This is a genomic window from Pandoraea cepalis (genome assembly GCF_902459625.1).
GTDB classification, from domain to species: domain Bacteria; phylum Pseudomonadota; class Gammaproteobacteria; order Burkholderiales; family Burkholderiaceae; genus Pandoraea; species Pandoraea cepalis.
On sequence record NZ_CABPRY010000001.1, the window covers coordinates 968,344 to 1,022,952 of the forward strand.

At 65.5% G+C, this 54,609-nt stretch carries 59 protein-coding genes and 1 other RNA gene (2 of these 60 cut by a window edge); 42 read left to right on the plus strand and 18 right to left on the minus strand.

Going from position 1 to position 54,609, the window contains the following annotated elements; genetic code table 11:
- A protein-coding gene (locus tag PCE31107_RS04400; protein WP_150606710.1) for a DUF3025 domain-containing protein crosses the window boundary here: on the plus strand, positions 1-59 show its end. The gene continues 724 nt to the left of window position 1, outside the view; 59 of the gene's 783 nt are visible here — the last part of the coding sequence; its start codon lies off the left edge, out of view; its stop codon occupies positions 57-59.
- 246 nt (positions 60-305) lie between these two features.
- An RNA gene (gene rnpB, locus PCE31107_RS04410) (RNase P RNA component class A) lies at positions 306-715 on the plus strand.
- Positions 716-803: 88 nt separating this feature from the next.
- Here the strand turns inward: rnpB and PCE31107_RS04415 are convergent.
- Positions 804-1,226: an OsmC family protein gene (locus tag PCE31107_RS04415; RefSeq protein ID WP_026132304.1), complete on the minus strand. Its 423-nt coding sequence runs from the start codon at positions 1,224-1,226 to the stop codon at positions 804-806.
- 637 nt (positions 1,227-1,863) lie between these two features.
- On the opposite strand from PCE31107_RS04415, the gene rplM reads away from it, so the two are divergent.
- The 4 genes from rplM (at position 1,864) to erpA (ending at position 4,388) form a co-directional block, all read left to right on the plus strand.
- On the plus strand, positions 1,864-2,292 hold the full coding sequence (gene rplM / locus PCE31107_RS04420; RefSeq protein ID WP_010805091.1) for a 50S ribosomal protein L13: 429 nt from the start codon (positions 1,864-1,866) through the stop codon (positions 2,290-2,292).
- A 10-nt stretch (positions 2,293-2,302) separates the two neighbouring features.
- The gene (gene rpsI, locus PCE31107_RS04425; protein WP_010805092.1) at positions 2,303-2,698 is read left to right on the plus strand and encodes a 30S ribosomal protein S9; all 396 of its coding nucleotides are present in this window, start codon (positions 2,303-2,305) and stop codon (positions 2,696-2,698) included.
- 183 nt (positions 2,699-2,881) lie between these two features.
- Complete coding sequence (gene argC, locus PCE31107_RS04430; RefSeq protein ID WP_150606712.1) at positions 2,882-3,925, plus strand: N-acetyl-gamma-glutamyl-phosphate reductase; 1,044 nt, start codon at positions 2,882-2,884, stop codon at positions 3,923-3,925.
- A gap of 97 nt (positions 3,926-4,022) precedes the next feature.
- Complete coding sequence (gene erpA / locus PCE31107_RS04435) at positions 4,023-4,388, plus strand: iron-sulfur cluster insertion protein ErpA (protein WP_017235649.1); 366 nt, start codon at positions 4,023-4,025, stop codon at positions 4,386-4,388.
- 99 nt (positions 4,389-4,487) lie between these two features.
- Here erpA and PCE31107_RS04440 read toward each other — a convergent pair whose 3' ends face one another.
- Entirely contained in the window at positions 4,488-5,636 is a 1,149-nt protein-coding gene (locus PCE31107_RS04440) for an anhydro-N-acetylmuramic acid kinase (RefSeq protein WP_150606714.1), read from the minus strand.
- 93 nt (positions 5,637-5,729) lie between these two features.
- A complete protein-coding gene (locus PCE31107_RS04445; protein ID WP_150606716.1) occupies positions 5,730-7,100 on the minus strand; it encodes a M23 family metallopeptidase in 1,371 nt (456 codons plus the stop codon).
- A 199-nt stretch (positions 7,101-7,299) separates the two neighbouring features.
- Here PCE31107_RS04445 and tyrS point away from each other — a divergent pair, with 199 nt between their 5' ends.
- The 4 genes from tyrS to PCE31107_RS04465 all read left to right on the plus strand — a co-directional run bounded on the left by tyrS (position 7,300) and on the right by PCE31107_RS04465 (position 10,650).
- Positions 7,300-8,544, plus strand: a complete 1,245-nt coding sequence (gene tyrS / locus PCE31107_RS04450) for a tyrosine--tRNA ligase (RefSeq protein ID WP_150606718.1) — start codon at positions 7,300-7,302, stop codon at positions 8,542-8,544.
- 52 nt (positions 8,545-8,596) lie between these two features.
- Positions 8,597-9,064, plus strand: coding sequence for a D-aminoacyl-tRNA deacylase (gene dtd, locus PCE31107_RS04455; protein ID WP_130024962.1), 468 nt, complete (start codon positions 8,597-8,599; stop codon positions 9,062-9,064).
- 180 nt (positions 9,065-9,244) lie between these two features.
- Positions 9,245-9,871 carry a YbhB/YbcL family Raf kinase inhibitor-like protein gene (locus tag PCE31107_RS04460; RefSeq protein ID WP_150606720.1) on the plus strand — a complete coding sequence of 209 codons (627 nt, stop codon included), beginning with the start codon at positions 9,245-9,247 and terminating at the stop codon, positions 9,869-9,871.
- A gap of 77 nt (positions 9,872-9,948) precedes the next feature.
- Positions 9,949-10,650 (plus strand): histidine phosphatase family protein, encoded by a 702-nt coding sequence (locus PCE31107_RS04465; RefSeq protein ID WP_150606722.1) that lies wholly within the window; start codon positions 9,949-9,951, stop codon positions 10,648-10,650.
- Positions 10,651-10,690: 40 nt separating this feature from the next.
- On the opposite strand, the gene PCE31107_RS04470 is transcribed toward PCE31107_RS04465, so the two are convergent.
- The 3 genes from PCE31107_RS04470 to ruvC all read right to left on the minus strand — a co-directional run bounded on the left by PCE31107_RS04470 (position 10,691) and on the right by ruvC (position 13,450).
- Positions 10,691-11,677, minus strand: a complete 987-nt coding sequence (locus tag PCE31107_RS04470) for an oxygenase MpaB family protein (RefSeq protein WP_425494703.1) — start codon at positions 11,675-11,677, stop codon at positions 10,691-10,693.
- Between the two features lie 36 nt (positions 11,678-11,713).
- Positions 11,714-12,784 carry a Holliday junction branch migration DNA helicase RuvB gene (gene ruvB / locus PCE31107_RS04475; protein ID WP_026132306.1) on the minus strand — a complete coding sequence of 357 codons (1,071 nt, stop codon included), beginning with the start codon at positions 12,782-12,784 and terminating at the stop codon, positions 11,714-11,716.
- 123 nt (positions 12,785-12,907) lie between these two features.
- Entirely contained in the window at positions 12,908-13,450 is a 543-nt protein-coding gene (gene ruvC, locus PCE31107_RS04480; protein ID WP_150606724.1) for a crossover junction endodeoxyribonuclease RuvC, read from the minus strand.
- Between the two features lie 301 nt (positions 13,451-13,751).
- Here ruvC and PCE31107_RS04485 point away from each other — a divergent pair, with 301 nt between their 5' ends.
- The 3 genes from PCE31107_RS04485 to PCE31107_RS04495 all read left to right on the plus strand — a co-directional run bounded on the left by PCE31107_RS04485 (position 13,752) and on the right by PCE31107_RS04495 (position 15,946).
- Entirely contained in the window at positions 13,752-14,168 is a 417-nt protein-coding gene (locus PCE31107_RS04485) for a CopD family protein (protein WP_130024966.1), read from the plus strand.
- A 106-nt stretch (positions 14,169-14,274) separates the two neighbouring features.
- Positions 14,275-14,895: a 2-hydroxychromene-2-carboxylate isomerase gene (locus PCE31107_RS04490; RefSeq protein WP_130024967.1), complete on the plus strand. Its 621-nt coding sequence runs from the start codon at positions 14,275-14,277 to the stop codon at positions 14,893-14,895.
- 70 nt (positions 14,896-14,965) lie between these two features.
- Positions 14,966-15,946 (plus strand): NAD(P)-dependent oxidoreductase, encoded by a 981-nt coding sequence (locus PCE31107_RS04495; protein WP_150606726.1) that lies wholly within the window; start codon positions 14,966-14,968, stop codon positions 15,944-15,946.
- Between the two features lie 63 nt (positions 15,947-16,009).
- Here the strand turns inward: PCE31107_RS04495 and PCE31107_RS04500 are convergent, their stop codons facing one another.
- Positions 16,010-16,855, minus strand: a complete 846-nt coding sequence (locus PCE31107_RS04500; RefSeq protein WP_017235662.1) for a MurR/RpiR family transcriptional regulator — start codon at positions 16,853-16,855, stop codon at positions 16,010-16,012.
- Between the two features lie 301 nt (positions 16,856-17,156).
- Between PCE31107_RS04500 and edd the strand changes: the two genes are divergently transcribed.
- From edd to PCE31107_RS04525, 5 genes are all read left to right on the plus strand, one after another.
- Entirely contained in the window at positions 17,157-18,989 is a 1,833-nt protein-coding gene (edd, locus tag PCE31107_RS04505) for a phosphogluconate dehydratase (RefSeq protein WP_174966550.1), read from the plus strand.
- Between the two features lie 36 nt (positions 18,990-19,025).
- Positions 19,026-19,652, plus strand: a complete 627-nt coding sequence (gene eda / locus PCE31107_RS04510; RefSeq protein ID WP_130024969.1) for a bifunctional 4-hydroxy-2-oxoglutarate aldolase/2-dehydro-3-deoxy-phosphogluconate aldolase — start codon at positions 19,026-19,028, stop codon at positions 19,650-19,652.
- 104 nt (positions 19,653-19,756) lie between these two features.
- Positions 19,757-21,112 carry a GntP family permease gene (locus PCE31107_RS04515; RefSeq protein WP_017235665.1) on the plus strand — a complete coding sequence of 452 codons (1,356 nt, stop codon included), beginning with the start codon at positions 19,757-19,759 and terminating at the stop codon, positions 21,110-21,112.
- Between the two features lie 70 nt (positions 21,113-21,182).
- Positions 21,183-21,716, plus strand: a complete 534-nt coding sequence (locus PCE31107_RS04520) for a gluconokinase (RefSeq protein WP_017235666.1) — start codon at positions 21,183-21,185, stop codon at positions 21,714-21,716.
- Positions 21,717-21,765: 49 nt separating this feature from the next.
- Complete coding sequence (locus PCE31107_RS04525; protein WP_130024970.1) at positions 21,766-23,097, plus strand: THUMP domain-containing class I SAM-dependent RNA methyltransferase; 1,332 nt, start codon at positions 21,766-21,768, stop codon at positions 23,095-23,097.
- An 81-nt stretch (positions 23,098-23,178) separates the two neighbouring features.
- On the opposite strand, the gene PCE31107_RS04530 is transcribed toward PCE31107_RS04525, so the two are convergent.
- The 5 genes from PCE31107_RS04530 to PCE31107_RS04550 form a co-directional block, all read right to left on the minus strand.
- The gene (locus PCE31107_RS04530; protein ID WP_150606728.1) at positions 23,179-24,267 is read right to left on the minus strand and encodes a hypothetical protein; all 1,089 of its coding nucleotides are present in this window, start codon (positions 24,265-24,267) and stop codon (positions 23,179-23,181) included.
- Between the two features lie 155 nt (positions 24,268-24,422).
- Positions 24,423-25,184: a 5'-methylthioadenosine/adenosylhomocysteine nucleosidase gene (locus tag PCE31107_RS04535; protein WP_150606730.1), complete on the minus strand. Its 762-nt coding sequence runs from the start codon at positions 25,182-25,184 to the stop codon at positions 24,423-24,425.
- 102 nt (positions 25,185-25,286) lie between these two features.
- Positions 25,287-26,729: an NAD(P)(+) transhydrogenase (Re/Si-specific) subunit beta gene (locus PCE31107_RS04540; RefSeq protein WP_150606732.1), complete on the minus strand. Its 1,443-nt coding sequence runs from the start codon at positions 26,727-26,729 to the stop codon at positions 25,287-25,289.
- Complete coding sequence (locus PCE31107_RS04545; protein ID WP_130024974.1) at positions 26,726-27,052, minus strand: NAD(P) transhydrogenase subunit alpha part 2; 327 nt, start codon at positions 27,050-27,052, stop codon at positions 26,726-26,728. Before PCE31107_RS04545 ends, PCE31107_RS04540 begins: the two co-directional genes overlap by 4 nt.
- Before the next feature lie 15 nt (positions 27,053-27,067).
- Positions 27,068-28,198, minus strand: a complete 1,131-nt coding sequence (locus tag PCE31107_RS04550; protein ID WP_130024975.1) for a Re/Si-specific NAD(P)(+) transhydrogenase subunit alpha — start codon at positions 28,196-28,198, stop codon at positions 27,068-27,070.
- 459 nt (positions 28,199-28,657) lie between these two features.
- On the opposite strand from PCE31107_RS04550, the gene PCE31107_RS04555 reads away from it, so the two are divergent.
- The 11 genes from PCE31107_RS04555 to PCE31107_RS04605 all read left to right on the plus strand — a co-directional run bounded on the left by PCE31107_RS04555 (position 28,658) and on the right by PCE31107_RS04605 (position 37,219).
- On the plus strand, positions 28,658-29,134 hold the full coding sequence (locus tag PCE31107_RS04555) for an NUDIX hydrolase (protein ID WP_017233978.1): 477 nt from the start codon (positions 28,658-28,660) through the stop codon (positions 29,132-29,134).
- Positions 29,131-30,285, plus strand: coding sequence for a tRNA 2-thiouridine(34) synthase MnmA (mnmA, locus tag PCE31107_RS04560; RefSeq protein WP_150606734.1), 1,155 nt, complete (start codon positions 29,131-29,133; stop codon positions 30,283-30,285). The genes PCE31107_RS04555 and mnmA overlap by 4 nt, the downstream gene beginning before the upstream one ends.
- Before the next feature lie 70 nt (positions 30,286-30,355).
- Positions 30,356-31,957 (plus strand): FMN-binding glutamate synthase family protein, encoded by a 1,602-nt coding sequence (locus tag PCE31107_RS04565; RefSeq protein WP_130024976.1) that lies wholly within the window; start codon positions 30,356-30,358, stop codon positions 31,955-31,957.
- A gap of 224 nt (positions 31,958-32,181) precedes the next feature.
- A complete protein-coding gene (locus tag PCE31107_RS04570; RefSeq protein WP_240756173.1) occupies positions 32,182-32,982 on the plus strand; it encodes a helix-turn-helix transcriptional regulator in 801 nt (266 codons plus the stop codon).
- Positions 32,979-33,197 carry a type III secretion system needle filament subunit SctF gene (sctF, locus tag PCE31107_RS04575; RefSeq protein ID WP_130024977.1) on the plus strand — a complete coding sequence of 73 codons (219 nt, stop codon included), beginning with the start codon at positions 32,979-32,981 and terminating at the stop codon, positions 33,195-33,197. Before PCE31107_RS04570 ends, sctF begins: the two co-directional genes overlap by 4 nt.
- Entirely contained in the window at positions 33,194-33,589 is a 396-nt protein-coding gene (locus tag PCE31107_RS04580) for a DUF1039 domain-containing protein (protein WP_150606736.1), read from the plus strand. Before sctF ends, PCE31107_RS04580 begins: the two co-directional genes overlap by 4 nt.
- On the plus strand, positions 33,586-33,942 hold the full coding sequence (gene sctI / locus PCE31107_RS04585) for a type III secretion system inner rod subunit SctI (RefSeq protein WP_150606738.1): 357 nt from the start codon (positions 33,586-33,588) through the stop codon (positions 33,940-33,942). Before PCE31107_RS04580 ends, sctI begins: the two co-directional genes overlap by 4 nt.
- A gap of 56 nt (positions 33,943-33,998) precedes the next feature.
- Positions 33,999-34,781, plus strand: a complete 783-nt coding sequence (gene sctJ / locus PCE31107_RS04590; RefSeq protein ID WP_217425180.1) for a type III secretion system inner membrane ring lipoprotein SctJ — start codon at positions 33,999-34,001, stop codon at positions 34,779-34,781.
- On the plus strand, positions 34,739-35,425 hold the full coding sequence (locus PCE31107_RS04595; RefSeq protein ID WP_150606742.1) for a type III secretion system domain-containing protein: 687 nt from the start codon (positions 34,739-34,741) through the stop codon (positions 35,423-35,425). Before sctJ ends, PCE31107_RS04595 begins: the two co-directional genes overlap by 43 nt.
- Positions 35,401-36,090 (plus strand): hypothetical protein, encoded by a 690-nt coding sequence (locus PCE31107_RS04600; RefSeq protein ID WP_150606744.1) that lies wholly within the window; start codon positions 35,401-35,403, stop codon positions 36,088-36,090. The genes PCE31107_RS04595 and PCE31107_RS04600 overlap by 25 nt, the downstream gene beginning before the upstream one ends.
- Complete coding sequence (locus tag PCE31107_RS04605; RefSeq protein ID WP_130024983.1) at positions 36,083-37,219, plus strand: TyeA family type III secretion system gatekeeper subunit; 1,137 nt, start codon at positions 36,083-36,085, stop codon at positions 37,217-37,219. The genes PCE31107_RS04600 and PCE31107_RS04605 overlap by 8 nt, the downstream gene beginning before the upstream one ends.
- Positions 37,220-37,309: 90 nt before the next feature.
- Here the strand turns inward: PCE31107_RS04605 and PCE31107_RS04610 are convergent, their stop codons facing one another.
- From PCE31107_RS04610 to PCE31107_RS04630, 5 genes are all read right to left on the minus strand, one after another.
- Positions 37,310-37,723 (minus strand): InvB/SpaK family type III secretion system chaperone, encoded by a 414-nt coding sequence (locus PCE31107_RS04610; protein WP_130024984.1) that lies wholly within the window; start codon positions 37,721-37,723, stop codon positions 37,310-37,312.
- A 201-nt stretch (positions 37,724-37,924) separates the two neighbouring features.
- Entirely contained in the window at positions 37,925-38,164 is a 240-nt protein-coding gene (locus PCE31107_RS04615) for an EscE/YscE/SsaE family type III secretion system needle protein co-chaperone (protein WP_165385232.1), read from the minus strand.
- Entirely contained in the window at positions 38,139-39,470 is a 1,332-nt protein-coding gene (sctD, locus tag PCE31107_RS04620) for a type III secretion system inner membrane ring subunit SctD (RefSeq protein WP_174966538.1), read from the minus strand. The genes PCE31107_RS04615 and sctD overlap by 26 nt, the downstream gene beginning before the upstream one ends.
- Positions 39,471-39,472: 2 nt before the next feature.
- Complete coding sequence (locus PCE31107_RS04625; protein ID WP_150606748.1) at positions 39,473-41,089, minus strand: EscC/YscC/HrcC family type III secretion system outer membrane ring protein; 1,617 nt, start codon at positions 41,087-41,089, stop codon at positions 39,473-39,475.
- Positions 41,090-41,091: 2 nt separating this feature from the next.
- Positions 41,092-41,631: a hypothetical protein gene (locus PCE31107_RS04630; RefSeq protein WP_150606750.1), complete on the minus strand. Its 540-nt coding sequence runs from the start codon at positions 41,629-41,631 to the stop codon at positions 41,092-41,094.
- 314 nt (positions 41,632-41,945) lie between these two features.
- Between PCE31107_RS04630 and PCE31107_RS04635 the strand changes: the two genes are divergently transcribed.
- The 12 genes from PCE31107_RS04635 to PCE31107_RS04690 all read left to right on the plus strand — a co-directional run bounded on the left by PCE31107_RS04635 (position 41,946) and on the right by PCE31107_RS04690 (position 52,725).
- Positions 41,946-42,605, plus strand: a complete 660-nt coding sequence (locus PCE31107_RS04635) for a two component system response regulator (protein WP_150606752.1) — start codon at positions 41,946-41,948, stop codon at positions 42,603-42,605.
- A gap of 156 nt (positions 42,606-42,761) precedes the next feature.
- A complete protein-coding gene (locus PCE31107_RS04640) occupies positions 42,762-43,151 on the plus strand; it encodes a hypothetical protein (protein ID WP_130024990.1) in 390 nt (129 codons plus the stop codon).
- A complete protein-coding gene (gene sctV / locus PCE31107_RS04645; RefSeq protein ID WP_150606754.1) occupies positions 43,148-45,223 on the plus strand; it encodes a type III secretion system export apparatus subunit SctV in 2,076 nt (691 codons plus the stop codon). Before PCE31107_RS04640 ends, sctV begins: the two co-directional genes overlap by 4 nt.
- 1 nt (position 45,224) lies before the next feature.
- Positions 45,225-46,589, plus strand: a complete 1,365-nt coding sequence (locus tag PCE31107_RS04650) for a FliI/YscN family ATPase (protein WP_150606756.1) — start codon at positions 45,225-45,227, stop codon at positions 46,587-46,589.
- Complete coding sequence (locus PCE31107_RS04655) at positions 46,565-46,975, plus strand: hypothetical protein (RefSeq protein ID WP_150606758.1); 411 nt, start codon at positions 46,565-46,567, stop codon at positions 46,973-46,975. Before PCE31107_RS04650 ends, PCE31107_RS04655 begins: the two co-directional genes overlap by 25 nt.
- Before the next feature lie 118 nt (positions 46,976-47,093).
- Entirely contained in the window at positions 47,094-47,540 is a 447-nt protein-coding gene (locus tag PCE31107_RS04660; RefSeq protein ID WP_130024994.1) for a hypothetical protein, read from the plus strand.
- Positions 47,530-48,699 (plus strand): hypothetical protein, encoded by a 1,170-nt coding sequence (locus PCE31107_RS04665; protein WP_150606760.1) that lies wholly within the window; start codon positions 47,530-47,532, stop codon positions 48,697-48,699. Before PCE31107_RS04660 ends, PCE31107_RS04665 begins: the two co-directional genes overlap by 11 nt.
- A gap of 48 nt (positions 48,700-48,747) precedes the next feature.
- On the plus strand, positions 48,748-49,398 hold the full coding sequence (gene sctR / locus PCE31107_RS04670; RefSeq protein ID WP_150606762.1) for a type III secretion system export apparatus subunit SctR: 651 nt from the start codon (positions 48,748-48,750) through the stop codon (positions 49,396-49,398).
- A gap of 19 nt (positions 49,399-49,417) precedes the next feature.
- Positions 49,418-49,684 carry a type III secretion system export apparatus subunit SctS gene (sctS, locus tag PCE31107_RS04675; protein WP_017233091.1) on the plus strand — a complete coding sequence of 89 codons (267 nt, stop codon included), beginning with the start codon at positions 49,418-49,420 and terminating at the stop codon, positions 49,682-49,684.
- 5 nt (positions 49,685-49,689) lie between these two features.
- Complete coding sequence (gene sctT, locus PCE31107_RS04680; protein WP_150606764.1) at positions 49,690-50,532, plus strand: type III secretion system export apparatus subunit SctT; 843 nt, start codon at positions 49,690-49,692, stop codon at positions 50,530-50,532.
- 7 nt (positions 50,533-50,539) lie between these two features.
- Complete coding sequence (locus PCE31107_RS04685) at positions 50,540-51,691, plus strand: EscU/YscU/HrcU family type III secretion system export apparatus switch protein (protein ID WP_150606766.1); 1,152 nt, start codon at positions 50,540-50,542, stop codon at positions 51,689-51,691.
- Positions 51,688-52,725 carry a lytic transglycosylase domain-containing protein gene (locus PCE31107_RS04690; RefSeq protein WP_246181706.1) on the plus strand — a complete coding sequence of 346 codons (1,038 nt, stop codon included), beginning with the start codon at positions 51,688-51,690 and terminating at the stop codon, positions 52,723-52,725. The genes PCE31107_RS04685 and PCE31107_RS04690 overlap by 4 nt, the downstream gene beginning before the upstream one ends.
- Before the next feature lie 2 nt (positions 52,726-52,727).
- On the opposite strand, the gene PCE31107_RS04695 is transcribed toward PCE31107_RS04690, so the two are convergent.
- On the minus strand, positions 52,728-53,339 hold the full coding sequence (locus PCE31107_RS04695) for a glutathione S-transferase family protein (protein ID WP_130024999.1): 612 nt from the start codon (positions 53,337-53,339) through the stop codon (positions 52,728-52,730).
- A gap of 223 nt (positions 53,340-53,562) precedes the next feature.
- Here PCE31107_RS04695 and purB point away from each other — a divergent pair, with 223 nt between their 5' ends.
- On the plus strand, positions 53,563-54,609 hold the 5' portion of the coding sequence (gene purB, locus PCE31107_RS04700; RefSeq protein WP_130025000.1) for an adenylosuccinate lyase. It continues 327 nt past the right edge of the window; 1,047 of the gene's 1,374 nt are visible here — the first part of the coding sequence; the start codon lies at positions 53,563-53,565; its stop codon lies beyond the right edge, outside the window.

Sequence of the window (54,609 nt, forward strand, 5' to 3'; positions counted from 1 at the left end):
ACCCCGCCTATTATCGGGACACCTCGGTCTTCCGGCCTGGCCGGCGTCGGACGAGCTGAGGGTCCCGGTGGCGCGTGGGCCGGGAGGGCGGACGTCAGGCAGAGTTGGGCGCGGAAGTAGGGCCGGGGTGGGGCCGGGGTGGGGCCGGGGTGGGGCCGGGGTGGGGCCGGGGTGGGGCCGGGGTGGGGCCGGGGTAGGGCGGAGGTAGGGCGGAGGTAGGGCGGAGGTAGGGCGGAGGTAGGGCGGAGGTAGGGGGCGGAGGTAGGGCGGCGGCACGGCGGCGCGCGTGATACACTTCGGCCCGCAGAGTCGGCCAGACAATCGCCGCCTCCCTTTGGGAGGGGGAGGAAAGTCCGGACTCCACAGGGCAGGGTGATGGCTAACGGCCATCCGTCGTGAGACGCGGAACAGGGCAACAGAGAACAGACCGCCGATGGCCCCTGGCGCAAGCCAGGCGGATCAGGTAAGGGTGAAACGGTGCGGTAAGAGCGCACCGCGGCGTGCGGCAACGCACACGGCACGGTAACCTCCACCCGGAGCAATTCCAAATAGGCAGGTGAACGGCATGCGCCTTGTGCGGATGCCGGCAACGGGGCCCCCGGGAGCCTGCGGGTAGGAAGCTTGAGCGGCGCAGTGATGCGTCGCCTAGAGGAATGATTGTCAGGCGCGGCGCGAGTCGCGTTCACAGAATCCGGCTTATCGGCCGGCTCTGCATCCGAACAAAACACAAAAGGCTCCCGCTGGGAGCCTTTTGTGTTTCCAATGTCATCGTGTCGGCGAGAAATGGCAGGGCCGACCGGTGCTCAGCCTTCGACGATCTCGACGCTATGGGTGATCTCCGCCGTCTTCGCGAGCATGATCGACGCCGAGCAGTACTTGTCGTGAGAGAGGGTCACCGCGCGCTCCACCGTGGCGGGGTTCAGGTTGCGGCCCGTGACCGTGAAGTGGAAGTGAATCTTGGTAAAGACCTTCGGATCTTCGCTGGCCCGCTCGGCCTTGAGCGTGACGTTGCAATCCTTCACTTCGGCCCGGCTCTTCTTGAGAATCAGCACGACGTCATACGCCGTGCATCCGCCCGTGCCAACCAACAGCATTTCCATCGGACGCGGCGCCTGATTGTGACCGCCACCCTCCGGGGCACCGTCCATCGCGACGATGTGTCCGCTTCCCGTCTGGGCGACGAAAGCCATACCGTCCTGGCCCATCCAACTCACCTTGCATTCCATATTCCGAAACCCCGATATCCCGTTCAAGCGAAAATTGTAACGGCTTCCGCCAAGGCGCGTACGACGCTCAGCGCGACCTTGGGATGCCGACCTGGGCAGCACGGGTTGCTGCGTCGCAATATTGGCGCTTTTTTGATCGATGTTTCAGGCGGATAAACCCTAAAGTTAGATGCTGGACTCTACTTGTCGGGTTGCGGTGTAAGGTGTTTTTGCAGTAACTATTTGATTTAAATGAAAATAATTGTCAACCTCTCATTCCTCTAGCGTTCCGCATTATGGTTATTGATTTCGCACTATAAATTTTCTTGCATCGCACCATCGTCTTTGCTAGACTGCAGTCATTGGTTGTTGTGCTTCACAGCAATTCTGCCAGTGTCTCCTCCACCCTCCTCCTTTGGTGGATTTAACCCGGACCCATGAGGTTCGGGTTTTTTTTTGTGCGTCGGGAAACGCCGTTTACCGACGAGTGGTTTTTTCTGTATAATCAACGGCTTTTCCGGAAATGCCCACGGAAGATACATCAGGGAGAGCCTGCAAGCACAGGACTGCGCCATGCGATGCAAATCGCGAGGACGCGGCCGGCAGACAAGCAGGAAGTTGATGTTAATGGGGCAAATGTATTTTATTTGGATCGATCATGAAGACGTTTTCCGCTAAGCCGGCAGAGGTGACGCGCGAATGGTTTGTGATTGACGCGACGGACAAAGTCCTCGGCCGTGTCGCCAGCGAAGTGGCACGCCGTCTGCGCGGCAAACACAAACCGGAATTCACGCCGCACGTTGACACGGGTGATTACATCATCATCGTCAATGCTGCCAAGCTGAAAGTTACGGGCGCAAAGCAAACCGACAAGAAGTACTACCGTCACACGGGTTACCCGGGCGGTATCTACGAAACCACGTTTGGCAAAATGCAAGAGCGTTTCCCGGGCCGTGCGCTCGAGAAGGCCGTGAAGGGCATGCTGCCGAAGGGTCCGCTGGGCTACGCGATGATCAAGAAGCTGAAGGTTTACGCCGACGGTAACCATCCGCACGAAGCGCAGCAACCGAAGTCGCTCGAGATCTAAGGGCCACGCCATGTTCAAAAACGATTGGAATTACGGCACCGGCCGTCGCAAAAGCGCGGTTGCTCGCGTCTTCATCAAGGCTGGCAAGGGCGACATCGTCGTCAACGGCAAGCCGATCAAAGAGTACTTCGCTCGCGAAACGTCGCTGATGATCGTTCGTCAGCCGCTCGAGTTGACCAACCACGCTGAAACGTTCGACATCAAGGTCAACGTGTCCGGCGGCGGTGAAACGGGTCAGGCCGGTGCGGTTCGTCACGGTATCACCCGCGCACTGATCGACTACGATGCGACGCTCAAGCCGACGCTGTCGACCGCTGGCTTCGTCACGCGCGACGCCCGTGAAGTCGAACGTAAGAAGGTGGGTCTGCACAAGGCTCGCCGTCGCAAGCAATTCTCGAAGCGTTAATCGCCCGAGTGCTTGTTCGCATCTGCCTCTGGCGGATGCAAGGAAAGGCCGCCTCGTGCGGCCTTTTTTCTATTGTGCGTCGCCTTTGGCGCGTGTGACTCGCGCAGGCGTCAGGCGCGTTGCCGTCCCACACGTGTCGTGGAAGCTTGATAGAATCGCGGTTCCGATTGAAAGGGGTAGGACATGGTCAAGGTAGGTATCGTAGGCGGCACCGGCTACACCGGTGTGGAGCTGCTCCGTTTGCTGGCACAGCATCCGGAAGTGAAGTTGACGGCGATCACCTCGCGCAAGGAAGCGGGTACGCCGGTCGCCGATATGTATCCGAACCTGCGAGGCCGTGTCGACCTGGCATTCTGCACGCCCGACGACGCCCGCCTGACCGATTGCGACGTGGTGTTCTTCGCCACGCCGCATGGCGTGGCCATGGCGCAGGCGCGCGAGCTGCTCGCCGCCGGTGTGCGCGTGATCGATCTGGCGGCAGATTTCCGCCTGAAAGATATCGCCACGTTCGAAAAGTGGTACGGCATGCCCCACGCTTGCCCCGACATTCTCGAAGAAGCCGTCTACGGCCTGCCCGAAATCAACCGCGACAAGATCAAGAGCGCCCGCGTCATCGGCCTGCCGGGCTGCTACCCCACGTCCGTGCAACTAGGCTATGCGCCGCTGTTTGCCGGTGGTCGCAAGCTGGTCGATCCCAAACACCTGATCGCCGATGCCAAGTCGGGGGCAAGCGGAGCGGGTCGCAAGGGTGAGACGTCGCTGATTCTTGCGGAGTCGGCCGACAACTTCAAGGCCTACGCCGTGAAGGGCCATCGCCATCACCCGGAAATCAAGCAGGGTCTGGAGGCGATCGCGGGCTACAACGTGGGCCTGACGTTCGTGCCGCACCTGCTGCCCACGATTCGTGGTATCCACTCGACGCTTTACGCGACGATCCTGCCCGAAGCGCGCGACACCGATTTCCAGGCGCTGTTCGAGACGTATTACGCCGGCGAGCCGTTCGTGGACGTGCTGCCGGCCGGCTCGATGCCGGAAACGCGCTGGGTGCGCGCATCGAACTATGTCCGTATGGCGGTGCATCGTCCGGGCAATGAAGATACGCTGGTGATCCTCGTCGTCGAGGACAATCTGGTCAAGGGCGCGTCCGGTCAGGGCGTGCAGTGTATGAACCTGATGTTCGGCTTGCCGGAGAACATGGGGCTGACCCATATTCCCGTACTGCCGTAACGGTATTTATGGTCTCTAAGCCCTTGATTTTTCTGCCGTCGGCACAATCTGGGAATAGAGACTAGAATGGTACCGAACCGATTTTTGGAGATTTGCGATGAACGCACCGCTTGAGGCCGCCGTCACGGAAATGCCCGCTTTCCTGGTCTTTACCGACAGCGCCGCGGACAAGGTCAAGCAACTGATCGACGAGGAAGGCAATGCCGAGCTGAAACTGCGCGTTTTCGTGCAGGGCGGCGGTTGCTCCGGCTTTCAGTATGGTTTCACCTTCGATGAAGACGTCAACGAAGACGATACCGTGCTCGACAAGAACGGCGTGTCGCTGCTGATCGACTCGATGAGCTATCAATACCTCGTCGGCGCCGAGATTGACTATAAGGAAGACATCAATGGCGCGCAGTTCGTGATCAAGAACCCGAACGCTTCCACGACTTGTGGCTGCGGTTCTTCGTTCTCGGTCTGAACGGCACGAAAGCCGTATCTGGATGCAGTACGAGAAAGGGCCCGCAAGGGCCCTTTCTTATTGCGCCGTCGATTTCCTGGTGCGATGGGTGCGCCTGGCTCAGTGCGGATAGATCGCGCCGAGAATGCGAGGGCCCTGCGCGCCGGTGACTGACGCAAGATTCCCTGGTTGCCTGACCAGGCAACGTTGCGCGAGCCAGGCGAAGGCGCGGGCCTCGACTTGATGCGGCGGTACGCCGAGCGCCTCGGTCGTCGCGACGGTTACACCCGGCAAACGCGCCGCGATGGCTTGCATGAGTGCACGATTGCGCGTTCCGCCGCCGCAGGCGTAAAAGCCTCGGCAGTCGGGCGCGTAACGCAACACGTCGTCGGCGACACACTGCGCGGTCAGCGCGACGAGCGTGGCCTGGACATCCACCGGCGACACGCCCGGAGCGGCCGCCAGTCGGGTATCCAGCCAGTTCGCGTGGAACAGGTCGCGACCGGTGCTCTTCGGCGGCGTCTGACGGAAGTACGGTTCGCTCAGCAAGTGGCTCAGCAAGGCCTCGTCGACGTGTCCGCTGGCGCCCCAGGCGCCTGCGTCGTCGTACGAGGTTCCGAGATGACGGGCGGCCCAGCCATCGAGCAGTGCATTGCCCGGGCCGCAGTCAAAGCCGCAGACGGGCTGGCCGGATGCCGCCGCCGGCAGAATCGTCACATTGCTGATGCCGCCGAGATTGCAGACGACGCGCGTTTGCCCGGCATCCGAAAACACCGCCTGATGGTAGGCGGGCACAAGCGGTGCGCCCTGGCCGCCGGCGGCGACATCCCGGCTGCGAATGTCTGCAACGACATCGATGCCGGTCAATTCCGCGAGCAGTGCGGGCGCGTTGAGTTGGCGCGTATAACCGATTCCATCGAACTCGCCCGGACGGTGGCGGATCGTCTGCCCATGAGCGCCGATGGCCGCGATAGCGGACGCCGGCAATCCGGCGGCCGTGAGCAACTCGCGCACGCAGTCCGCATAGACGCTTACCAATGCGTTCGCCGCCAGCGCTTCGCGGTGCAGCTCGTTTTCCGAGGGCGCTTGCAACACCATCAACGTTTCACGAAGATCGCCCGGAAAAGGCAGATAGGCTTCTGCGAGCACCTGCCCGCTGGCTGACGCGACGAGCACGCCGTCGACACCGTCGAGACTGGTGCCGGACATCAGGCCGATGAAATGGGAGGGAGATGCTGGGGCGTCGAGGTGGCGAGCGGTGTCGGTCATGGGCGGAGCGAGGGCCGGAGAAATTGAATCCGCACCGGGAAGGGGCACAGGTGAGTCACCTATCTCCCCGCACAGTGCGGTCTCCAGCATACCTCAATCGCGCTCGGCGACCTGTACGGTGCGCATCAGATCGATGCGCTTGAGAAGGTTCTCGGCGTACATGTCGAATAGCTTCAGACGCGGACCCGAGAGCGGCGCGACCGCCGCCACGTCCGTTGAGAACGGGTTGAGCGGCACACCCTTGAAGCGCAGTTCATAGTGCAGGTGCGGGCCGGTGGCCCAGCCCGTCTGTCCGACGAAGCCGATGACCTGGCCTTGGGTGACACGCGTACCGGGCTTCATGCCTTGGCCGAAGCCGGACAGATGGGCGTAACGCGTCTGGTAATTGCCGGAATGATCGATCTCGACCAGATTGCCGTAACCGTTTTGCTTGCCGACGAACTTGACCACGCCGTCGCCGGCCGCGAACACGCGCGTGCCGATAGGCGCTGCCAGATCCACGCCTTCGTGCTGCTTCCACTTGTGCTGGAACGGATGCTCGCGACCGCCGAAGGCCGACGAAATCCGCGAAAACTCGACCGGCGTGCGCAGGAAAGCCTGTTTCAGATTGCGACCGTCAAAGCCGTAGTACGCGCCATCGGGCGCGCCCTTCGGATCGGCGTACCAGATGGCCTGGTGTGTCTTGCCCTGATTGATGAACTCGATCGCCAGCACACGGCCAGTGCGCACGGTGCGATCCTGCTGCTTGATCACCTCGTACACGAGGCGGAAGCGGTCGCCGCGGCGAACGTCACGCTGGAAGTTGATCACCCCGGAGAAGATGTGCACCATCTGCGCGACGACGGCATCGGGCACGCCCGCATCGTCCATCGCCGTGAAGAAATTGCCCGCGATGGCACCGGAGCGCATGGCCCATTCGGTATCGTTGGCCAACTGCTCCATGCGGGCGCGCAAGCGTCCGCCGTCGTTGCGGTCGATCACCAGTTGCTGGGCCGCGGTGCTGCCATTCGACAACACGGTGGAGAGCGAGACGAGCTTGCCATCGTCGTCGGTCTCGGCCTGCACGACATTCCCAGGGGGCACGCCGATCAGGCGACGGGCGACGGCGTTCTCACGAATGAACCGCTCGGCCGCGGGGTCCTGGATCGACAGCCGCGAGAGCATGTCGCCCAGGGTTTCGCCGCGGCGCAGGGCCACTTGATGAATAAAGGTCTGGGATTGCGCGTCGAGCTGCTGAATCTGTTTGGCCAGGTCGGGGAAGGTGAGCGGCAATGTCACGCTCGCACCGTTGCGGGCCGCGTCGGGCACCATCGGTGCCACGCCGAAAGCGGTCACCATTCCCAACGTCAGGGCAGAACCGACCGTTGCCACGATTTGCACCTTCCTGCGACGGTGCTTGGGCTGCGTGGGATCGATCAGCGTCAGCAGTTCACGCGCAAAAAAATCACGGAGTTTTGGCCACATCACGTAAAATTCTGCGCAACTTACGAAAAAAGCCCGGGCGGAGCGGCACGCTTCGAGATTGCCTGTCGGAATTCCGGGGCAACCCGGCGTCGCTTCGGCCCGAGCCGAGAATTGAGCCGCGATTATAGCAGAGCTACCGCGGCCTCCGCCTTTACTGACTGCTCAAGGGAAACCCTGAACCAGTCTGGACAATGATGTTATGACAAGTGAACACGCACTCACCTCGGAAAAGAAGTATCCCGTGACCGACGCCGCGCGGGCCGCACTGGCGATCGCCAAGCGCGGTTGCGACGAGCTGCTCGTGGAAGAGGAGTTCCTCCAGAAGCTGGCGCGCAGCGAAGCGACCGGCAAGCCGCTGCGTATCAAGCTGGGGCTGGACCCCACGGCGCCGGACATCCACATCGGCCACACCGTGGTGCTCAACAAGATGCGCCAGTTGCAGGATCTGGGGCACACGGTCATCTTCCTGATCGGCGATTTCACGTCGCTGATCGGTGATCCGTCGGGCCGTAACAGCACGCGTCCGCCGCTCACCCGCGAGCAGATCGAGTCGAACGCCAAGACTTATTTCGAACAGGCCGCGCTGGTGCTCGACCGCAACAAGACCGAAATTCGCTACAACAGCGAATGGTCGATGAAGCTGGGCGCGGACGGCATGATCAAGCTCGCGTCGCGCTACACCATGGCGCGCATGCTCGAGCGCGAGGACTTCACGAAGCGCTTCCAGGGCGGCGTGCCGATCGCCATCCACGAATTCCTCTATCCGCTCATGCAGGGCTACGACTCGGTGGCCCTGGAGTCGGATCTGGAACTCGGTGGCACCGACCAAAAGTTCAACCTGCTCGTGGGCCGTGAATTGCAAAAGCAATACGGTCAGGAGCCGCAGTGCATTCTGACGATGCCGCTGCTCGAAGGGCTGGACGGTGTCGAGAAGATGTCGAAGTCCAAGGCCAATTACGTGGGCATCAGCGAGAAGCCGAGCGAGATGTTCGGCAAGCTCATGAGTATCTCGGACGGTCTGATGTGGCGTTACTACGAGTTGCTCTCGTTCCGTACGCTCGACGAGATCGCCCAATTGCACAAGGATGTCGAAGGCGGGCGCAATCCGCGCGACGTGAAGGTGCTGCTCGCGCAGGAGATCGTGGCCCGTTTCCATTCGCAGGCCGATGCCGAGCGCGCGCTCGAAGATTTCAACGCACGCGCCAAGGGCGGTGTGCCGGACGACATCCCGGAAGTTTCCCTTGAAGGCGCGCCGCTGGGGATCGCTCAGCTCCTCAAGCAGGCCGGCTTGGTGCCGTCGACGTCGGAAGCCAACCGCAACATCGAGCAGGGCGGCGTGCGGATCGACGGCGAGGCCGTGTCCGACAAGGGCGCGAAGATCGACGCCGGCACCTATGTCGTGCAGGTCGGCAAGCGCCGCTTCGCGCGCGTGACGCTCGCTTGAGCGTCGCCGCCCGATCGCTGCTGATGGTGCGCGTGCTGGCGCGGGTCGGGCGATGATCGCGCTCATCCAGCGGGTGCTCGAAGCCGCCGTGACGGTCGATGGCCGCACGGTGGGCGCCATCGGTCCGGGCCTGCTCGCCCTGGTATGTGCCGAGCGTGGCGACACCGAGGCGAGCGCGGACAAACTGCTCGCGAAGCTGCTGGGCTATCGCGTGTTCTCTGACGAGGCGGGCAAGATGAACCGCAGCGTCTCGAGTCTCGATGGCAACGGTGCCGCGGGCGGCTTGCTGCTCGTCTCGCAGTTCACGCTGGCGGCCGACACCCACAGCGGCACCCGGCCGAGCTTCACCCCGGCGGCCAGTCCGGCCGACGGCAAGCGGCTCTTCGACCATTTTGTCATGCAGGCGCGTGCGCGCCATCCGATCGTGGAAACGGGCGAATTCGGCGCGTACATGCGCGTCTCACTCGTGAACGACGGACCGGTCACGTTCTGGCTTCAGACGCGTCCCGACGCCGGTTGACGTTCGGCGGCGGCGTGCGCTGGCGATGCCGCGCGTTACTTGCCGCGCCGGCCGCATCCGCCCAGGTTCTATCCCGAAAATTGCTCGGAATCGTCTGGATGTGGGGGAGCGCCCGCACGCGATTCGCATCGGTGTGATACCGTCGACGAGTTCCGAAACGACAATGCTTGGGAGAAACCGATGAAAGTCTGGAGTGACTCGTTTGCCGACAATGCGGCGATAGATGAACAGTTCGCCTTCGGCAAACCGGATGCACAGGCGCACGTGGCGCTGTCGCAGAACAAGAATCCCCATCTGGCGTGGTCCGATGCGCCGGCCGGTACCCGTTCGTTTGTCGTGATCTGCACCGACAGCGACGTACCGAGCCAGGGCGACGACGTCAACCAGGAAGGTCGCGAAGTGCCGGCGACTCTGCCGCGCGTCGATTTCTATCACTGGGTGCTCGTCGACGTGCCGGCGTCGGTGTCCGAGATCCCGGCGGCCAGCCACAGCAACCACGTTACGCCGCGCGGCAAGTTCGGCCCGGACGCGCTCGACGGCATGCGTCACGGCATCAACGACTACACTGCCTGGTTTGCGGGCGACGAGAGCATGCGCGGCGATTACTACGGCTACGACGGCCCGTGCCCGCCGTGGAACGACACGATCGTGCACCACTACCACTTCACCGTGTACGCGCTCGATATCGCGCGTGTGCCGCTCGACGGCCGTTTCGGGGGCGACGACGTGCTCGCGGCGATTCAGCCGCACGTGCTTGGGCAGGCGCGCGTGACCGGCACCTACACGCTCAATCCGGCGCTGGCCTGACGGCACGCCGTCTGACCTCGCCCGCTTTGACTCACGCCACACGCCACACGTAACAAGCAATCGCATCGATGACCGGCATGACCACGACCCTGACTTTGATTCGCCACGGTGAGACTGACTGGAACCGCGCCAAACGGATTCAAGGCCATACCGATATCCCGCTCTCGACCGAGGGCGAGCATCAGGCGGTCTTGTTGGGGCAGCGTATCGCGCGCGAGGTGGCGGCGCGCGGGCGCGTTTTTGACCACGTGCTCACGAGCGATTTGCAGCGAGCGGTGCAGACGGCGGAACCCGTCGCACGCGCGTGCGGCTTGCCGCTGGTGCGCACCGCGAGTTTGCGGGAGCGTCACTACGGGGTCTTCGAAACCCGTGTGCCGGACGAGATCCAGGCGCAATTTCCGCAAGACTATGCGCGCTGGCAGAGCCGCGATCCCGATTTCGTGATTCCTGGCGGCGAGTCCACGCGAGGTTTCTACACGCGTATCACCGAGTCCGTCGCGCAACTGCTGCACGACTATGCGGGCAAGCATCTGGCGCTGGTGGCGCATGGCGGCGTGCTCGATTGCTGCTATCGGCTCGCAACGCGGCTTGCATTGACCGAGCCGCGTGCCTATCCGCTGCTCAACGCGAGCGTGAACCGCCTGGCCTACGATGGCCAGGGCTGGCACGTGCTGTGTTGGGGGGATGTCGCGCATCTGGACGCCGCCGTGCGCGACGAAAGCAACGACAGGCCGGAGGGCGCTGCCGCGATGGATCGCGTCGATCCGCGCGTGGTGTAACGGGCGGGCAGGTTGCGCAAGGGCCGTAGTGCGGACGTGCCTAGCGTTCCAGCGATGACTGCACAACCACGACATCGGGCGTCGCCAATGCGCGGCGACGCGCGCGGTGCGCCACGCTGTTGCGCATGGACCAGCGCGCGACCTGCGCCATGTGACGCACCGCGGGCCGCACCGTCAGGCGGCGCACCGTCGCCCCTTCCCCGAAGCCGAGCATCGCCTGCGACCAGTCGGGCAGTAAATCGATGCCTGCGCGAAACAACACGCCGCTGAACAGGCGCGCGCCTGTGAACGGCGCGGGCAGATTGCGCAACACGCGCACGACTTCGTCGGTGCGCTCGCTCGCGCACAAGGCCGGACGCATGGCGGCGAGATAGTCGTCGATCTGCGCGACACTCGTCGGCACGTCGCGAGCGCCGAGGGCCACCGCAATGCGCGCGACTTCCGCGTAATAACGATCCTGCTCGCTGCGGGCGAACGCCGGATCCTTGTAGACGAGATAGCTGCGCAGGAAGCTCGACGTCTCGGCCACATGCACCCACGTCAGCAGATCGGGATCGTACGCGGCGTAGGGGCGCCCGTCGGGGGCAACGCCCTTGACCTGCAGGTGGATGCGTCGCACCCGTTCGAGCAGGGCGTGGGCGTCTGCCGTATTGCCGAAGGTCGTGCCGCCAATGAATGTCGCCGTGCGGCGCAGACGGCCGATCACGTCCTGCCGGAAGGTCGAGTGATCCCAGACCCCGGCCATCGCGAGCGGGTGCAGCGACTGCATCAGCAGCGCGCTGATGCCGCCGATCATCATCGACGTGAAGTCTCCATGCACGTGCCAGCAGGCGGCGTCCGGGCCGAACAGGCCGGGGTCGCCAGCCGGGGTGTCGTAGTTCAGTCGTGGAGCGCCGGGGCCTGAGGTCAGGCTCACCAGCCGCATCGCAATGGCATGCCGCACACGTCCCGACACGCCCACGACCGGCCCGGCAGGCCGCAAGGGCGTTGCCGGAGGCGGAGTCGGGAGGTCGTCGTGCGAGGGCATGCGAGGTTCAGTGTGGCGATGTCAAAGCGGCAGGGTTCACTTGCCGGTGGCGTCGGGCGACCAGAGCGAGCTGCTGTCCGGCGCACTGCCGGGGGCGGCCAGTCCGAAGTGACGATACGCGGCAAGTGTCGCGACGCGCCCGCGAGGCGTGCGTTGCAGGAAGCCCTGCTGGATCAGGTACGGCTCGATCACGTCTTCGATGGTGTCGCGCTCTTCGCCGATGGCGGCGGCGAGGTTGTCCACGCCCACGGGGCCGCCGTCGAACTTGTGGAGCACGGCTTCGAGCAGCTTGCGGTCCATCACGTCAAGGCCGACCGAGTCGACGTCGAGCATCGAGAGCGCGGCGTCGGCCACGGCGGCGGTAATGCGCCCGTCGGCCTTCACTTCGGCGTAGTCGCGCACACGCCGCAGCAACCGGTTGGCGATACGCGGCGTGCCGCGCGCGCGACGGGCGATCTCAAAAGCGCCGTCGTCGACGATGGCCGCGCCGAGTAGGCCGGCCGAGCGGCGCACGATGCCGGTCAGTTCTTCGGCCGTGTAGAACTCCAGACGCGCCACGATCCCGAAGCGGTCGCGCAGCGGATTCGTCAGCATGCCGGCGCGCGTGGTCGCGCCCACGAGCGTGAACGGTTGCAGGTCGAGCTTGACGCTGCGCGCCGCGGGGCCTTCACCGATCATGATGTCGATCTGGTAATCCTCGAGCGCCGGATACAGGATTTCCTCGACGACGGGCGAGAGCCGGTGGATTTCGTCGATGAACAGCACGTCGTTGGCTTCGAGATTGGTCAGCAGCGCGGCGAGGTCGCCCGGGCGCTCGAGCACGGGCCCCGAAGTCTGGCGCAAATGCACGCCCATTTCGCGGGCGATGATGTGCGCGAGCGTCGTCTTGCCCAGGCCCGGCGGCCCGAAGAGCAGCACGTGGTCGAGCGGTTCCGAGCGCTTGCGCGCGGCCTCGATGAAGATCTCCAACTGGCCGCGCACCTTGCGCTGACCGACATATTCGTCGAGCAGCTTGGGACGCAGCGCGCGCTCGAAGGCTTCTTCGTTAGGCGAGGCCGGGGTCGGCGCAATGATGCGCTCGGCGGCGAGTTTGTCGGTTTCGATCATGGCTGCATTGTAGCGCTTCGGACGTCGCGTGCCGGGGCGGGCAGCGGGAGATTGCGCGGCGTAGGAGGACGGTGTCGGCAGCGGTGCCGGCAGCGGTGCCGGCAGCGGTGACGGCGATGAGGCTCAGCCGACCAGGCGGCCGCGCCGCACGCGCAGGCCCTTGGCCGCAAGGGTCGGGGCGACGCCAGCCAGTGCCGCGTACGTCTCGCCGCTGTGCGCATGGCAGATGGCGACGCCCAGCGCGTCGGCCGCATCCTTGCCTGGGGTGCCGGTGAGCGTGAGCAGGCGGGTGACCATCTCCTGGACCTGCTCCTTTCGGGCGCGTCCGTAGCCGACTACCGCTTGCTTGAGCTGCATCGGCGTGTATTCGAAGACCTCGAGCCCGCCGACTGACAGCGCTGTGATCGCCGCGCCGCGCGCTTGTCCGAGCAGCAGCGTGGATTGCGGATTGACGTTGACGAACACCTTCTCGATGGCGGCCTGATCGGGCCGATAGGTGTCGACCAGTTCCGCCACGCTCTCGAAGATGATGCGCAGCCGCGCGGGCAGCGTGCCTTCGCCGGTGCGGATGACGCCGCTCGTCACGTACTGCAGACGGTTGCCGTGCTTTTCGAGCACACCGAAGCCAGTGACACGCAGCCCGGGGTCGATGCCAAGTATTCTCATGCGGGGGCCAATGGTCGGAAAACCGACCGATGCGGGGCGAAGACGCCAATATGGCCCGTATTCTGGCACAGCCGCGCGAGGGCGTCGCTCACGGTGTGTTTCATCGGGTGAGACGCAATGACGCCGCACCCCAGCGGATCACAACCCGGTGCGCGATGACGCCGCAGGCCGCGTCGCGTCGATTTGTCGCGGTGCCCGGGCCTGAATGCGCGGGACGTTGCCCTTCGCGGTGCGACGGATTGTTGTACATTGTTTGCTGTTCAAAATATTCGACGGCCTGCGTGCGGGCCGCCCGTCCCCGATGCTCTGGATCAAAGCGCTCCATATCGTTTTCGTCGCCTCGTGGTTCGCCGGCCTGTTCTACCTGCCGCGCATCTTCGTCAACCTCGCGATGGAGAGCGAGCCCGCCGCCACGCAGCGTCTGCTGCTCATGGCCCGCAAGCTCTATCGCTTCATGACGATTCTGGCGGTGCCCGCGCTCGCTTTCGGACTGATCCTCTGGCTGTACTACGGGATCGGACGCTACGGCGGCTGGTTGCACGCCAAGCTGCTCATCGTGGTGTTGCTGCTGGGGTACCACCATGCGTGCGGTCGTCTGCTGCGCAAATTCGAAACCGGTCGCAACACACATTCGCATCGCTGGTATCGCTATTTCAACGAATTCCCGGTGCTGGCGCTGCTCGCGGCGGTGATCCTCGTGGTCGTCAAGCCGTTCTGACGCACCGGGTCATGGTTCACCCACGTCGTCGCGCATCGCCAGCACTGGCCACTGCACCATCGCGCGGCCAACCGCGCCCAACACCGATAGCCGAGAGGAGTCTGCCGTGAGTCTGACCTGCGATTATTTCGTGGCGCCGCCGTCGCCCTATGTCTACATGGGGCAGGCCCGCTTTGTCGAACTGGCACGTCGCTACGACGTGCAGATCCAGTTGAAGCCGATGGATATCGGCCGCATCTTCGCCGGCTCGGGCGGCCTGCCGCTGGCCAAGCGTGCGCCGCAGCGCCAAGCGTATCGTCTGGTCGAGCTGGCGCGCTGGTCCCGCTATCTCGGCGTGCCGCTCAACCTGGAACCGAAGTACTTTCCGGTGGCGGGCGATCCGGCGGCGCGTTTGATCGTCGCCGCGCAACTCGCGCATGGCACGGACAAGGCGCTCGCGCTGACGGCGGCCATTTCGACGGCGCTGTGGGCCGAGGAGCGCAACATCGCCGACGAGGCAACGTTGCAGGCTATCGCCGACAGCCTGTCGCTCGACGGCGCATCGCTGCTCGCGGCGTCGAAGACGGCCGGCGTGCAGGCGGCCTACGACGCCAACACCGACGACGCCGAACGCGCCGGCGTCTTCGGCGCACCGTGGTTCGTGTTCGACGGCCAGCCCTACTGGGGCCAGGACCGTCTCGATTTTCTCGAACGGGCTTTTGCCGACGCGCAGGGCGCTCGGCGCTGATCCGACATACCGATCATGGGGTCCGTCGCCCGCGGGTGCGGGCAGCGGCACCCCCCAAGGAGCGAAGAGGATGAGTCTTCCGGAAGTGGTGCTGTACAAGAGCGTGCCGCCGGACGTGCGTGCGCGGTTGGCCGAAACCTTTACGCTGACGGAATTCGACGGGGTGAACGACGGCAACCGCGCGGCATTCATGGCGGCGCTGGGCCGCGCCGAGGGCGCCATCGGCGGGGGCATGAACGTCACGCCCGCATTGCTGGACGCCGCACCCAGGCTCAAGGCCTGGGCCACCATTTCCGTGGGCTACGATCAATTCGACGTGGCCGATCTCACGCGTCGCGGCATCGTGCTGATGAACACGCCCGATGTGCTGACGGAAACCACGGCGGATACCGTCTTCGCCCTGATTCTGTCGAGTGCCCGGCGCGTCGTCGAACTGGCCGAACTGGTGAAGTCGGGCGGTTGGACGGCGAGTCTCGACGAGGCGCATTTCGGTACCGACGTGCAGGGCAAGACGCTTGGCATCGTCGGCATGGGACGCATCGGCGGCGCGGTCGCGCGTCGTGCCGCGCTCGGTTTCGGCATGCGGGTGTTGTACAGCAACCGTTCGCGCAACGAGGCTGCGGAGCAGGCCTACGGCGCTCGGCACCGGGCGCTTCCGGCGTTGCTGGCCGAAGCCGATTTTGTCGTGACGCTCGTGCCGCTATCGCCGGCGACGGAACGGTTGATCGGCGCGAACGAATTCGCGCAGATGAAGCCGGGCGCCATTTTCATCAACGCGGCGCGCGGCAAGGTGATCGACGAGGCGGCGCTGATCGATGCGCTGGCGTCGGGCCATCTGCGTGGCGCCGGTCTCGACGTGTTCGAGCGCGAGCCGGTATCGGTCGATTCGCCGCTGCTGAAGATGAAGCAAGTGGTCGCACTGCCGCATATCGGTTCGGCAACACACGAGACGCGCCATGCCATGGCCGCGTGCGCGGCGGACAACCTCGTCGCTGCGCTGACCGGCAAGCCGCTACGGAACGCCGTCAATCCGCAGGCACAGCAGCGCTGAGCGCGCGGCATAGGCGCTGACCTTAAGCGACGCGAAATGACGAGGGTGAGGCGATAGCCGTGGCTATCTCCCTTCGTTCGTCGTCCGGCGGCGATTGATGACTTCCTTCGCGCGGGCGAGTTGGGCGGGCAGGCGATCGCCCAGGCGCAGCGCCATGCCCACGGCGAGCACGTCGCCAATGGCCAGGTGCGCGATACGCGAGGTCAGTGGCGAGTAGACGTCGGTGTCTTCGTCGACATCGGCGAAGAGCGCCACGCTCGCCTGCCGCGCCAGCGGCGAGTTGCTGTGCGTGATTGCAATCACGCTCGCGCCCGCCGTTCGCGCCAACTGGACGGCTTCAAGCAGATCCTGCGTGCGCCCGGTGTTGGAGATCGCCACCACCACATCCCCTTGTCGCAGCAGCGCGGCCGACATTCCGTAGACATGCGGGTCGCTATATGCCACGGCTGGCACCCCGAGCCGGAAGAACTTGTGCTGCATGTCCTGTGCGGCAATCCCCGACGCCCCCGCACCGTAGAACTCGATGCGCCGTGCCCCGGCAAGCAGCTCGATGGCTTGCCCGATGCTGTCGGGCGAGAGATTGTTGCGAACCTGCATGAGACTGCCGATGGTGCGGTCGAGCACCTTGCTGGCGATGCCCGGCACCGGTTCGTCGGGGCGCACGTCGCGGTGTACGAACGGCACCCCTTGTGCGATGCCCTGCGCCAGCCGGATCTTGAACTCCCGATAGCCGCTGCAACCCACCGCCTGACAGAACCGGGCGATCGTCGGTTGGCTGACGCTGGCGCGTTCGGCGAGTTCGTTCATCGACAGATCGACGACTTCGCGCGGCGCATCCAGCACATAGGTCGCGAGCTTGCGCTCGGACGGGCGCAATTGGGTCAGCGTGGCTTTGATTCGGTTCAGCATGGCAGGCGTCGACAAAAGCAGGCGCCCACTATAGCACCCGCAGGTCCCGGCGCCGCAGCGCGGGCGCGGATCGGCGCGAGTGCAAGTTGCGGCGTTCATGTACAAAAACTACAGAAAATCGTCATTTCATATTGTGGTGTGATGTTTCTTGATACGGTAAAATTCGGCGTAACTATCGGATAACACTAGGGACAAGCCCGGATGCGGATGTCTTTCGATTGATGCGATGTAGAATTTCTACTAAACTCCGCTCCGAATCGCACCTGTCCCGGGTGCGTCGCAATTTCCGTTCCCCGGCATGATGTCTGAGCAAAAGAAGCCCCTGCACCCGACCGTAATGGCCGTCACGGCGCGCATTGCCGCGCGCAGCCGCGACACGCGTGCGGCGTATCTGGCTCGCGTCGACGCCAGCGCTGGACGCTTCCCGCAGCGCGGCGCGCTGTCCTGTGCCAATCTGGCGCACGGTTTCGCCGCCATGCCGGCCAATGACAAGCTCGTCCTGCGCGAGCAGCGTCGTCCGAACGTCGGCGTCGTCACGGCTTACAACGACATGCTCTCGGCACATCAGCCGTATGAGTCGTATCCGGCGCGTTTGCGCGAAGCCGCGCGCAAGCTCGGCGCCACGGTGCAGGTCGCGGGCGGTGTGCCGGCGATGTGCGACGGCGTCACGCAAGGCAACGCGGGCATGGAGCTATCGTTGTTCTCGCGCGAGATCATCGCCATGAGCACGGCGATCGCACTCTCGCACAACATGTTCGATGCCGCGCTGATGCTCGGCGTGTGTGACAAGATCGTGCCGGGCCTCGTGATCGGCGCGCTGCAATTCGGTCATCTGCCGACGATCTTCGTACCGGCCGGTCCAATGACGAGCGGCTTGTCGAATGACGAGAAGGCCAAGATCCGCCAGGCGTATGCCACGGGCAAGGTCGGCCGCGACGCGCTGCTCGAAGCCGAGTCGCAGGCCTATCACGGCGCAGGCACCTGCACGTTCTACGGCACCGCCAACAGCAACCAACTCCTGATGGAAATCATGGGCCTGCACCTGCCGGGCGCGGCCTTCGTGCATCCGCACATGCCGCTTCGCGACGCATTGACCGACGCCGCCCTCGCGCGCGTGCTGGCCATCGGCGCCGACACGCCCGACTACACCCCGATCGGCCATGTGGTCGACGAGCGTGCCGTCGTCAACGGCATCGTCGGCCTGCTGGCCACGGGCGGTTCCACCAATCACACGCTCCATCTGGTGGCGATGGCCCGCGCGGCGGGCGTCATCATCGATTGGGACGATTTCGACGCGTTGTCGGCCGTGGTGCCGCTCATGGCGCGCGTCTATCCGAACGGCAAGGCCGACGTGAATCATTTCCACGCGGCGGGTGGCATGGGCTTCCTGATTGGCGAATTGCTCGACGCGGGTCTGCTGCACGACGACGTCAAGACCGTGGCCGGTCCGGGCCTCGCGCGCTACCGCGCCGAGCCGTGGCTGTCGCCCGATGGACTGGCGTGGCGCGCCGGTAGCGCCTACAGTGGTGATCGTGACGTCCTGCGCGGCCATGCCGAACCGTTCGCCCCCGATGGCGGATTGCGGCTCATGCACGGCAATCTGGGCCGCGGCGTCATCAAGGTGTCGGCGGTCAAGCCGGAACATCGGCGCGTGGCCGCAACGGCACGCGTATTTGCGTCGCAGGAAGCGGTTCAGACCGCGTTCGACGCCGGTGAATTGCGTCGCGACGTGGTCGTGGTGCTGCGTGGCCAGGGGCCGCGCGCCAATGGCATGCCCGAGCTGCACCGCCTCACCCCACTGCTCGGTGTTTTGCAGGACGAAGGGTTTGCGGTGGCACTCGTGACCGATGGCCGGATGTCCGGCGCCTCGGGCAAGGTGCCCGCCGTGATTCACGTGTCGCCCGAAGCATCGGGCGGCGGGCCGCTGGCACGGGTGCGCGACGGCGATCTGATCGTGCTCGACGCGAACGCCGGCATGCTGCACGCCGAGGTGGCTCCGCAGGCGTGGGAGGCGCGTGAGATGGCAGAAGTGCCGGTCTCGGGCGACGACACCGGGCGTCTGCTCTTCGGTCACATGCGCGCGGCGGTGGGCGCGGCAGAAGCCGGCGCGTCCGTGTTCTTCGGTTCTGAGTGACGTGCCGGTCACGTCGCTGCATTCAAGGAAAACGTAATGGACATCAATGACATCGTTCGTGCCGGCCCCGTGGTTCCGGTGCTCCAGTTCGACAGCGTCGAGCAGGGCGAGCAGGTCTCGCGTGCGCTGCTCGCGGGCGGCGTGCGGGTCCTCGAAATCACGCTGCGCACCCCGGCCGCGATGGACGTGATTCGCCATGTGGCGGGGCTGTCCGACGAACTGATTGTCGGCGTGGGCACGCTCACGCGCCCGGAAGAAATGGCGCAGGCCGTGGCGGCCGGCGCGCGCTTCGGCGTCTCGCCGGGCTACACGAGCGCGCTGGGCGCGGCGGCCAGGGCAGCAGGTCTGCCGTTGCTGCCGGGCGTGGTGACGCCGTCCGATATTCTCGCGGCACTCGCCGATGGCTACGACACGGTGAAGTTCTTCCCGGCCGAACCGTCGGGGGGCGTACCGATGCTCAAGGCGCTTTACGGGCCGTTCCGGCACGTGCGTTTCTGCCCGACGGGCGGTATCAGCGCCGAGTCGGCGCCGTCGTATCTCGCGCAACCCAATGTGGTGTGCGTGGGGGGATCGTGGCTCACCCCCAAGGCGCTCGTGGACGCGCAGGACTGGGACGGCATTACGCGTCTCGCGCGCGCGGCGACTGCCTTGCCGCGCCGCTAGGCAACACCGGTTTCATCGAAGCAACGCATCACATCCAACAATTCCAATAATCGGGCGCAAGCCCTTCGGGCATTCGCCCATCTAGCCAAACGAGGAGACCCCCCATGGTCGCGGTGCAAGGCAACTTGCTGCTGGTGTACGCGCTAGTCGCGGTAATCGCGCTGATTCTGCTGATCGCGCGTTTCAAACTGAATCCGTTCATCACGCTGATCGTCGTCTCGCTCGTGCTCGGGCTGGCGGTGGGCATGCCGATGGGGGGAATCGTCAAGGCGTTCGAGACAGGCGTGGGCAACACGCTGGGGCACATCGCGCTGGTGGTGGGGCTTGGCACGATGCTCGGCAAGATGATGGCCGAGTCGGGCGGGGCCGAGCGCATTGCGCGCACGCTCATCGGCGCCTTCGGTGAGAAGAACGTGCACTGGGCGATGGTCGTGATCGCGTTCATCGTCGGTCTGCCGGTGTTCTTCGAAGTCGGTTTCGTGCTGCTGATTCCGATTGCGTTCAACGTCGCCAAGCGGACCGGTACGTCGATGGTGCTCGTGGGCATTCCGATGGTGGCGGGCCTGTCGGTCGTGCACGGCCTGATTCCGCCGCACCCGGCCGCGTTGCTCGCCGTGACCGCCTACAACGCGGACATCGGTCACACCATCATGTACGCGCTGATCGTCGGCATTCCGACGGCGGCCATTGCCGGTCCGCTGTTCGCAAAGCTCATGGCGCGCCACGTGGTGCCCAATCCGGACAATCCGCTGCTCTCGCAGTTCGTCGAAAAGGACCGTGCGCTGAATGAACTGCCGGGCTTCGGCATCACGCTGTTCACGATCCTGCTGCCGGTGATCCTGATGCTCATCGGTAGCTGGGCCGACCTGTTCTTCGCGCCGAAGACGTTTGCCAACGAATTTCTGCGCCTGATCGGCAACTCGGTGATGGCGTTGCTGATCGCCACGCTCGTGAGCTTCTTTACGTTCGGCAAGCAGCGCGGTTTCAATCGCGACCATATCCTGAAGTTCACCAACGAGTGTCTGGCGCCGATCGCCACGATCACGCTGGTGGTGGGAGCGGGCGGCGGTTTCGGGCGTATTCTGATGGACAGCGGCGTGTCGAAGGCAATCGTCGATGTCGCGACGAACGCCCACCTCTCGCCGCTGCTGCTGGGCTGGCTGGTGGCGGTGCTGATTCGTATCGCGACGGGCTCGGCCACGGTGGCCATGACCACGGCGTGCGGCATCGTCGCGCCGATCGCGGCGGCCGCCGGTGCCACCGTGAAACCGGAATTGATGGTGCTGGCCACGGGCGCGGGCTCGCTGATCCTGTCACACGTCAACGACGGCGGCTTCTGGCTGGTCAAGGAATATTTCAACATGACCGTGCCGCAGACCTTCAAGACCTGGACGGTGTGCGAGACGATCATTTCGGTTGTGGCGTTGCTGCTGACGCTCGGCCTCGCCACGGTGGTGTGAGGTAGCGATGCAGGGCGTGCAACAGCGTCAATACGCTGACGCGAGTCAGCCGGTTACAAGGAGGCGAGCCATGATCGTCGTGGTAATGGGCGTATCGGGCAGCGGCAAGAGCACGGTCGGGCAACGACTTGCCGAGCGTCTGGGCTGCGGGTTTTCCGACGCGGATTCGTTTCACAGCGCCGCGAACATCGAAAAGATGCGGCGCGGTGAGGCGCTTAACGACAACGACCGCGCCCCGTGGCTGGCGGCGATTCGCGAGGCGATCGTCGCGCGCCGCGTGGCGGGGCGTCACCACGTGTTCGCGTGTTCGGCGTTGCGCTCGCGCTATCGCGACGTGCTGGGCGAGCACGACGGCGACGTCGTGTTCGTCTATCTGAAGGGAGCCCCCGAGGTGATCGGCGAGCGCCTGGCGTCGCGTGGCGGGCACTTCTTCGACCCGGCGCTGTTGCAAAGCCAGTTCGACACGCTCGAAGAGCCGCGCGACGCGTTGGTGATCGACATCCGCGAGTCGCCCGACGCCATCGTCGAGACGCTGTTGCACAAACTCGCCGCCTGCCCCGGTGGCGCGGCGCTGACGCCGGCCGGGTCGGCGCGCGTACAATAGCGGTTTATTCCCTCCGCCGGCACTTCGCGTGCCGGTCGTACGCATCGAAATGGCTTCCTTCGAATTCTTCGCGCCCTGTCCTCGCGGACTGGAAGAGGCGCTCGCCGCCGAATTGGCAGAGCTGGGACGTCTGGCGCCCGTGTCGGTGGGCAAACAGGTGCCCGGTGGCGTGCATTTCGCCGGTCCGTGGGCAGCCGGCATGGCCGCCAACCTGCATTCGCGCATCGCGAGCCGCGTGCTGCTTCGCATCGCCCAGCAGCCCTACCGGACCGAGCAGGACATCTACGCCTTCGCGCTCGCGCAGCGCTGGGAAGAGTGGTTTTCGTCGCAGCAGACGCTGCGCGTGGACGTCACCGGCATCAAGGCGCCGGTGCGCAGCCTCGAATTCGTCACGCTGCGGATCAAGGACGCCGTGTGCGACCGCCTGCGCGAAAAGACCGGCGCGCGGCCGAACATCGATACGTCGCAGCCCGACGTGCGGGTGTTCGCCTTCCTGACCGCCACCGACGCTACCCTCTATCTCGATACGTCGGGCGAAGCGTTGTTCAAGCGCGGCTGGCGTCTGGACAAGGGCGCGGCCCCGCTGCGCGAGAACCTGGCTGCGGGCATTCTGCGTCTGGCCGGCTGGCGCACCGACACGGCGGCCGACATGGTGCTGTACGACCCGATGTGCGGCAGCGGCACCTTCCTCGCGGAAGCGGCGCAGATTGCGCTGGGCGTGCCCGCGGGTGCCGAGCGCCGCTTCGGCTTCGAGAAACTCAAGGGCTACGACATCACGGCGTGGCAGACGCTGAAGGTGCAGGCCACCGAGGCGCAACGCGACGCGCGAGTGCGCGGCGTGCCGCCGACGATTTTCGGCAGCGACATCTCGGGCGATATGCTGGCCAAGGCCCGCGCCAACCTGGAGCGTGCGGGCGTGGGCGACATCGGCCTCAAGCAGGTGGATGCGCGCGATATGTCGCCCCCGGTGGATCGGCCCGGCATCATCGTCGCGAATCCGCCGTACGGCGAGCGTATCGAAGTGCGCGGACGTCGCGGATCGCGCGAAGCCGATGACGGCGACGAATCGCCGGACATGCAGGGCAATCGTGGCGGTCAGTTTCAGCGCAATCAGCCGGACGGTGTCGACGCGGCGTTCTTCCGCGCCTTCGGCGACGCGCTCAAGCAGCGCTTCACGGGCTGGAGTGCCTACCTGCTGACGGCCGACATGAGCCTGCCCGGACAGATGCGTCTGCGCGAATCGCGTCGCACACCGCTGTTCAACGGCGCGCTCGAATGCCGTCTGTTCCGCTTCGACCTGATTGCCGGCTCGGTGCGCAAGCGCGGAGAAAGTGAGGGCAAGGGCGAAGGCAAGGACGAGGCGGGCGCGCCGCAAGCGTAAGCGACGTTGCGCATTCGACGTTACAAAAAAAAGACCGGCGCCTGCCGGTCTTTTGTTTTGTGCGCGACGTGCGCCACGCGATTACTGGTCGGTGGCCGGTGACCACGCGATACGCGGGCCTGACGCTGGGGCGGGCGGTGCCGGCAGCGCGGCCGACGTCGCTCCGCGTCGCTGCGCAGCCAAGGTCGCGAGGCGTATGCGCAGTTCGCTCGGTGTGACGCGCGCGCGCTCAGGATCGCAGGTTACGTTGTCCGGGTCCGACAGATCGCTGTCGTAGTCGAGGCCGGTGCGCGGCGAGTGGCCGGAAACATTCATGAATCCGACGGGCGTGACGTTTCTGAGCCAACGCTCCGTCTCGCAGGTGACGGCGTTATCGGACACGATGTCGTCATGGAAGGTTTCGCTACGCGGATCCGGATAGATCTCCCAGATGTCGTCTCTCACCTCCCAATGCGGCCAGAGTTGGCCGTCTGCACCGTAGTGCGTGTACGCCAGCGCCTGATAGGCCTTGCGGCATGCCTCGCGCCGGACACTATCGTCCGGTCGATCGCGCGTGGCCGTATTGAGGAGTCGCGTGAGGCACCCCGTGTCACCCGGCGATACGCTGTAGAAATACACCCACTTGTTGGTGACATCGAACGTCCACGGCACGGCGACGTCATGGCCGAACGCCTGCAGGATGCGCAGCGTCAGCACATCGTCGGCCACGTGCACGGGCTCGTGGCGCTCCAGCACGGATCGCGCCCAGTCGTTCAGCGTCGGCGTGATCACGAGCCGCTCGAAGAGGGACCAACCCATCGGTCGTGCGCACAGCCGTTGCACGAGATCGGAGGCAATGGCACTGGGCAAGCCTGTATCCCGCAGCAAATCGATCGTCACCTCATGGTCTTCCAGCACGGCGAGCCGACGCAGCGCCATTTGCTGTTGCGCGTTGCGTGCCGGTTCACCGATGGCCGTCTTGCCGACATAGGGCGCGACTTCGCGTCCGAACACGCAATCCGGGTGCTCGGCCGCTACCGTTATCGCCTCCTTCGTCGGATTGCACTTGGGGTTGAGCGCGCGAATCTGGATGACGTCGCTCCAGCACAGCGTTCGATAGATCGGCGCCAGTGCCGGCGTACTCAGATGCGCCGTGGCGACTGTGCCGGCATGATGATTTTCCACGTTCATCGGAACTCTCCTTCGGACAATGCAAGAGATGGCATTGTCGGGAAGGCGTCCGGTGCGAGGTGTCGAGATCGTGCGCCGGAATTGTCGAAACGGGGACGGACGCCTCGACGCGGCAGACGGCGAGGCGCCCGGAGTGTTCGCGCAGGGTCCCCGGATTATGCGCGCCGTTCGGTCAGGAAGCGGCGCAGGATGCCGTGCGAGTAATGGCTGGCCACCTCGCGCAGAAAGCGTGGGAAGTCGACGTGGGCGGTGTCGTCGGCGCTATCGGAGAGCGTGCGCATCACCGCGAACGGAACACCGTACTCGTGACACACCTGTGCCACGGCGGCCCCTTCCATCTCCACGGCAAGGGTTTGCGGCAGCGCGTCGCGCAGCCGGCTGACCTCGCCCGCGCTGGAGACGAACTGATCGCCGCTCGCGATTTGCCCGACATGCACGCGTGGGGCGCTCATCTGCCATTCGGTGCGCAGCGCGACGGGCACTTGCGTCGCCATCTCCTCGGCGAGCCAGTCTCGCGCCGCTTTCGCGAGGGCGTCGCGCAGCGGCGGTGCGCTGGCGAAGGCGTTTCGGCCGAGCAGCGGGATTTCGAAACGAGGGAAGAGGGGGCTGGCGTCCATGTCGTGCTGCACGAGCGTGTCGGCCACGACGATGTCGCCGACCGACAACCCATGCGCGAGCCCGCCCGCCACGCCGGTGAAAACGAGCTCGTCGATCGCGAACCGGTGAATCAGCGCGGTGGTCGTGGCGGCCGCCGCGACCTTGCCGACACGTGCGAGCACGACGACACAGTCATGGCCATGCAGCTTGCCCACGTGGTACTCGCGCATACCGACGGACTCGACGTGCGCGCCGGGCGCCATCTCGGCGAGCAGATCGGTAATTTCTTCGTGGAGAGCGGCGACAATGCCGAGCGTCATGGCGCGGTTCCTGGGAGCAATGAGGAGCGCGCATTGTAGCGCGGGGCTGCCCGCATACTTCCGGTGCAGCCCCGCAGTGCGGCCGATGACGAACGTGTCGCGTTAGTCGACGGCCTTGACCATCTCTTCGACAACCTTCTTCGCGTCGCCGAAGACCATCATGGTCTTGTCGAGGTAGAACAACTCGTTATCGAGACCGGCGTAGCCCGCCGCCATCGAACGCTTGTTGACGATGATCGTCTTGGCCTTGTAGGCCTCGAGAATCGGCATGCCGGCAATCGGCGATGTCGGATCGTTCTTCGCGGCCGGGTTCACCACGTCGTTCGCGCCGAGCACCAGCACCACGTCCGTCTGGCCGAATTCGCCGTTGATCTCGTCCATCTCCAGCACCTGATCGTACGGCACTTCGGCTTCGGCGAGCAGCACGTTCATATGACCCGGCATGCGCCCCGCCACCGGGTGAATGGCGTAGCGCACATTCACTCCCTTCTCGGTGAGCTTGTCGGTCAACTCCTTCAGGGCGTGCTGCGCGCGGGCGACGGCCAGGCCGTAACCCGGCACGATCACCAGCGATTCGGCGTTGCTCATCAGGAACGCGGCGTCGTCAGGCGACCCCGACTTTACCGGCCGTTGTTGTTGCTCGCCGCCCGCGGGGCCCGCGCCTGGCGTTGCACCGAACCCGCCGAGAATCACGTTGAAGAACGAGCGATTCATGGCTTTGCACATGATGTACGACAGGATGGCGCCTGACGAACCCACGAGCGAGCCTGCGATGATGAGCATCGGGTTGTTCAGCGAGAAGCCGATACCGGCGGCTGCCCAGCCCGAGTACGAGTTCAGCATCGACACGACGACCGGCATGTCCGCGCCGCCAATCGGGATGATGATGAGCACACCGAGCACGAACGCGATGGCCGTCATCAGAACGAACGGCAGCCAACTTTGCGACAGGAAGAAGATGACACCGAAGCCGAGCATCGCGATGGCGAGCAGCAGGTTGATCGTGTGCTGGCCCGTGAACTGGACCGGCGCGCCCTGGAACAACCGGAACTTGTACTTGCCCGAGAGCTTGCCGAAAGCGATGACCGACCCCGAGAACGTGATCGCGCCGACGAACGTACCGATGAACAACTCGATCCGATTACCGGAAGGCAGCACCGTTTCGCCGGCCGGCACAATGCCGAATGCCGCCGGTTCCGCGACCGCCGCCACCGCGATACACACGGCCGCCAGACCGATCAGGGAGTGCATGGCCGCGACCAGCTCCGGCATCTTGGTCATCTCGACCTTGCGCGCGACGAACGCACCGATGCCACCGCCGACCACGAGCCCACCCAGAATCAGCCCGAGCCCCGAGTAGTTCCCGCCCATCAGACGTCGCAGTTCAAAGATCAACGCAATCGTGGTGAGGGCCGCAATGGCCATCCCGATCATGCCGAACGCATTGCCGCGTCGCGCCATCTTTGGGTTCGACAGGCCCTTGAGCGCCTGGATGAAACAGATCGACGCGACCAGATACAGCAGCGTCACAAGATTCATACTCATTGCTTGTCCCCCTCGGCCGCCTTGACGGGCGCCTTGTCTTTCTTCTTGAACATCTCGAGCATGCGCTGTGTGACGAGGAAGCCCCCGAACACGTTCACCGCCGCAAGCGCCACGGCCACGACACCCATCGTCTTGCCGAGCGCGCCTTCCGTGAGCCCGGCCGCGAGCATCGCGCCCACGATCACGATGGCCGAGATCGCGTTCGTCACCGCCATGAGCGGCGTGTGCAGCGCAGGCGTGACGTTCCACACCACGTGATAGCCGACGTACACCGCCAGCACGAAGATGATCAGATTGATCACCGTGTGATTGATCATTTCCATGGTCGTGTCTCCCCCTTATGCCGCACGCAGCACTTGACCGTCGCGGCACATCAGGCACGCACTGACGATGTCGTCGTTGGTATCGATGACGAGCTTGCCTTCCTTGTCGATCACCAGCTTCAGGAAGTCGAGCACGTTACGGGCGTACAGCGCCGAGGCGTCGGCCGCCACCATGCCCGCGAGGTTGGTGTAGCCCGCAATCGTCACGCCATGCACCTTGACGACCTCGTCGGCCACCGACAACGGGCAATTGCCGCCGCCGTTCGCGCCGCGCCCTGCCGCCAGATCGATGATCACCGAGCCGGGCTTCATGGCCTTGACGGTGTCTTCGGCGATGAGCGTCGGCGCGGCGCGCCCCGGAATCAACGCGGTGGAGATGACGATGTCCGCTTGCGTCAAACGTGTGTGCACGAGTTGCGACTGACGGGCGAGCCATGCCGCCGGCATCGGGCGCGCATAGCCGCCCACGCCCTTGGCGATCTCGCGTTCCTCGTCGGTCTCGAACGGCACGTCGATGAACTTGGCGCCGAGCGATTCGATCTGCTCGCGCACGGCGGGGCGCACGTCCGACGCTTCGATGACCGCACCGAGACGCTTGGCCGTGGCGATGGCCTGCAACCCGGCGACGCCGGCGCCCAGCACGACCAGACGCGCGGCCTTGACCGTGCCGGCGGCCGTCATGAGCATCGGCATGAAGCGCTGATACAGATTGGCGGCAAGCATCACGGCCTTGTAGCCGGCGATGTTGGCCTGCGAGGACAACACGTCCATGCTTTGCGCGCGCGTGGTCCGCGGCGCGGCTTCCAAGGCGAAGGCCGTCACGCCAGCGGCCGCCATGCGCGCATTGTTCTCCGCATCGAACGGGTTGAGCATGCCGACGACGACACTGCCGCGCGGGATGAGTGCGAGTTCCTCGGAGGAGGGGGCCCGTACCTTGAGTACGAGTTCTGCACCTAGGGCGTCGGCGGCGTTGCCTAATGTGGCGCCGGCGGCTTCGAAGGCCGCGTCGGGCACACTTGCGGCGTCTCCTGCACCGCGTCCGACCACGATCTGATGCCCTGACGCGACCAGCTTCTTCACCGTCTCGGGCGTGGCCGCGACACGGGATTCGCCGGTAAGCGTTTCGGCGGGGATGCCGATTCTCATTACGTCTCTCCTTGGGTTTGTGAACTGATCTCATCAGCGGCCAAGGAGCCGCAGCGCGTGCGCTGCCGGGGCAGGCGCATTACCTGTTTCGCCGCTGATGACATTAGTCCTGCACAAACCACTGCAATCGAACTACTGCACAAACCGGTGATGCGGTACTGCCACTGCATGCTGCACATTGCTGGTGCTGGAAGCTTACCCGAAGATGACAGGCACGCCTATTGCACGAAACCGCATATGGATATGCCGACGGGGTCGGGATCACGGTCGCCGTGGCCGACCGACCGGTCGGTCGCCTCGCCCGCCACGGTCACGACGCTCACCGGTCTTCAGCGCCAAACCCCGCCAGACGGTAAAATGCTGCTTTTATCGGGGTAACGTCTCGGACCGACCGCGTGGGCCAACCGCCCGCCACGGTCCATGGGGCCCGTCAGGTCCCCCGTCCCGCAAGGATGCGTCATGAATGCACGCTGGAAGCCCAACGTGACGGTCGCCGCGGTCGTTGAGCGCGACGGCCGTTTTCTGTTTGTCGAAGAGCAAAAGCGTGAGGGCCTGTTGATCAACCAACCGGCCGGTCATCTGGAGCCGGGCGAGTCGATTCTCGACGCGGTGCGCCGTGAAGTGCTGGAAGAGACGGCCTATGCGTTCGCGCCCCAGCATCTGCTGGGCATCTATCTCGCCCCCGGCCCCGGCGACATCGCGTATCTGCGCTTCGCGTTCACCGGCACGTTGGGCGAGTTCGATGCGTCGCGCACGCTCGACGACGGCATTGTCGGCACCGTCTGGCTGACACCGGACGAAGTGCGTGCCCAGCGCGCGCGCCATCGCTCGCCGATTCTCGAGCGCTGCATGGACGATTACCTGCGGGGGGTACGTTACGACCTCGCTCTACTTTTGACCCATCCGGCGAGCGCCGGCGGGCAAGGCAACACATGAGTCAAAAACGCGTAGTGGTAGGCATGTCGGGCGGCGTGGATTCGTCGGTCACGGCATGGCTGCTCAAACAACAAGGCTATGACGTCGTCGGACTGTTCATGAAGAACTGGGAAGACGATGACGACAGTGAATACTGTTCGACCCGGCAGGACTGGATCGACGTGGTCTCGGTCGCCGATCTGATCGGCATCGACGTCGAAGCCGTGAACTTTGCCGCCGAATACAAGGACCGCGTGTTCGCGGAATTCCTGCGCGAGTATTCGGCGGGCCGCACGCCCAATCCCGATGTGCTGTGCAACGCCGAGATCAAGTTCAAGGCGTTTCTCGATCACGCCGTGGCGCTGGGCGGCGAGACCATCGCCACGGGCCACTACGCCCGCGTGCGCGAGCGCGATGGGCGCTTCGAGCTGCTCAAGGCGTTCGACCACACCAAGGATCAGAGCTACTTCCTGCACCGGCTGAACCAGCAGCAGCTTTCACGCACGATGTTTCCGCTCGGCGAAATGCCGAAGACGAAGGTTCGCGAGCTTGCCGCCCAGATTGGATTGCCGAACGCGAAGAAGAAGGACTCGACCGGCATTTGCTTCATTGGCGAGCGACCATTTCGCGACTTCCTCAATCGCTACCTGCCGACCCAACCGGGCCCGATGAAAACGCCTGACGGTGCGGTCGTGGGCGAGCATGTGGGCCTGGCGTTCTACACCCTGGGCCAGCGCAAGGGCATCGGACTCGGGGGCAGCCGCGAAGGCTCCGGCGAGCCGTGGTTCGTGGCGCGCAAGGACATGGCGAGCAACACGTTGTATGTGGTTCAGGGCCACGATCATCCGTGGCTGCTCTCGGACACGCTCGATGCCGAAGACCTGTCGTGGGTCGCGGGCGAGCCGCCAGCCGAGGGCACGCGCTGCGGCGCCAAGACTCGCTACCGGCAGGCCGACGCCGCATGCGAAGTGGTGCGTGCCGACGCCGACGCGCTCACGTTGTCGTTCTTGGACGCGCAGTGGGCTGTCACGCCGGGGCAATCGGCCGTGCTGTATGACGGCGAGGTCTGTCTGGGCGGCGGCATCATCGCGGCCACGACGCCGGCCGACGCCGGCAGCGCTAACCCCCAGGCCGTCGTGGCCGCCAAACACGCCATCCTCAATACGCATTGAATCCGCCGGCGCTCGCCGGGGGACCCCCGGCCGCGTGCCGGCGAGTGTCCCCCTAAAGCAAGGAGATTTCATGTTCTCGCGCCGATTCCTGGCTCTGTGGCTCGTCGTGGCGTTGCTCCTGGCAACGTTGGCGGGCGTGCTGTTCGACGGTTGGCATCCACTCTGGCCGTTGCCGTTCGCGGCGCTGGTGGCGCTCGGCGTGTGGGATATCGTGCAGCAGCGTCACGCCGTGCTGCGCAACTACCCGCTGTGGGGACACTTCCGGTTTCTGTTCGAGTTCATCCGCCCCGAAATTCGCCAGTATTTCGTGGAAGACGATACGTCAGAAACACCCTTCTCGCGTGCCCAGCGCAGCATTGTCTATCAGCGCGCCAAGGGCGATGTCGACAGCCGGCCGTTCGGCACCGAGATCGATGTCAAGGCGACGGGCTATGAATGGATTGCTCACTCGCTCGCGCCGACTGTCCTGAAGGATCACGACTTTCGCATCACCATTGGCGCGGATCGTGCACAGCCGTATTCGGCGTCGATCTTCAATATCTCCGCCATGAGTTTCGGTGCCCTGTCTGCCAACGCCATCCGTGCACTCAATCGAGGTGCGAAGCTCGGCAACTTCATTCATGACACCGGCGAGGGTTCCATCTCACCGCATCACCGGGAGCAGGGCGGCGACCTGATCTGGGAAGTGGCCTCGGGCTACTTCGGATGCCGCAACGACGACGGCACCTTCAACGCCGAGAAATTCGCGGCGCAGGCGACCACGCCTCAGGTGAAGATGATCGAGGTGAAGCTCTCGCAAGGCGCAAAGCCGGGACACGGCGGCGTGCTGCCCGCGGCCAAGATCACGCCGGAGATTGCCGCCACGCGCGGCGTGCCGATGGGGCAGGACTGTATTTCGCCGTCGCGTCACAGTGAGTTCTCGACGCCGCTTGGGTTGCTGCAATTCGTCGAGCGTCTGCGCACGCTGTCGGGAGGCAAGCCGACCGGGTTCAAGCTGTGCATCGGCCATCCATGGGAATTTTTCAGCATTGTGAAGGCGATGCTCGAGAGCGGCATTCTGCCCGACTTCATCGTCGTGGACGGCTCGGAAGGCGGCACGGGCGCCGCGCCGCTCGAGTTCACCGATCACGTGGGTGCGCCGCTGCAGGAAGGACTTCTGCTCGTGCACAACACGCTCGTGGGGGCCGGGTTGCGCGAGAAGATCCGCATCGGTGCATCGGGCAAGATCGTTACGGCATTCGACATCGCCCGCACGCTGGCCATCGGCGCCGACTGGTGCAACTCCGCGCGCGGCTTCATGTTCGCGATCGGCTGTATTCAATCGCAGAAATGTCACACCGACCGCTGCCCGACGGGCGTCGCAACGCAGGATGCGTTGCGTCAGCGCGCCTTGGTGGTGCCGGACAAGGCGCAGCGCGTGCACCAGTTCCACGCGCATACGTTGCATGCGTTGCAGGAGTTGATTCAGGCGGCGGGGTTGTCGCATCCGTCCGACCTGCGAGCGCATCACATCGTCGAGCGTGTGTCGACCAACGAGATTCGCCTGATGTCGGAATCGCTCAAGTACCTTGCGCCGGGCGATCTGCTGCGCGGCCAGTTCCGTTACCAGCTCTACGAAAAATACTGGCCGATGGCGCGCGCCGACAGTTTCTCTCCGGCTGAGGTCACCTGACCGAACGGCGCAAGCCCAGGCAAGAGGCTTCCACCACAACCCGACGCGATGCTGCGCCGGGTTTTTTTACGTTTCCCGACAGTTTTCTTCCCAAATACGATAACGCCGAGGTCAGGCATCGCACATTAAGGTCTCCACCGGATGATGCTCGCGGGCGGACTCGCCTATGGTGTGGCCTTCGACTTTGTCATCCCGGCGACCGCCCGTCGTCAGAGGAGGAGCCTATGAGTACGGTGCGATTTCTGATCAGCCACCACGACATCAAACTGAATGTGAACGGTCTCGTACACACGCTGCCGGCCGGCGGCATGACCGCCACCCATTCGGATGCGACGATCGATGCCCCAGGGCCGGTGATGTCACACGATTTTCACGCCTGCGACCTGCAGGCGCTGTACCCCGATGTCGTCGATCTGCTCGACCGCCGTCCGCTCGGCGTTTTTCATCGACAGGCGGCACGCACGCTGATTCTCGAGCCCAGCATGGTCGACGTGGCCATGACGTTGCAAAACGTCGACCGCATGGCGATGCTGCGTTTCTTCTACGTCTATTGCCTGTGTCGCGATCAGCGGTACTTCTCGGCCATGTTGCGTCAGACGATTGCGGGCAGCCATTCGCTGTTCGATTTCGTCGAAGCCAATTTTCACCGGCCGTGGCCGGTCGGGCGGCTCGCCGAAGAGTTTGGCATGCCGCTGCGCAAGTTTCGCTACCTGTTCCAGCAAACGTATGGCATGCCCGCGAAGCAGTGGCTGCTGGAGCGACGCCTTCGGCTGGCGCGCGATCTGCTGCTGTCCACGCGTCACAAAGTACTCGACATCGCGCTTGAGTGCGGCTTCACCAACCATGCGCACTTCACCGACACGTTCCGCAAGCGCTTCGATTGCGCGCCGACGGAAATCCGGCTGGGCACGCCGCCGCAGCGCGGCGGCGGCCGTGTCGCCATGCCGCAAGCGGATGCCTATGCCGCCATGCGCGCCGATCTGGTCGCGGGGCACGGTGCCCTCACCGACAGGGGCGTGCAATGAACGTCGAGGAAATCCATCGCGGCATGTCCGAAGGGGTGCGGAGCCTGTCGGACCAAGCGACGCAGGCCGTGCGCGCAGGGAAAGCCGACGACCCTCGGGATATGCTCGATGTCCAATTCAAGTTGCAGCAGTTCTCGACAATGGTCGGGCTGCATAGCGCAACGCTCAAGCTCATCAAGGACACGCTGATGGGCATCATCGCCAAGATCGCATGACGTGCGCAGACCCTGTGTTGCACAACGCCGCCGATTCATGGCTGGACGCGTCGATCCGGCAAATCGTCGTCGAACTGGCGCTGGCGGGTGCACATCACGGCATGCACTCGCAAGCCCGCGTGATCCTGCACGCCTTGCCGTCGCTCGTGACGGATCGTGAGACGCGTCAATGGCTGCACTCGGCGCTTCTCATCGCGCTCGGCGATACGCGCGCGGCGCGCGCCCACCTCGCCAAGATCGTGGCGGCCGGGCATGACGCCAACCCGACGGGCGACGTGCTTGCCCGCTGGCTTGACGCGATGGACGCGAGCCAGTCCGCCAACGCGATGTCGCCGACGTCGCGCGCGTTGTCCTCTTCGTCCTCCTCCTCTCCTCCCGTTCCCTCGTCATGACCACTTCTCAGATCCCTGCGGTACTTGCGTACGCGTCTGCCATTGCAACGCCAGCGAACGCCGCGCTCGTACCGGTCAACGCCAGCGAGCACGACGCCGTTCATTTCGGTCAGGCCCTCGCGAGCGCGCCGTCGCTGCCGGAGCATCATTTGCTCAGCGCAGCGGGCAAGCTCGCGGGCAACACCGAACGCCTGGCCGAGCGGGTGGCGATCGACGAGCGCACGCTGGACGATCCGACCCGCATGCTTGCGATGCAGCGAGCCCTGACCGAGCGCGTGCTGGCCTTGGAGTTCGTGGCGAAGGTCGCGGGCGCCGCCACGCAAGGGGTGAACAAGCTGGTGCATATGCAATGACGCGCGGCCGTCGCATCGTCGACGTCCTGGCGAGATCGGCGAGACGCACTCCGTCCGTGGCACAAATCCGTTGGCGCGGCCGATGGCTGCTGGGCAGCCTGCTCTTGATCTCGCTCGCCGGGTGCAAGGTCGAACTGCATCGCTCGCTGAGTGAGACCGAGGCCAACCAGATGTTGGCGCTATTGCTGGTGTCCGGGCTGCAGGCCGACAAGCGCGCCGACACCGCGGGCATGACGGTTCGCATCGAGCGCAGCGATTTCGTGCGCGGTGTCGAGGTGCTGCGCCAGCACGGCTTGCCGCGCCAGAAGCGCGCGTCCGTCGAGGATGTCTTTCCACCAGGACAACTCGTCAGTTCGCCTGTGCAGGAGCAGGCGAAGCTGATCTATCTCAAGGAGCAGCGACTCGAGCGCATGCTCGCGTCGCTCGACGGTGTGATGGTGGCCGAAGTCTCGATCGCGCAGGTGCCGACGGATTCCGCAGGGCGCACGACCTTGCCGCCCGGCGTGGCCGTCTTCGTGAAGTACAGCCCCGAGATCAATATGACGCAGCGTATGACGGATATTCGCAGCCTGGTTCACGACAGCGTGCCGGGGGTGACGCCCGAGCGCATCAGCATCGTGTTGCAGCCCGCCGATTATCGCTTGCCTCGTGCGTCCGTCGACGCGTCGACAGGTGCGCCCACGGGCCCGTTGACGGATCGCGGACGCGGGCTGCCGACGGTGGCGTGGGGCGTGGTCGTGGCGGCGTGTATCGGGGTGGCCGCTGCCGCGGTGGTGGCGTGGCGTCGGCGCGCATCATGGGTGCCGCGTTTGCGCGCCCGCGTATCGAAGGCATCGTGACGCGCGCGTACTCCGGCGGCGCTACCCAACTTGCACGCCTGATCTGGCAGCCCGGCATGCAAATGGATGTCGGTTGGTGGCACGCGTTCGATATGTTGCCTTGGCGAGAGACCTACCAGCGACACGCCGCGTGCCGCGCGTCCATCGACGGTCTGGTCATCGCCCGGCGCGGCTGGCCGGGCGCGGCGGCGGGCGATTGCGTACCCCCGCAAGGCAACACGGCGCAAGCGATGCTGAGGCGGTTGCCGAACCTGCGACGTCTGTCGTTGGCCCACGGCTTGCGCGCGATGAGATGTCCGGACTATCTCCTGCTCGGCACGTACCGCCGTGCGTTGTCGTCGTGGCTCGACGCCTGGCAGTGCGACCGTTTGCTGCTTACGCGTCGGGATTGGCCTGCCAGTGCCACCCTGTCGCCCGAGCAGGTCGTTCCTGCGGCGCTTGCGGTCACCGGCGCGTGCCTGGATGGCGCGTCTGAGCTGCCGTGCGTCGACGTGGCGACGGTGAACAAGGCCGCCAGACTGTTGCTTCCCCCGCCGGCCGACATTGAACCGTTTGCGGCGGGTGAGCGCTCGACGAACGAGGACATCTGGCTGCGGTTTGCAGCGCTGGAGAAGATGCTATGTATGTCGTCGACTTCGCCTTGACGGCCATCGAAGCGATGGATGGCCCCGCGCCTGCGGGGCCGGTGATTTCCCGCCAGGCACTCGAGGGGCTGCGCGAACAGGCAAGTCTGCGGGCTCGCTGGATGGCGCAGGCAAAGACCGAGCGTGACGCCGCGCTGGCTGACCGCGAGCAGGCACGTATCGATGCGCAGGCGCTGCGCGACGCGTGGCGGGACGCGGCGCGCGAGCAGGCCCGACAGGAGGCGGCGGCGCTTGCGGAAGCGGCCCGCCGTGACGCCGTGGCGCAGGCCGTTGCATGGCTGGTCGACGAGGCGTCGCTCGAGCGCGACATCGCTCGCTCGCTGGAGCGTCGCGTGACAGACGCCCTGAGCGCCGCGCTGTCGAATTTCGTCTCCCCGCTCGATGTCGGTGAGCGCTTCGCGCAACGCGTCGCACTCGCTTTACCCGCGCTGGTGCGCGAGGGAGCGCTCGTGCTGCGAGTGCCGCCCGCCCATCGCGACGGCGTGGCCGATGCCTTGCGAGCGGCCGATATTGTGCTGGCCTGCACGGCGGATGCCACGCTGGTTGGCCGGCAGGCCCGCATCGAAAGCGAATGGGTGACGGTGTGCCTGGATCTCGACGTGGATCTCGCGGCAGTCCTCGAGCGCCTGAACGCGAGTCCCGATCTGGAGATCGCTGATGGTTGAGCGCTTGCCATCGTCCGGTCCATCGGCGGGTCGGGCACCCCAGGAAAACAAGGCCGTTGAGCGCCGCGTGGCGGACGAATGGCTGCCGCTGGATGGTGAGGCAAGCGCGGCGCGAGGGTTGCCTGCCGACATGCCGGGACATATCGCGCTTATCGAAGCGACCATCTCACAGAACGAAGAGGCGGCGGTCGCCGAATCTCAAGAGAATCTCAGCTTCGCCCTCGGGGTGCGATTCCGCAGGACGAGCGATCGCGATGTGCGCGACGACAAGCAGCGTGCGCGCGCCTTGTTCGAGCAGCAGATGCATCGGTTTGCGCGTGTGAACGCGGCGCAATTCGAGCGACTGCGAGGGCAGTTGCGCGATCTTCCGTTCGTTCCCGACCCCCATCAACTGATTCGCCAGGCCCACCTGTCGGCCGGGCATGCGGCATTGGTCGTTGCGGCCTGGTTGGCCGAAGGCGGGCTGGACAGCGCAACGCGCAGCCGCTTGCGCCGGACGCTGGACGAACTGACGTCATCCGAGACGTGGGCGATCGAGGCCTTCGCGGCGCTGGAATGCGGTAGCGGGCAAAACCCAGGCATGGCGCTGCTGCAACAACTCAAGTCGCTGTTTCGTCAGTCACAAGGATCGCAGCGCTCGTTGACGCAATGGTTCGACGAATGCCGGCGCTTTGCGCAGCGTCGTGCGCGGTTGCGCGCGCTGATGCAGGCGCTGGGGTTGGAATTAGGCGCGCGAGAGGCCGGTGCGGAGCTCCCGCGTCTGGCGGCCGTCATCGACGATCTTCGTCGTGTAGTGCTGTTTCTCACGCTGGAGTCGGCGTGCGAGCAAGCGGCGCAGACATTGCGCGCCGCAGGCGCTCGCGCGTTCGAGACGGACACGATGATCTCGGAGATGCTCACGTTACTGGATCAGCCGTGGGTGGGCGTGGAATGGCTTGCGCAACGCGCGGCCTATCTAGGCATGGTGACGATCGACGCGCGCTACGCGTTTGCGCGCGAATTGACTCGGCTGGTGCAGTCGGCACATGACGGTTGCTTTCGCGACGAGACACAACGCGAGACGCTCGGCGAAGCACTGGATGGCTGGCGCGCGGAGATCGCCCACGAGGGAGAGGTGACCGGGGGGTAGTGGGGAAGTGGGGAAGTGGGGAAGTGGGAACGCGAGGATCGGGGGGATGGACTGGCGCACAACGGATGCGCCAAAGGGTGTCGGCTGCGCTCAGGCGCGCAGGTGCTCCCGGCAGAGCTTGATACGGTCATAGAAATCGGTGAGCGCTTGCGCGAACGGCTCGGGCTCAGCGGCGGCTTCGTCCGTCACCTGCGCGTGAAGAATCAGACGACGGTCGCGTTCGCGCAACTGCACGTGCCCGGTGACGGCCCATTCGGCCGGCTCAATGAGAAATTGCAGAAGCCGCTCACTGTTGGCACGATGCAGACGCGCGGCTTCGTCGGTGGCCACGACGGCGTGAATACTGCACGCCTGGTTTTTCAAGGTTTCCACGATGATGCTGGGCGAGGCGGTAAACGTCAGCTCGATGGGCGAGTGATTGTCGACGGCATCAATCTTGCCCGGGTCGCAGCCGATCAACTTCAGCGCTTCGACGAGAGTTTTCGCTAGGTCGTAACTTGGCATGATATGCGTGGAGAGTGGAAGAAATCGACGACGCGCCCCGTGCCAGCGTCCTGCGACAACGCGGTGACGAAAACCGCTCGCGCGGGGCGCGCGATGCCGAAGGTTCCCACGATTGGGTCGCGCAGACTTTGGTCGCGCGAGCTGGGTTGTCGCTTCTGCGCACACGCGAGCATCGGTCGACGCCCACCGTCGCTCCCGTCGTCATGACGATGACCCGTAAGACGTGGCGTACCGCCGCGCGACGCCCTCGAGAATCACCTCGGCGGCGCGCACCGCTTGCATCTGTGATTGCGCAAGCGCGTGCTGTGCGGGCGCAAGCGGCGCGTGCAGCGCCTGTTGCAGCGTCTGGCGCGCGACATCGAGCTGTGTGCCGATGTCGCGCGCGACAGCCTCGGGCGCGGCGGCGAGGCGGTCTTCAAGCTGGGTCAGGCGAATCGTCATGCAGCGTCTCCGGAGACAGGGGTAAGTAGAAAAGCCGGTCATGCGAGCCGATCGACACGCCGCCCGTATGAATCGCGATTACGCGTGTGCCGCCGGGCAGGCGCGCCCCTTGCGCCAGACGCGTGCCGTCGGCGAGGGTGATCTGCGGCGCGTTGGGCGAACCGCCTATGCTCACGAGCGGCGCGGAAAAGCCCGTTTCAGCCAGCGTCGGGATCTGGGGCGGCAGCGGCTCGATGCGCACCGGCATCGCGTTGTCACCGGTGTTCCATGTGTCGACGATGCCCTTCAACGACGCCTGGCGTCCCACGGTCAGTGCCCCGGTAAGCCGCCATCCATTGCGGTCGCGGGCGATATCGATGCCGCGCAACTGGCCGGCGTCGCGTAGCGTCTTCAACAGCCGCTCGAAGCTGTTGGCCGTGCCTTCTGCCACGCGCCAGCCATGCGGCAGCGCCAATGCATCGAGCGCGTTGGCGGCTGATCGCCAGCGGGCGTCGGCGACCGTCGGCGCACCGATGAGCACTTCGCCGTCCGGCGTGACGCTCACCTGTGCGGTACCGAAGCCGTGCAACCGTAGCAACGTGCGCACTGTCTGTATGGAATTCGCAGGGCACCAGGTCTCGTCGCTCAACGCTTTGCCCAGCCAACGCGCCTCGGCGCGCAGTCGTGCAAGCGCGTCGTCGTCGATGCAGCCGCCGGACAGACGTACCCCGTTGTCGCTGTGATCCAGCACGACGCCGGGCGCGACGCGTGCCGCGAGCGCTTTGAGCGCGTCGGGCGGTGGCGGCGCGGCGATGACGTTGGCGGTGCCCGTGCGCCAGATCGCGACGCCCGCCGCCGCGATCAGTAACGATAGTCCCGTGACGGCGATCCAGGCAGTCGGGGCGCGAGCGCGCCGCGCAGGGGCTTCGGCCGCTTGGGGGGCTTCGGGCGCGAGGGTCATGCGAGGCGATGCCGCGTGCTCGGGACGCCGCTCCGGACGTTTTGGCATGGGCACGGGCGCGCTTTCGCTACCGTCGCCAAGCCAGATGCCGAGGCCAGCAAGATCGATCGCGGTATGCAGCGGGAGCCTGAGCGTGTCGGCCGCGCGATCATCCGATGCGGCGATGGGCACGCCGTCGACCCAGACCGGCGCCGGCGTGAGCAGCCGAACGCCATCGTCGTCGACGCCCAGCGCGATCTGTGCGCCATGATCGAGCGTCATCGCGATATCGGAATCACTGTCGCCGATCGTGAGTGTGCCCGGCGGCAGCGGCATGGGTCGTCCGGCGAGGGGGCCGTCGAGCAGCGTGAGCGTGAGCATACTCATGCTCATGCGCTCGGCAGGTCGGCCGCCGGCTCGGCCTTGATCAGAAACAGACGCATGACACTGTCGCTCCGGTTGCTCGTCGAACTGAACAGACGGCCGATGAGCGGCAGATCCCCCAGCAGGGGAATCTTGCGCTCCTGCTCGTGCTGCGCGTCTTGCACGAAGCCGCCGAGCAGCAGGCTTTGCCCCGCCTGGAGCGTGGCATGCGTCGAAATCGAGGAGTTGCGGATCGTCGGGACCTCGTTGCGGCTGTTGCGTTCGCTGCGCACTTCGCCGCCGTCTTCGATATTGAGGGTGAGCATCACCTGCTCGCGACCATCGCCTTCCTGGGGAACGAGTCGCGGCGTGACACGCAATAGCGATCCCGACGTCACGCTCTCCAGTTTGGCGACCTTCTCGCCTGAGACCTTGGTATAGAACGTCACGCTGCGATCGAGCACGGCCTGCATATTGTCGAGCGTGACGATGGATGGGCGGGATAGTACGCGCGCCTTGGAGTTTCGCTCCAGCGCGCTCAAATTGACCATGAACTTGTTGGTGTCGCCGACCAAAGTCGTGAACGTGCCGGTGTCCCCATTCTGTGTCTGCGAGTTCAGCGACACGGCGCCAAAGCCGCCCAGCCGGGCGCTGCCGGAGAAGTCGACGCCAAGTTCGGCGATGTCGCTGGCGTTGACGTCGATGATCGCCACCGAGATGTCGACCAGGCGAGGCCGGATGTCGAGTTGCGCGATCAGGTCGCCGTAGATCGGCAGATTGCGTCGCCGCTCACGCACGATGACCGCATTGCGACGCGGATCGGCGGAAAAGCGCGGCGTGCCGGAGCGCGAGCCGGTGGCGACGGGAAGGCGGGCGTCAAGGCCGGCGCCGGCCGACGCGCCCGGCGAGGCAAACGCCGCCGCAGTGGCACCGAGCGGGCCGGCGCCGAGAATCAAATCCTTCAGTACGCTGACAACGCCCGGCACGACGACTTCCTGCCCGCGATAAAAGTACCTCGTGTCGTCGGCCGTCGCGAATTTCAGGGGAAATATCTTGATGGTCTCTTCGCTTTCCTGCTGATCGCGGGCGTCGCGTTCGAGGTGGTCTGCGAGCATGGCAACCGTCTCGATGCAGGCGGGAACGCCGGCGATTTCAAGGGCGTGGGTGGCCGGAATCGCCCGCGCCACGCAGTGCCGCGGGTGCAGCACACCGGCATTGCGCAGGTGCCCGAGCAAGTCGCTGGGCGAGGCGTAACGCACGGACATGACGCGCCGCGTTGCCTCGCTGGCTTTATAGACGTTCAGCGTCTGGCCGTTGAAGTACCACGAAAGCCGATAACGTTCCGATAGGGCATCGAGGGTCGCCTGAGCGGCACCCGCAGGTAGCGTGCCGATGAAGCGATCGGCGACGTGCGGACTCACAACGGTCGGAATGCCGTGGTGCGCCCCGAAGTCGCGCAACAACTCCGCGAGAGGCGTGCCTGCGCTCTGGAAGACGAACGGGCCGCCGCGCCAGACCGGCGTGCCCGGTGAGACCCGGGACGCATGCTCCGTGAGGGGCGCGGCAAACGACGCGGTGGCCAGCGTGACGCACAGGCTCCCGGCAAGCAGGGCGACGGTGCGCGAAGTGAAGGAAGGCGGCATGGTCAGCAGCGGCGCAGCGCGTGAAGACGGCGGCTGGCGTCTGCCGCCCCGGCGGGACGACCGGACGCGTGGGGCGTGAATGATGCAGGTGGCACCGCGTCGGCGCGCGTGCCCTGAGACGTCACCATCATGCAGGCCAGCAGTTGGCGACGAAGCTGCGCTTCCACGCGTGCGGCCGGTTCGCCGGCGTCGAAGCGGTGGACCCACCAGAGGACGTCGTTCGCAAGGCACAGGCTGTCGTCGCGCAACGCCGGCTGACCGGCCAGCACGAGGCAGAGCCGCAAGAGCCAGCGTGCGAGCGCCGGGTCGTCGTCGAGTGCGGCGGCGAGCGGTTGCGCATGGGGCTGAGCATGGGGCTGAGCATGGGGATGGACTTGCATATGGGCATGCGACGGCAGTGTCAGCGCCGTTGCGACGCAATAGCCGCCGTCGGCTCGACACGTCCAGCCGCGTTGGCCGTCGAGATCGAGCGCAATGCGCGCGCCCTGTACGTCGCGCGGGGCAATCCAGTCGAGCGCGGCAAGCGCAAATGGCAAACGCATAGGTATCTGAAGGAGGCAGTGCACGGGCACGGGGAACGAAGCGTATGCGACATCGGCGGCATACGCCATCACGGGTCGCCGTCGATCGACACGGCGGCGCACAAGATTCCTCATTATCAAGCGCAGAGGTGCCGGCACAATCCGGCGCAGACCTGAAGTGACGCTCGGGCGCCGCGGTTTGGGGGGCTTTCCCACGTCCGGCGTCAGGTGAAGGCACAAGATTCGCGCAAGTGGCCCGAAGTCGATAGAAAGTGAACAAAAATCCGTATGAGTGCTTGCGTGAGTGCTTATGACCAACTGTCGAGGAGCTGCGAATGACGGGGTGTATCGGTGTCGTCGTTGTCGAAGACCACGAGTTACTGGCCGACGGACTCTGCTGCCTGATCGAGCACGATCTCGGTTGGCGCGTGCTTGCCCGGATCGTCAACGGGCTCGATGTCTACCGGGCCTGCGTGGTGCATCGACCGACCCTGATGATGCTGGATCTGGGCCTGCCCGGCATGGACGGCGTGGACGTGATCCGCCAATGCGCCCAGCGCTGGCCCGACCTGCGCATCGTCGTCAACTCGGCCAGCAACGACAGCGAGCGGGCGCGCCAGGCGCTGGAAGCCGGGGCGGCGGCTTACGTCCTCAAAAGCAGCGCCCGCGCGACGTTGATCCACGCGTCGTATCAGGTCATACGTGGCGAGCGTTTCGTCGATCCGGCCGTGTTCGGTGGCATACACGATCCGGCGGGCGCGCGCCACGTGCCCCGCCCATGCGCGTTCGAGATGCCCGAACGGCTGCTGACGCTGCGTGAGCGGCAGGTGCTCAAGCTGGTCGCGGAAGGGCAACGCAATCGCGACATCGCGCAACTGTTGTCGATCAGTGTGAAGACGGTCGAGACCCACCGGCTGAACATGATGCGCAAGCTCGACGCACACAACGTGGCAGATATCGTGAATTGGGCACATCGACTACGCATGATGCTGTGACGATGGCGGCCCCTCGTCGGAACGCCCGCCGCGAAATTCAGGTGTGCGCCGGATAGCCCCCTCGGCCGTGGATGCGCGACCATGCCCGCTGCCGCTACCTGAGCGCCCTCCGAGCCGCGCGTGCGCCGCCAGCACGTTCCCAACGCAAGATCGCCGATGGACACCCAGACTCAACGCAAGCTCGAGCAGCTCTTCGAATTGCTGGCGCTACCGCCGCAACGTGTGGCCCCTCGCATGCGCGTGGTGCTCGCACCCTGCGTGCTGATGATCGAGGTCGATGCGCAGGGCGTGACGTTGGTGTTGACGCTGATCGATCGCGCCGCCCGCGCGCAGCGGTGGCTGCCCATGTTGCTGCAAACCTGCGCGCCGGAGTGGAGTCTCGGCATTCCCGTGCGGGCATGTGTGGCGCAGGGGCGCCCGATGTTGATCGCCACGCCGCCGGCGAGCGGCAACTCACAGGCCGTCGAATGGTTTGATTGCCTCGGCCGCATGCGGCGCCTGTTGGCGCGGATCGATGCCCGGCAGCAGCAGGAGATTTGCCCGTGACGCGCCTGCTGCCCTGGCTTCGCGTCGCTGCCGGCCGGCAGGACATCGTGCTGGCCGCGCTGCTGCTCGTCACGGTGCTGATGATCATCATCCCGATGCCGCCGTCGGTGATGGATCTGCTCATCGCGCTCAATCTGGGCCTGTCGCTGTTGCTGCTGATGGTGGCGCTCTATATCAACGAGCCGCTCGATTTCTCGGCGTTCCCGTCCGTACTGCTGATGACCACGCTGTTTCGGCTGGGGCTCACGATCAGCACCAGCCGCCTGATTTTGCTGCGCGCCGACGCGGGCGACATCGTCTACACGTTCGGCGATTTCGCCGCAGGCGGGAACATTGTCGTCGGCATGATCGTGTTTCTGATTATCACTGTCGTCAACTTCATCGTCATCACGAAAGGCTCGGAGCGCGTGGCCGAAGTCGGCGCCCGGTTTTCGCTCGATGGCATGCCCGGCAAGCAGATGAGCATCGACGGCGATTTGCGTGCGGGCACGATCGACGCCGCCGAGGCCAAGCGCCTGCGCCGCGTCGTGCAGAAGGAGAGCCAGTTCTACGGCGCGATGGATGGCGCGATGAAGTTCGTCAAGGGGGATGCCATCGCCGGGCTCGTCATCATCGTGGTGAACTTGCTGGGTGGCATCGGGGTGGGCGTTTTCATGCGCGGCATGAGTGCGGGCGATGCGGCGGCGATCTACGCGATTCTCTCCATCGGCGACGGGCTGGTGTCGCAGATTCCGGCGCTGCTCATTTCCGTGACGGCGGGCATCATCGTGACGCGGGTGCCTGGCGAGCAACGTCGCAACCTGGCGCGCGAACTCACCGATCAGCTTGCCGCACAGCCGCGCTCGCTGACGTTGGCGGCCGTGGTGCTCGTGCTCTTCGGTCTGATCCCCGGCTTCCCGATGCACTATTTCCTCCTGCTCGCGGCGCTGGCGGGGACCGCCGCGTGGTGGGTGAAGCGCAGAGAGGGCGAGGGCCAAGGGGACAAGGACGGCGCGCAGGGCGAAGCCGGCGGCGCGCAAGCGAAACCGGGACGCCCGGGCGCGCAGCCGCTGCAGGCACGGGTGGGGGCCGCGCTGGCCGAGGCGGCGGGCGGCACTGCGGTGCTCGCCGCGCGCATCGATGCCCTGCGTGATCAGAAGTTCGAGCAGTTCGGCGTGCCAATGCCCGAGGTGCAGGTGGTCGTCGACGCCGGCCTGCCGGGCGAGACGCTGGATATTCAGCTCTATCACGAGAGCGTGATGACGATTGATGTGGCCCCTGACACCGCATTGGCGCAGCACGACGCGGCGCATCCGATCCCCGCGCTGCGCCGCCTTGACGCCGGTGCGCCGCGCGAGATGCCGTTGCCGTTCGGCGGGCAGATCCTTTTTTGGCTGGACGATGCGCAACGCCAGGCGTGGCAGACGCGAGGCGGCACTGTGATCGTGGGCGCGGACCGTGTGGCGCACTGCGTGTCGCTGGTCATCGACGCGCATGCCGCCGATTTCCTCGGTGTGCAGGAAGCGCGTTTCCTGATGGATGCGATGGAGGATCGCTACGGCGAACTCGTCAAGGAGCTGCAACGCCAATTGCCGATCAGCCGCACGGCGGAGGTGCTGCAGCGACTGGTCGCCGAGGGCGTGTCGATTCGTGACCTGCGGCGCGTGTTCGAGGCCCTGATCGAATGGGCCCCGCGCGAGCGCGATCAGATCATGTTGACCGAGTACGTGCGGCTCAGTCTGCGACGTCACATCACCCGGCGTTTTCGACGGGGCGCCGAACATATCACCGGATGGAACGTGGGCCGCGGCATCGAGGACACCGTGCGGGCCGCCGTGCGGCAGACGGCGTCGGGGTCCTATGCCGATCTGAATCCCGCGCAGACCGACGCGATTCTGAACGCCATCGATGGCGCACTGACCACGCATGACGGCACGCCGGCCGTACTGTTCACCGCCATGGACGTTCGACGCTTTCTGCGCAAGCTCGTCGAGCGCGAACGCGCCGATCTGGCGGTGTTGTCGTTTCAGGAAGTGGCCGACGAGCCGCATGTGCGGGTGCTGGGCACGATCGACGTGCAGGGAACCTACTGAGATGCGTCGCCCGGACGCCGCACGCATCGCCCATGGGCTTCGTCGAACGCTCGACGCGCGGCGCGAGGCGTGTGACGAGTGGCGGCGGATGTCCGGCGGTGAAGCGCGCTGCGGGCGTATCGACAAGATCACCCCGAATGCGATGCGTGCCCGATTGCCGGGCGCGGCGCTCGGTGAGCAATGCCGCGTGGTCTCGCCGTCGCTCGACGCCGAGGTGATTGCGGTCGAGGGGCGGCATGTCTGGCTGGCGCCGTATGCCGAGCCGAACGGCGTGGCCAATGGCGCGCTGGTGCAGGCGCTGGGAACGTCGTCGCGCGTGGCCGTCGGCGATCACCTGATCGGCGCGGTGCTCGATGGCCTCGGGCGGCCGTTGGCCTCCGCGACGGCGGCCGACGAGGCGCCGAGGTCCGGCGTGGCATGGCGTTCACTCGACACAGCGCCGCCGCCCGCGATGACGCGCGCGCTCGTGTCCACATGCCTGCCCATCGGCATTCGCGCGATCGACGGCATGCTCACCTGCGGTCGCGGCCAGCGACTCGGCATCTTTGCGGCGGCGGGGGGCGGCAAGAGCACGCTGCTGGCGATGATGTGCCAGGGTGCGCAGGCCGATGTGATCGTCGTGGCGCTGATCGGCGAGCGCGGGCGTGAGGTGCGCGAATTTCTCGAGACGGCCCTCACCCCCGAGGCGCGTGCACGGACTGTCTGCGTCGTCGCGACATCCGATCGTCCCGCGCTTGAACGGATGAAGGCAGCCTACACCGCGACGGCCATTGCGGAGGCGTTTCGCGACGACGGCAAAGACGTGCTGTTGCTCATGGATTCCCTGACGCGCTTCGGGCGCGCCGTGCGCGATATCGGGATGGCGGCGGGAGAGCCGCTTGGGGCGACGAGCGGGTTGCCACCGAGCTTCTATGCGCGTCTGCCCCGGTTGCTGGAGCGCGCGGGGACCGGCGTGCGCGGCAGCATCACCGCGTTTTATACGGTGCTCGTGGAAGGCGACAACCTGGATGAGCCGCTCGCCGACGAGGTGCGTTCGATCGTGGACGGTCACATCGTGCTGTCGCGGCGTCTCGCGCAGGAAAATCACTATCCCGCCATCGACGTCGCGAGGAGCCTCTCACGGGTGATGGCGGCGGTGACCGATGCGCCGCATGTCGATGCGGCGGCGCGTGTCAGGCGCGCGATGGCGCTGGCGGCGCAGGTCGAGTTGCTGGTACGCGTTGGCGAATATCAGCCGGGCAACGATCCGGAGACCGACGACGCGCTCGCGCGCGCCCCGGACATCCGCGCCTTTCTTTGTCAGGCGCAGCACGACGTGGCGCCATTCGACGACACGCGCGCATGGCTCGAACATCTCGCGAACTGAAGGACGACGAGGGCCTGGCGGCGTTGGCGGCGCTCGCCCGGCGCCGCGAAGCCAGCCTGCGTGCCGCACTGGCCCGCATGACGGCCGCGGCGCGCGACGCCAACGAGGCGGTCGTTGCGTGCGAGCGCGCGTGCGACGCGCAACGTCGCGCGTGGCAGGACGCATTGTCGCGCGGCGGTGTCTACGGGCCCCGCGAGGCCGCGGGCGCGCCGGGTGCGGTGGAAGTGCAGCGTGCCGCCCTTGACGAGGCGCGGAACCGGCACAGCGCCGCACTCGCGCACGCGAAGCTTGTCGACGCCGAAGTGCATCACCAACGCGAGCGCCTGCAGGCGAATGCACGCAAGCAGGAAAAACTGCGGGAGTTGCTGACGTTTTACCGCCGGTGAATGGGCAATGGGCCGCTGAAGACGGAACAGTCTCACGCCATGACCCGGCGCCGAAGGGATTGCGCACCTATGCCGAACGAAACGCGCTCACCACCATTGCCATCAAAAGGACTTCACGATGCGTACCATTCACCGAAGCGGCCCGTCGGCCGATGCGTTCGTCAGCTTGTCCGAGCGTTCGTCGTCGCAGCGGCGCGGCACGGCAACGCCCGATGGCAGGCCAAGCGGCGACCGTCACGAACGGACCTTCACCCTGGCATGCGAGCCGGCCGCGTGCGTGTCCGGACCCGCCGATGTCCTGCGTTGGTTGCGTGTCTGGCACGTGCGTCAGGATGCCAACTGGGACGGCGGCAGTTCGTTGCGCATGTTGGTGCATGGTGGCGCGCTCGATGCGTTGGTCGTCGAAGCCCGCCGCGGACGGCAGGGCGTGACAGTGAGTCTGCTCTGCGTGCGGCTCACGATGTACCGGCGCTTGCTGGCGCATCGAGGGCGGCTCGAGCGCGCCCTGACGTCGCGCCTGAAGGTGTCCGTCACGATCGAAGTCGAGGCTCGATATGTCCCCTGAGTCGGAGGTCGGGTTAATCGCGGCGTCGACGCCGGGGCCGTTGGATGAGGCGCTCATGGGCGTGGCCTGCGTGGCTTTTGTCGAAGGCGATACCGAAGTCCGTGTCGGCTGGCTACGTGCGGGAGGGGAAGGTCTTATCGTAACGGCACGCGTCGACGAAGGCGTTGTCGGCCAGACGCGCTTCTGGTGCGACGCGCTGCAGTGGTGCGACTGGCTCGCGCCGAACCTGCCGGTCCCGTCGTGGGACGCGCTGCCGCCCGCGTGGCGGGCCAGCGCGGCATCGCTCACGCTGGCGACGGGCGACGTGAGCGCCGATATGCCGCTCGACGCGGCGGTCGGTGCGGCCGACGCCGCCCGCGATACCCGGTCGTGGCCGCGCGCGACTGCCCTCGTGTGCGCGGATGTGGAGACAGCGTGGCGCGTGGGCGTGGTGTTGCAGCGAGAGGGACGTCGGTTGGCGTTGATGTATCTCGACGGCGCGACATCGTGGCTGCGTGAGCGCTGCCGGCGGGCGACGCCAGGCGACACCGCGCTCGATCCGTCGGGATTGCCGACGCGTCGATGTGCGCTGGTGGCGGGGTGGGCGACCTTGCCCAGCGCGCAATGCGAGCGTCTGCAGGTGGGAGACGCCGTACTCCTCGACGTGGCGGCTCACATCGCAGGCGGTGAGTATTGGCTTGTGGACGGCGACCGCGCCGTGGCCATGCATGACGGCCGGCCCTTGGATCGGCGCGTCCTGCAACTCGACGACACGAACGCCAGCCCCCCCGACGACACGCTGTCGACGGCCGCCGGGGCGCGCCGGGAAGCAGCCACCGTGCGTTTGTCTGCCCTCGTCGCAGAAAGGCACTTTCCCATTCCGTTGCTGACGGCCTGGCGTTCACGCAACGACGCGGTTGCCCAAAGCGACGCAATCGCCTGCTCGCTGTCGGCCGATCGAATGACGCTCCTGCGTGACGACTCACCGTGGGCCGCCGGGCATTTGCTGCGTTTCGACGACGGACGACTCGCGGTGTGCATCGACAGCATGATCGGCGCATCCATCGAGAACGCGTCGGTCGACGTCGCGCTCACCGAGCACGACACGCCAGGTGAGAGCGATTCTCCCGGCGATATTTCGGGTCGTGACCGGATGGGCGTGCATCCGGAGACCCCCTAATCTCTCGGATACCCAACCCGGTCGTCAACGACGCTCATTGGAGTTTGCATGTCCCTGCTCGACCACCCGGTGCAGCTCGTCGTCTTGCTTTCGCTGCTCTCGATCATGCCGTTGCTGGTGGTGCTGGGGACTGCGTTTCTGAAGCTGGCGGTCGTGTTCGCCCTGTTGCGCAATGCGCTCGGCACGCAGCAGATTCCGCCCAACATCGCGATTTACGGCTTATCGCTCGTGCTCACCTGCTTCATCATGGCGCCGGTGGCCTTCGACATCGAGGCCAATCTCGAGACGCGTCCGGTATCGCTGTCGTCCAAGGATTTCGTGGCCGATGTCGATGCGAGCGTCCTGTCGCCCTACCGTGCATTTCTCACGCGTCACACCGACGCGAGACAACGCGACTTCTTCGCCAGCGTCGGCCGAGATACCTGGCCTGAGGCGCATCGCGACCGCCTGGGCAGCGACTCGCTGCTCGTCCTGATGCCGGCGTTCGCGCTGAGCCAACTCGCCGAAGCGTTCAAGATCGGGCTGCTGCTGTACCTGCCGTTTGTTGTGATCGATCTGGTGATCTCGAACATCCTGCTCGCGATGGGCATGATGATGGTCTCGCCCATGACCATCGCACTGCCGTTCAAGTTACTGATCTTCGTCATGATGAACGGTTGGGAGCAGTTGGTGCGTCAGTTGATGCTCTCCTACGCATGAAGCGGCCCGGAGCGCACCCATGAGTGAAGCCATCGTCGTCAATCTCACGAGCGAGATGCTCTGGCTCACGCTCCTCCTGTCGCTGCCCACCGTGGTGGTGGCGGCGGCGGTCGGCGTGCTGGTCTCGCTGGTGCAGGCGCTTACACAGGTGCAGGATCAGACCGTGCAGTTCCTCATCAAGCTCATCGCGGTGTCGGTCACGCTGGCCGCCACCTATGCGTGGATGGGCCATGTGCTGCTGCATTACGCGGGTAACGCGTTCGAGCAGATCAGCCGGATGCGGTGAGCGGCATGACGTCCTCCTTCGTGCCGGGCATGGCGCCCGGCGTCGACACCTTGCTCTCGCCGCTGTGGGCCGACCTGTACGGCTGGTTGGTGGCGTGGGGCGTGGCGATGCTGCGCCCGCTGGGCATTGCGATGCTGCTGCCGGTGTTCTCCGTCGGCATGCTCGGCGCCGGCATGTTGCGCAATGCGCTGGTGCTGGCGCTGGCGTTGCCGGTGGTGTCGCTCGTGCATGCTGGCCCGGAAATGCCGTCGCATTGGGGCGCATGGGGCATGCTGGTGCTGCGCGAGTTGTGCATCGGCGGCCTGCTCGGCTTTGCCGCCGCGCTGCCGTTCTGGGCCGTCGACATGACGGGGTACGTGATCGACACGATGCGCGGCGCGTCCATGGCGAGCGTGCTCAATCCATTGATGGGGGCGCAGTCGTCGATCTTCGGCATCGCGCTCACTCAGATGCTTTGCGTGCTGTTCTTTGTCACCCCGGCGGCGCAGGCCTTGCTCACCGCGTTATATGACTCCTACGCCGCGCTGCCGGTGGGGCAGCCGTGGCGATGGCATGACGACAGCGTGGCCTGGCTGCTCGCGCTCTGGCAAGCGATGCAGGTGATGTGCGTGGCGGTGGCGCTGCCGGCGATGGTCGTGATGGTGCTGGTCGATATGTCGATGGGCTTCATCAACCGGGCCGCGCAACAGCTCAACGTTTTTTTTCTCGCCATGCCGGTGAAGAGCGCGATGGCGCTGCTGGTGACGGTGGCCAGTCTGCCGTTTGCCATCGCCGTGCCGCTGCAGGGCTGGTATCGGCTGCCCGACGTGTTTCGCGCCTGGGCCGCGCTGGCGCTGCCTGCATCCTGAGGCCGACATGAGCGAAAAGAGCCAGCCGCCCACCCCCAAGAAGATCGAAGACGAGCGCAAGAAGGGGCGCGTTGCGAAGAGCGCCGATCTTGCCGTGTGCATGCAACTCGGCGTGGTGCTGGCGTGGTTGACGTTCGAAGGCCCGGCGCTTTACGACGCGCTGCAAGCGCTCGTCGCGCGCATGTTAGGGGTGCTCAACGATCCGGTGGACGACGCCGTACGCGGCATGCTCGGACCTTCGCTGCTGCTCTTCGTGCGTTTCGTGGGCGGTCTTGCCGTGCTGTTGATCGTGACGACCTGGCTGGCGATGGTGTTGCAGGTCGGCATGCTCGTGGCGCCCGAGAGCGTTCGTCCCAAGTATGAACGGATCGATCCCATCGCCAAGGCCAAGCAACTGTTCTCGATGCAGTCGCTCTTCGAATTCGGCAAGTCGCTCGTCAAGGTGGCGGTGCTGGCCGTGGTCTTTTTCTATCTCATCCGGCAGTACACGCCGTCGCTCGCCGCGCTGCCGCAGTGCGGGCCGTCGTGCGGTCTTGCCCTCACGGTGCGGTTGATGTTCTGGCTGATGGCGGTGTTGGTTATCGCGTACGTGGTGTTCGGCGGGCTCGACTTCGCGTATCAGAAGTATCAGCTTCGCAAGCAATTGATGATGTCCCACGACGAGATCAAGCGGGAATCCAAGGAGGTCGAGGGCGACCGGGAGATCAAAAACAAGCGGCGCGACATTCATCGGGAAACGATCGAAAGCGGCAGTCTGTCGGACAACGTGAAGCGGTCGACGGCCGTGGTGCGCAACCCGACCCGTATCGCGATTTGTCTGCGCTACGTTCCCGGCGAGACGGCCGTGCCGATGGTGATCGAGAAGGGCCGCAACGAACGTGCGCGGACCATCGTCCGGCTCGCCGAGCGCGAAGGCGTGCCGATAGTCGAGCACGTGCCCGTGGCGCGCCGCCTGATGGACGACGTCGAGATCGACGCACCGATTCCCCCCGATCTGTTCGACGCAGTGGCCGCGATTCTGCGGCTCGCGCTCGACCTGCCTTATGAGGTGCAAGCGGCGAACGCCGCGCCGCACGCCGATGCAATGCCGCAGGACGGCTGCGTCGCAGGCGGCATGAAGGACGCGCCCACGCGCTCGGCTTCGGGAGACGGCGTATGAGTGGGCGCCGGATTCGGGACTTGTGCGGGTGGCGCGCACGGCTCGCGGGAGGCGTGCTCGGCGTGTTGAGCATGATGGGACCGTCGGTGTCCGTATGGGCGATGGACGGGGGACTGCTGCCGCGTCACCCGCGAGTGGCTGACGCGCAGCTCGTGGTGCCCGTGCCGCGGGCCATGGCAGACGTGTTGGCGCGGCCCGCGCAAGCGCCTGTCGTCGCCAGCCCCGGCGACGCGGACGCACCGACGTCGATCATCGCCACCTCCCGCGACACGGCGGCACCGATGTCTGTCGTCGCCACCTCCCGCGACACGGACGCACCGACGTCTGCCGACCCCGCGCTGCCCTTCGACGCGTTGGTGCAACGCGCGGCGCAAGTGGCGTCGGTTGATGCGGCGCTGCTGCACGCCATTATCGACACTGAATCGGGATATGATCCGCAGGCGGTGTCCGTGCGGGGGGCGATCGGGTTGATGCAGGTGCTGCCGCGCACTGGCGAGCGCTTCGGCGTGCGACGTCTCGAAGACCCCGCGGAGAATGTACGCGCTGGGGCGTCCTACGTCCGCTGGCTGCTGGCGCGCTTCGACGGCGACCTGACGCTGGCATTGGCGGCCTACAACGCGGGGGAGGGTGCGGTGCTGCGTTACGGGCGTCAGATCCCGCCGTTCCCGGAGACGCAGAATTACGTGCGCAAGGTGATGGCCGGATACGCTCGGCTACGTGACGCGGGTCCGGTGCCAGCGGTGCCCTCGCGACCGTTGCCACCCATGCAGCCCATGCAGCCTGCCGCCATCCTTGTCGATACGAAGCCCGATACCACGGCGCCCGCCACGACAACGCCGGCTCGGGAGCGCGGCGATACGCCCTCGGACGAGGCCGCGGGGGAACGCGCCTGGCGTTTGCTGCGAGGGGTGGGGGCGCTGCTGACACGCAGCCCGTCGGCGCAAGCCTCCGACAGCCGCGGACGCGACCGGCCAGCGGTCGTCTTGCCCGCGCGCGGGCGGGCGCGAGGCGCTGGCCCTGCGGTCGGCGGATAGGACTAGCGCGTGGGGGCGGTGTCGATGACCGAGGGGCGCGCAGACATGCGTTCGAAGTGATCGGCCAGATTGGGGTGTGCGTCGCGCCAGGCGATCTCCGGAAACCGGAAATCGAGGTAGCCGAGCGCACAGACGACGGCCACATCGGCCAGCGTGAGGCGGTTGCTCGCGCACCACTGGCGTTCGTCGAGTCCAAGCGCCATTGCTCGCAGCGCTTCGTCGATCTTGCTGCGCTGGCGGTCGATGAGCGCCTGCGAGCGCGAGGCTTCGTCGTGGAACATCGCCTCGACGCGAATCTGCACGGCGGCGTCCGTCACGCCATCGGCGAGGGCCTCCCAGCAGCGCACTTCGGCGCGTTCGCGGCCCGAAGGGGGGATGAGCTTGCCCACCGGAGAGAGCGTATCGAGGTACTCGCAGATCACGCGCGAGTCGAACACGGCTTCGCCGTCCTCCATGACCAGACACGGCACTTTGCCCAGCGGGTTGGACTGCTGGATGCGCGTGTCGTCGGCCCACACGTTCTCCAGCTCGAGCTTGTAGTCGAGCTTCTTCTCAGCCAGCACAATGCGGACCTTGCGAACGTAGGGACTGGCGAGGGCACCGATCAACTTCATGTGAATCCTTGATAAATCGCGGTAGGGCGGGGGAGAGTATAACGTGGGCTCCGGGCTGTCGCGCATGCGTGTTGCGTATGCCGCAGCACGGGGCGAGCCCTGCCCGAATTGCGGTGAAATCGATTCGTCCCGGGATGGGCGAGGCCGAGAATGGTAAAATGCTGGCCTTTCCGAGTTGGCGGCTCGCCGGCTCCCCCGATTTTCTTTTTCGGTGCCCAGTGCCATGTCCGACGAATTCTCCCCATTGACCGCGCTTTCTCCGCTCGACGGCCGTTATGCCAGCAAGACCGACGCCCTGCGTCCGTGGCTGTCCGAAGCGGCGTTCATGCGCCACCGCGTGACGGTCGAGATCCATTGGCTGATCGCCCTGTCCAAGGCCGGTTTCGCCGAAATCGCCCCGTTCTCGGCCGAAGCGGAGACGTTCCTGCTGAGCCTGGCCACCCAGTTCTCGAACGCCGATGCGCAGCGCATCAAGGACATCGAGAAGGTCACGAACCACGACGTGAAGGCTGTCGAGTATTGGCTCAAGGAGAAGGTGCAGGGCCAGGCGGAACTCGAAAAGGCGAGCGAATTCATCCACTTCGCCTGCACGTCGGAAGATATCAACAACACCTCGCACGGCTTGATGATCAAGGGCGCGCGCGACAAGGTCGTCGTGCCCGCGCTCGAATCGCTGGTCGCCAAGCTTGGCGAGCTGGCACGCGAACATGCCGCTCAGCCGATGCTCTCGCGCACGCACGGTCAACCGGCGTCGCCGACCACGCTTGGCAAGGAACTCGCGAACGTGGCCGTACGACTGGCCCGCGCGCTGGAGCGCGTTCGCCGCGTCGAGTTGCTCGCCAAAATGAACGGTGCGGTCGGTAACTACAACGCCCACCTCTCGGCCTACCCGGACTACGATTGGGAAGCCTTCTCGAAGGCCGTGATCGAGCAGCGCCTGGGCCTGACGTTCAACCCGTACACGATCCAGATCGAGCCGCACGATTACATGGCCGAGCTGTTCGACGCCGTTGCGCGTGCCAACACCATCCTGCTCGACCTGAACCGCGATATCTGGGGTTACATCTCGGTCGGCTACTTCAAGCAGAAGACCAAGGCCGGCGAGATCGGTTCGTCGACCATGCCGCACAAGGTCAACCCGATCGATTTCGAGAATTCGGAAGGCAACCTCGGTCTGGCGAACGCCGTGCTGCGCCATCTGGCCGACAAGCTGCCGGTGTCGCGCTGGCAGCGAGACCTGACCGACTCGACCGTGCTGCGTAACATCGGC

Bases quoted from the DNA above. Each gene is read 5' to 3' on its own strand.
- PCE31107_RS04415 (WP_026132304.1), bottom strand. From the start codon at position 1,226: ATGGAATGCAAGGTGAGTTGGATGGGCCAGGACGGTATGGCTTTCGTC.
- rplM (WP_010805091.1), top strand. From the start codon at position 1,864: ATGAAGACGTTTTCCGCTAAGCCGGCAGAGGTGACGCGCGAATGGTTT.
- rpsI (WP_010805092.1), top strand. From the start codon at position 2,303: ATGTTCAAAAACGATTGGAATTACGGCACCGGCCGTCGCAAAAGCGCG.
- argC (WP_150606712.1), top strand. From the start codon at position 2,882: ATGGTCAAGGTAGGTATCGTAGGCGGCACCGGCTACACCGGTGTGGAG.
- erpA (WP_017235649.1), top strand. From the start codon at position 4,023: ATGAACGCACCGCTTGAGGCCGCCGTCACGGAAATGCCCGCTTTCCTG.
- PCE31107_RS04440 (WP_150606714.1), bottom strand. From the start codon at position 5,636: ATGACCGACACCGCTCGCCACCTCGACGCCCCAGCATCTCCCTCCCAT.
- PCE31107_RS04445 (WP_150606716.1), bottom strand. From the start codon at position 7,100: ATGTGGCCAAAACTCCGTGATTTTTTTGCGCGTGAACTGCTGACGCTG.
- tyrS (WP_150606718.1), top strand. From the start codon at position 7,300: ATGACAAGTGAACACGCACTCACCTCGGAAAAGAAGTATCCCGTGACC.
- dtd (WP_130024962.1), top strand. From the start codon at position 8,597: ATGATCGCGCTCATCCAGCGGGTGCTCGAAGCCGCCGTGACGGTCGAT.
- PCE31107_RS04460 (WP_150606720.1), top strand. From the start codon at position 9,245: ATGAAAGTCTGGAGTGACTCGTTTGCCGACAATGCGGCGATAGATGAA.
- PCE31107_RS04465 (WP_150606722.1), top strand. From the start codon at position 9,949: ATGACCACGACCCTGACTTTGATTCGCCACGGTGAGACTGACTGGAAC.
- PCE31107_RS04470 (WP_425494703.1), bottom strand. From the start codon at position 11,677: ATGCCCTCGCACGACGACCTCCCGACTCCGCCTCCGGCAACGCCCTTG.
- ruvB (WP_026132306.1), bottom strand. From the start codon at position 12,784: ATGATCGAAACCGACAAACTCGCCGCCGAGCGCATCATTGCGCCGACC.
- ruvC (WP_150606724.1), bottom strand. From the start codon at position 13,450: ATGAGAATACTTGGCATCGACCCCGGGCTGCGTGTCACTGGCTTCGGT.
- PCE31107_RS04485 (WP_130024966.1), top strand. From the start codon at position 13,752: ATGCTCTGGATCAAAGCGCTCCATATCGTTTTCGTCGCCTCGTGGTTC.
- PCE31107_RS04495 (WP_150606726.1), top strand. From the start codon at position 14,966: ATGAGTCTTCCGGAAGTGGTGCTGTACAAGAGCGTGCCGCCGGACGTG.
- PCE31107_RS04500 (WP_017235662.1), bottom strand. From the start codon at position 16,855: ATGCTGAACCGAATCAAAGCCACGCTGACCCAATTGCGCCCGTCCGAG.
- edd (WP_174966550.1), top strand. From the start codon at position 17,157: ATGTCTGAGCAAAAGAAGCCCCTGCACCCGACCGTAATGGCCGTCACG.
- eda (WP_130024969.1), top strand. From the start codon at position 19,026: ATGGACATCAATGACATCGTTCGTGCCGGCCCCGTGGTTCCGGTGCTC.
- PCE31107_RS04515 (WP_017235665.1), top strand. From the start codon at position 19,757: ATGGTCGCGGTGCAAGGCAACTTGCTGCTGGTGTACGCGCTAGTCGCG.
- PCE31107_RS04520 (WP_017235666.1), top strand. From the start codon at position 21,183: ATGATCGTCGTGGTAATGGGCGTATCGGGCAGCGGCAAGAGCACGGTC.
- PCE31107_RS04525 (WP_130024970.1), top strand. From the start codon at position 21,766: ATGGCTTCCTTCGAATTCTTCGCGCCCTGTCCTCGCGGACTGGAAGAG.
- PCE31107_RS04530 (WP_150606728.1), bottom strand. From the start codon at position 24,267: ATGAACGTGGAAAATCATCATGCCGGCACAGTCGCCACGGCGCATCTG.
- PCE31107_RS04535 (WP_150606730.1), bottom strand. From the start codon at position 25,184: ATGACGCTCGGCATTGTCGCCGCTCTCCACGAAGAAATTACCGATCTG.
- PCE31107_RS04540 (WP_150606732.1), bottom strand. From the start codon at position 26,729: ATGAGTATGAATCTTGTGACGCTGCTGTATCTGGTCGCGTCGATCTGT.
- PCE31107_RS04545 (WP_130024974.1), bottom strand. From the start codon at position 27,052: ATGGAAATGATCAATCACACGGTGATCAATCTGATCATCTTCGTGCTG.
- PCE31107_RS04550 (WP_130024975.1), bottom strand. From the start codon at position 28,198: ATGAGAATCGGCATCCCCGCCGAAACGCTTACCGGCGAATCCCGTGTC.
- PCE31107_RS04555 (WP_017233978.1), top strand. From the start codon at position 28,658: ATGAATGCACGCTGGAAGCCCAACGTGACGGTCGCCGCGGTCGTTGAG.
- mnmA (WP_150606734.1), top strand. From the start codon at position 29,131: ATGAGTCAAAAACGCGTAGTGGTAGGCATGTCGGGCGGCGTGGATTCG.
- PCE31107_RS04565 (WP_130024976.1), top strand. From the start codon at position 30,356: ATGTTCTCGCGCCGATTCCTGGCTCTGTGGCTCGTCGTGGCGTTGCTC.
- PCE31107_RS04570 (WP_240756173.1), top strand. From the start codon at position 32,182: ATGAGTACGGTGCGATTTCTGATCAGCCACCACGACATCAAACTGAAT.
- sctF (WP_130024977.1), top strand. From the start codon at position 32,979: ATGAACGTCGAGGAAATCCATCGCGGCATGTCCGAAGGGGTGCGGAGC.
- PCE31107_RS04580 (WP_150606736.1), top strand. From the start codon at position 33,194: ATGACGTGCGCAGACCCTGTGTTGCACAACGCCGCCGATTCATGGCTG.
- sctI (WP_150606738.1), top strand. From the start codon at position 33,586: ATGACCACTTCTCAGATCCCTGCGGTACTTGCGTACGCGTCTGCCATT.
- PCE31107_RS04595 (WP_150606742.1), top strand. From the start codon at position 34,739: ATGGGTGCCGCGTTTGCGCGCCCGCGTATCGAAGGCATCGTGACGCGC.
- PCE31107_RS04600 (WP_150606744.1), top strand. From the start codon at position 35,401: ATGTATGTCGTCGACTTCGCCTTGACGGCCATCGAAGCGATGGATGGC.
- PCE31107_RS04605 (WP_130024983.1), top strand. From the start codon at position 36,083: ATGGTTGAGCGCTTGCCATCGTCCGGTCCATCGGCGGGTCGGGCACCC.
- PCE31107_RS04610 (WP_130024984.1), bottom strand. From the start codon at position 37,723: ATGCCAAGTTACGACCTAGCGAAAACTCTCGTCGAAGCGCTGAAGTTG.
- PCE31107_RS04615 (WP_165385232.1), bottom strand. From the start codon at position 38,164: ATGACGATTCGCCTGACCCAGCTTGAAGACCGCCTCGCCGCCGCGCCC.
- sctD (WP_174966538.1), bottom strand. From the start codon at position 39,470: ATGAGTATGCTCACGCTCACGCTGCTCGACGGCCCCCTCGCCGGACGA.
- PCE31107_RS04625 (WP_150606748.1), bottom strand. From the start codon at position 41,089: ATGCCGCCTTCCTTCACTTCGCGCACCGTCGCCCTGCTTGCCGGGAGC.
- PCE31107_RS04630 (WP_150606750.1), bottom strand. From the start codon at position 41,631: ATGCGTTTGCCATTTGCGCTTGCCGCGCTCGACTGGATTGCCCCGCGC.
- PCE31107_RS04635 (WP_150606752.1), top strand. From the start codon at position 41,946: ATGACGGGGTGTATCGGTGTCGTCGTTGTCGAAGACCACGAGTTACTG.
- PCE31107_RS04640 (WP_130024990.1), top strand. From the start codon at position 42,762: ATGGACACCCAGACTCAACGCAAGCTCGAGCAGCTCTTCGAATTGCTG.
- PCE31107_RS04650 (WP_150606756.1), top strand. From the start codon at position 45,225: ATGCGTCGCCCGGACGCCGCACGCATCGCCCATGGGCTTCGTCGAACG.
- PCE31107_RS04655 (WP_150606758.1), top strand. From the start codon at position 46,565: ATGGCTCGAACATCTCGCGAACTGAAGGACGACGAGGGCCTGGCGGCG.
- PCE31107_RS04660 (WP_130024994.1), top strand. From the start codon at position 47,094: ATGCGTACCATTCACCGAAGCGGCCCGTCGGCCGATGCGTTCGTCAGC.
- PCE31107_RS04665 (WP_150606760.1), top strand. From the start codon at position 47,530: ATGTCCCCTGAGTCGGAGGTCGGGTTAATCGCGGCGTCGACGCCGGGG.
- sctR (WP_150606762.1), top strand. From the start codon at position 48,748: ATGTCCCTGCTCGACCACCCGGTGCAGCTCGTCGTCTTGCTTTCGCTG.
- sctS (WP_017233091.1), top strand. From the start codon at position 49,418: ATGAGTGAAGCCATCGTCGTCAATCTCACGAGCGAGATGCTCTGGCTC.
- sctT (WP_150606764.1), top strand. From the start codon at position 49,690: ATGACGTCCTCCTTCGTGCCGGGCATGGCGCCCGGCGTCGACACCTTG.
- PCE31107_RS04685 (WP_150606766.1), top strand. From the start codon at position 50,540: ATGAGCGAAAAGAGCCAGCCGCCCACCCCCAAGAAGATCGAAGACGAG.
- PCE31107_RS04690 (WP_246181706.1), top strand. From the start codon at position 51,688: ATGAGTGGGCGCCGGATTCGGGACTTGTGCGGGTGGCGCGCACGGCTC.
- PCE31107_RS04695 (WP_130024999.1), bottom strand. From the start codon at position 53,339: ATGAAGTTGATCGGTGCCCTCGCCAGTCCCTACGTTCGCAAGGTCCGC.